The organism is Acidiphilium rubrum (genome assembly GCF_900156265.1).
Lineage (GTDB): Bacteria > Pseudomonadota > Alphaproteobacteria > Acetobacterales > Acetobacteraceae > Acidiphilium > Acidiphilium rubrum.
Window position 1 is genome coordinate 14,402 of sequence record NZ_FTNE01000001.1, and the last position, 43,537, is coordinate 57,938.

General features: G+C 63.3%; 39 protein-coding genes. 32 read left to right on the plus strand and 7 right to left on the minus strand.

All coding sequences use genetic code 11. The features are described from left to right. Positions 1 to 116: 116 nt before the first annotated feature. On the minus strand, positions 117 to 2,039 hold the full coding sequence (locus BW994_RS00070) for a sigma-54-dependent Fis family transcriptional regulator (protein WP_081849201.1): 1,923 nt from the start codon (positions 2,037 to 2,039) through the stop codon (positions 117 to 119). Between the two features lie 309 nt (positions 2,040 to 2,348). Here BW994_RS00070 and adh point away from each other — a divergent pair, with 309 nt between their 5' ends. The 19 genes from adh (at position 2,349) to BW994_RS00165 (ending at position 21,099) form a co-directional block, all read left to right on the plus strand. Continuing rightward, complete coding sequence (gene adh, locus BW994_RS00075) at positions 2,349 to 3,881, plus strand: aldehyde dehydrogenase (RefSeq protein ID WP_029313539.1); 1,533 nt, start codon at positions 2,349 to 2,351, stop codon at positions 3,879 to 3,881. 1 nt (position 3,882) lies between these two features. Further along, entirely contained in the window at positions 3,883 to 4,278 is a 396-nt protein-coding gene (locus BW994_RS00080; RefSeq protein ID WP_029313538.1) for a DUF779 domain-containing protein, read from the plus strand. Positions 4,279 to 4,351: 73 nt separating this feature from the next. After that, positions 4,352 to 6,064, plus strand: a complete 1,713-nt coding sequence (locus tag BW994_RS00085) for a PQQ-dependent dehydrogenase, methanol/ethanol family (protein WP_029313536.1) — start codon at positions 4,352 to 4,354, stop codon at positions 6,062 to 6,064. Continuing rightward, a complete protein-coding gene (locus BW994_RS00090) occupies positions 6,057 to 6,842 on the plus strand; it encodes a hypothetical protein (protein WP_029313534.1) in 786 nt (261 codons plus the stop codon). The genes BW994_RS00085 and BW994_RS00090 overlap by 8 nt, the downstream gene beginning before the upstream one ends. Before the next feature lie 167 nt (positions 6,843 to 7,009). Beyond that, positions 7,010 to 7,411, plus strand: a complete 402-nt coding sequence (locus BW994_RS00095) for a c-type cytochrome (protein WP_029313532.1) — start codon at positions 7,010 to 7,012, stop codon at positions 7,409 to 7,411. Between the two features lie 253 nt (positions 7,412 to 7,664). Then, the gene (gene speD / locus BW994_RS00100; protein ID WP_029313531.1) at positions 7,665 to 8,129 is read left to right on the plus strand and encodes an adenosylmethionine decarboxylase; all 465 of its coding nucleotides are present in this window, start codon (positions 7,665 to 7,667) and stop codon (positions 8,127 to 8,129) included. 70 nt (positions 8,130 to 8,199) lie between these two features. Further along, positions 8,200 to 9,063 (plus strand): polyamine aminopropyltransferase, encoded by an 864-nt coding sequence (gene speE, locus BW994_RS00105; RefSeq protein ID WP_029313529.1) that lies wholly within the window; start codon positions 8,200 to 8,202, stop codon positions 9,061 to 9,063. A gap of 105 nt (positions 9,064 to 9,168) precedes the next feature. After that, a complete protein-coding gene (locus BW994_RS00110) occupies positions 9,169 to 11,106 on the plus strand; it encodes a phospholipase C (RefSeq protein WP_051657597.1) in 1,938 nt (645 codons plus the stop codon). 119 nt (positions 11,107 to 11,225) lie between these two features. Further along, positions 11,226 to 12,008 (plus strand): HesA/MoeB/ThiF family protein, encoded by a 783-nt coding sequence (locus tag BW994_RS00115; RefSeq protein WP_029313525.1) that lies wholly within the window; start codon positions 11,226 to 11,228, stop codon positions 12,006 to 12,008. After that, a complete protein-coding gene (locus BW994_RS00120; RefSeq protein ID WP_029313523.1) occupies positions 12,001 to 12,525 on the plus strand; it encodes an SH3 domain-containing protein in 525 nt (174 codons plus the stop codon). Before BW994_RS00115 ends, BW994_RS00120 begins: the two co-directional genes overlap by 8 nt. A 102-nt stretch (positions 12,526 to 12,627) precedes the next feature. Then, positions 12,628 to 13,170 (plus strand): GcrA family cell cycle regulator, encoded by a 543-nt coding sequence (locus BW994_RS00125; protein ID WP_029313521.1) that lies wholly within the window; start codon positions 12,628 to 12,630, stop codon positions 13,168 to 13,170. Positions 13,171 to 13,325: 155 nt separating this feature from the next. Continuing rightward, positions 13,326 to 14,006 carry a class I SAM-dependent methyltransferase gene (locus BW994_RS00130; protein WP_029313519.1) on the plus strand — a complete coding sequence of 227 codons (681 nt, stop codon included), beginning with the start codon at positions 13,326 to 13,328 and terminating at the stop codon, positions 14,004 to 14,006. Between the two features lie 189 nt (positions 14,007 to 14,195). Next, the gene (gene coxB, locus BW994_RS00135; protein WP_029313517.1) at positions 14,196 to 15,134 is read left to right on the plus strand and encodes a cytochrome c oxidase subunit II; all 939 of its coding nucleotides are present in this window, start codon (positions 14,196 to 14,198) and stop codon (positions 15,132 to 15,134) included. 45 nt (positions 15,135 to 15,179) lie between these two features. Then, positions 15,180 to 16,778, plus strand: coding sequence for a cytochrome c oxidase subunit I (gene ctaD / locus BW994_RS00140; RefSeq protein WP_029313516.1), 1,599 nt, complete (start codon positions 15,180 to 15,182; stop codon positions 16,776 to 16,778). Between the two features lie 39 nt (positions 16,779 to 16,817). Beyond that, positions 16,818 to 17,774: a heme o synthase gene (locus tag BW994_RS00145; protein ID WP_029313515.1), complete on the plus strand. Its 957-nt coding sequence runs from the start codon at positions 16,818 to 16,820 to the stop codon at positions 17,772 to 17,774. Further along, positions 17,771 to 17,956 (plus strand): hypothetical protein, encoded by a 186-nt coding sequence (locus BW994_RS00150; RefSeq protein ID WP_035230419.1) that lies wholly within the window; start codon positions 17,771 to 17,773, stop codon positions 17,954 to 17,956. Before BW994_RS00145 ends, BW994_RS00150 begins: the two co-directional genes overlap by 4 nt. 45 nt (positions 17,957 to 18,001) lie before the next feature. Continuing rightward, the gene (locus BW994_RS00155; RefSeq protein ID WP_029313513.1) at positions 18,002 to 18,853 is read left to right on the plus strand and encodes a cytochrome c oxidase subunit 3; all 852 of its coding nucleotides are present in this window, start codon (positions 18,002 to 18,004) and stop codon (positions 18,851 to 18,853) included. Positions 18,854 to 18,856: 3 nt separating this feature from the next. Then, entirely contained in the window at positions 18,857 to 19,585 is a 729-nt protein-coding gene (locus BW994_RS00160) for an SURF1 family protein (RefSeq protein ID WP_245594212.1), read from the plus strand. Then, the gene (locus BW994_RS00165; RefSeq protein ID WP_029313510.1) at positions 19,582 to 21,099 is read left to right on the plus strand and encodes a carboxypeptidase M32; all 1,518 of its coding nucleotides are present in this window, start codon (positions 19,582 to 19,584) and stop codon (positions 21,097 to 21,099) included. The genes BW994_RS00160 and BW994_RS00165 overlap by 4 nt, the downstream gene beginning before the upstream one ends. Before the next feature lie 245 nt (positions 21,100 to 21,344). Here the strand turns inward: BW994_RS00165 and BW994_RS00170 are convergent, their stop codons facing one another. The 3 genes from BW994_RS00170 to rho all read right to left on the minus strand — a co-directional run bounded on the left by BW994_RS00170 (position 21,345) and on the right by rho (position 24,415). Next, on the minus strand, positions 21,345 to 21,743 hold the full coding sequence (locus tag BW994_RS00170) for a DUF4149 domain-containing protein (protein ID WP_029314102.1): 399 nt from the start codon (positions 21,741 to 21,743) through the stop codon (positions 21,345 to 21,347). 11 nt (positions 21,744 to 21,754) lie between these two features. Then, the gene (gene ahcY, locus BW994_RS00175) at positions 21,755 to 23,062 is read right to left on the minus strand and encodes an adenosylhomocysteinase (protein ID WP_029314100.1); all 1,308 of its coding nucleotides are present in this window, start codon (positions 23,060 to 23,062) and stop codon (positions 21,755 to 21,757) included. Between the two features lie 78 nt (positions 23,063 to 23,140). Then, positions 23,141 to 24,415, minus strand: coding sequence for a transcription termination factor Rho (gene rho, locus BW994_RS00180; RefSeq protein WP_029314099.1), 1,275 nt, complete (start codon positions 24,413 to 24,415; stop codon positions 23,141 to 23,143). A 218-nt stretch (positions 24,416 to 24,633) separates the two neighbouring features. On the opposite strand from rho, the gene BW994_RS00185 reads away from it, so the two are divergent. From BW994_RS00185 to BW994_RS00235, 11 genes are all read left to right on the plus strand, one after another. Next, positions 24,634 to 26,247, plus strand: a complete 1,614-nt coding sequence (locus tag BW994_RS00185) for a hypothetical protein (RefSeq protein ID WP_139333927.1) — start codon at positions 24,634 to 24,636, stop codon at positions 26,245 to 26,247. Between the two features lie 122 nt (positions 26,248 to 26,369). Next, positions 26,370 to 27,473, plus strand: coding sequence for a COX15/CtaA family protein (locus BW994_RS00190; protein ID WP_029314096.1), 1,104 nt, complete (start codon positions 26,370 to 26,372; stop codon positions 27,471 to 27,473). Further along, complete coding sequence (locus BW994_RS00195) at positions 27,470 to 28,534, plus strand: COX15/CtaA family protein (RefSeq protein WP_029314095.1); 1,065 nt, start codon at positions 27,470 to 27,472, stop codon at positions 28,532 to 28,534. The genes BW994_RS00190 and BW994_RS00195 overlap by 4 nt, the downstream gene beginning before the upstream one ends. After that, positions 28,534 to 29,994: a metalloprotease TldD gene (gene tldD / locus BW994_RS00200; protein WP_029314094.1), complete on the plus strand. Its 1,461-nt coding sequence runs from the start codon at positions 28,534 to 28,536 to the stop codon at positions 29,992 to 29,994. The genes BW994_RS00195 and tldD overlap by 1 nt, the downstream gene beginning before the upstream one ends. 315 nt (positions 29,995 to 30,309) lie before the next feature. Next, positions 30,310 to 31,791, plus strand: a complete 1,482-nt coding sequence (locus BW994_RS00205; RefSeq protein WP_029313850.1) for a xylulokinase — start codon at positions 30,310 to 30,312, stop codon at positions 31,789 to 31,791. A 23-nt stretch (positions 31,792 to 31,814) separates the two neighbouring features. Continuing rightward, positions 31,815 to 32,834 (plus strand): zinc-dependent alcohol dehydrogenase, encoded by a 1,020-nt coding sequence (locus tag BW994_RS00210; RefSeq protein ID WP_029313851.1) that lies wholly within the window; start codon positions 31,815 to 31,817, stop codon positions 32,832 to 32,834. Between the two features lie 121 nt (positions 32,835 to 32,955). Then, positions 32,956 to 34,302: an ABC transporter substrate-binding protein gene (locus BW994_RS00215; RefSeq protein WP_029313852.1), complete on the plus strand. Its 1,347-nt coding sequence runs from the start codon at positions 32,956 to 32,958 to the stop codon at positions 34,300 to 34,302. A 77-nt stretch (positions 34,303 to 34,379) separates the two neighbouring features. Further along, complete coding sequence (locus BW994_RS00220; RefSeq protein WP_029313853.1) at positions 34,380 to 35,282, plus strand: carbohydrate ABC transporter permease; 903 nt, start codon at positions 34,380 to 34,382, stop codon at positions 35,280 to 35,282. Between the two features lie 5 nt (positions 35,283 to 35,287). Next, positions 35,288 to 36,112, plus strand: a complete 825-nt coding sequence (locus BW994_RS00225) for a carbohydrate ABC transporter permease (protein WP_076454278.1) — start codon at positions 35,288 to 35,290, stop codon at positions 36,110 to 36,112. Between the two features lie 9 nt (positions 36,113 to 36,121). Beyond that, positions 36,122 to 37,201 (plus strand): ABC transporter ATP-binding protein, encoded by a 1,080-nt coding sequence (locus BW994_RS00230; protein WP_029313855.1) that lies wholly within the window; start codon positions 36,122 to 36,124, stop codon positions 37,199 to 37,201. Beyond that, positions 37,198 to 37,929: an SDR family oxidoreductase gene (locus tag BW994_RS00235; RefSeq protein WP_029313856.1), complete on the plus strand. Its 732-nt coding sequence runs from the start codon at positions 37,198 to 37,200 to the stop codon at positions 37,927 to 37,929. The genes BW994_RS00230 and BW994_RS00235 overlap by 4 nt, the downstream gene beginning before the upstream one ends. Before the next feature lie 256 nt (positions 37,930 to 38,185). On the opposite strand, the gene BW994_RS00240 is transcribed toward BW994_RS00235, so the two are convergent. The 3 genes from BW994_RS00240 to BW994_RS00250 form a co-directional block, all read right to left on the minus strand. Continuing rightward, positions 38,186 to 40,135: a DUF262 domain-containing protein gene (locus BW994_RS00240; RefSeq protein WP_029313857.1), complete on the minus strand. Its 1,950-nt coding sequence runs from the start codon at positions 40,133 to 40,135 to the stop codon at positions 38,186 to 38,188. A gap of 286 nt (positions 40,136 to 40,421) precedes the next feature. Then, positions 40,422 to 40,898: a BLUF domain-containing protein gene (locus BW994_RS00245; RefSeq protein WP_029313858.1), complete on the minus strand. Its 477-nt coding sequence runs from the start codon at positions 40,896 to 40,898 to the stop codon at positions 40,422 to 40,424. Positions 40,899 to 41,377: 479 nt separating this feature from the next. Then, on the minus strand, positions 41,378 to 42,505 hold the full coding sequence (locus tag BW994_RS00250; protein ID WP_051657627.1) for a PP2C family protein-serine/threonine phosphatase: 1,128 nt from the start codon (positions 42,503 to 42,505) through the stop codon (positions 41,378 to 41,380). 163 nt (positions 42,506 to 42,668) lie between these two features. Here BW994_RS00250 and BW994_RS00255 point away from each other — a divergent pair, with 163 nt between their 5' ends. Beyond that, on the plus strand, positions 42,669 to 43,004 hold the full coding sequence (locus BW994_RS00255) for an STAS domain-containing protein (protein WP_076454282.1): 336 nt from the start codon (positions 42,669 to 42,671) through the stop codon (positions 43,002 to 43,004). A gap of 5 nt (positions 43,005 to 43,009) precedes the next feature. Continuing rightward, the gene (locus BW994_RS00260) at positions 43,010 to 43,417 is read left to right on the plus strand and encodes an ATP-binding protein (RefSeq protein WP_029313862.1); all 408 of its coding nucleotides are present in this window, start codon (positions 43,010 to 43,012) and stop codon (positions 43,415 to 43,417) included. Positions 43,418 to 43,537 lie beyond the last annotated feature (120 nt).

Sequence of the window (43,537 nt, forward strand, 5' to 3'; positions counted from 1 at the left end):
AGGCAGCGCCCTCCCCTTGCCTAAAACTAGCGGGTTCTAAGGGCTCCGCCCTTAGTGGGGGTCGAGGGGGCAAAGCCCCCCGCCTTCCTTCCTTATCCCGTCCCACCCCACCAGCATCAGTCTCCAGGCTGCAAGGCCGCGAGCCGGCGGTACAGGGTGTTGCGGCTGATGCCGAGGCGGCGGGCGGCGGCGCTCATGTTGCCGGCGGCTTGTTCGATGGCGTGCAGAATGACCTGGTCGGCGGCGGTGCGGAGCGATTGTTGGTTGTCGGTGCGGGTTGGGGGCGGGGAGGGGGGTGTGGTTTGGCGGCGCAGGTCGGCGGCGATGTCATCGGGCAGGTGGTGCCAATCGAGTTCGGTATCGCGTTCATCGCAGAGCGAGGTGGCGATGCGCAGCAGGCTGGCGAGTTCGCGGATATTGCCGGGCCAGGTGTAGGTTTGCAGGGCGGTGAGCAGCGGATCGGCGATGCGGCGGGGCGTGGTTTTGACAGGGTCGCGGGCGAGGATGGCGGTCATCAGGGCTACGAGGTCGGTCCGATCACGCAGCGGGGGCAGCGCGATGCACAGCCCGTTGAGCCGGTAGTATAGGTCCGAGCGGAAGCGGCCTTGGGCGATATCGGCCTTGAGGTCGCGATTGGTCGCGCTGATCAGCGCGAAATCGACCGCCACGGGCCGTCCACCCAGCGGTGCCACGGTCCGATCTTCCAGCACCCGCAGCAGGCGGCTTTGGAGTGATGCCGGCATGTCACCGATTTCATCGAGAAACAGCGTGCCGCCGGCGGCTTCGCGAATGCGCCCGAGCGCGCCCTCGCGCTTGGCCCCTGTGAAGGCGCCGGGCGCGTAGCCGAACAATTCCGCCTCGATCAGATGTTCCGGCAGTGCGGCGCAGTTGACCGCGACGAAGGCCTCACCCCGGCGCGGCCCGGCGGCGTGGATGGCCTGGGCCATCACATCCTTGCCCGCACCGGTTTCGCCGCGCAGCAGGATCGGGATGGGTTTACCCAGCACCCGGCGGATCTGCCCGATCGCGCGGGACATCGCGGCATCGCCGGTATCGAGTGCGGCGAGCGCATCGGCCGGCCAGGCAGGCGTGGTCGGGCGGGGTGGGCTGATGCGCGGAATTTCGAGCCGCACGTACAGGCGCGAGCCATCGCGGCGGCAGATTTCCACCGGTTCGCCGCCGCGCTGGCGATCGCGCGCGAGCAGGTCGGAGAATCGCCCGTCGATCTGATCGGCGATGCTGGCGCGCCCCATATCGACCCGGCGCAGACCGAGCAGGTCGGTAGCCGGGCGGTTGGCGCCGAGGATGAGCCCATCCGGGCTGATCGCCAGCACCCCTTCGACCACGGTGCCGACCGCCTGCAGCGCGGTGTGAAACCGCAGCTTGATGTCGCGCACGTGGTTGATCTCGAACATCCGATTCTCGATCATCTGGGCGGCGGCGCGCACCAGGCCGAAGGTGTGCGGGTGATAAATCCGGTGATCGCACGAAATATCGAGCACGCCGAGCAGGCTGCCGTCCGAGGCGGCGAGCGGGGCGGCCGCGCAGGCGAGAAACCCGTTGCGATCCAGGAAGTGTTCAGGCCCGTGGATCACCACGGGTGCCGCCTCGATCAGCGCGGTGCCGACCGCGTTGGTGCCACGGTCGGCCTCGGCCCAGCAGGCGCCGGGTTGCAGCGCGACGCGGGCGGCCCGATCGCTGAATCCGGGGTCGCCCACCGCATCGAGCAGAAACCCGTTCTGGTCGGACAGCAGGATGATGCAGCCGGAATCGCGGATCTGGGCGTGCAGGTAATCGATGATCGGGCGTGCCCGCGTGGTCAAATCACCCTGGCGCTCCACCGCCTCGTGCAATTCCCGCCCGCCGAGGTGCCTTGCGTCGATGCACGGCCGTTCAGGCGATAACCCGGCGGAGACGCAGCGCGTCCATGAGCGTGTCAACAGCGGCGGCAACCCGGTAACCGCGCCGCTGGTCGCAAGATTGCGTCGTGCCGTCGCAAGATCGGCCGTCGCGGCAGGATGACTGGCATGAGCCCGCATTTTACTGTGCTTCTCTTTCGTTCCACCCGTAATGCTGGCGACCCTTGAGCCGGGTCCGTTATCGCAGCCAGCATTAGGCGCGCTCACCACCCCTGACAACAAAAACCGTCGCGCTGCCCAATACTGTCCCGTTTCAGGACAATGTCCCGGAACGGGACGTCCCGACCCTGTGCCGGACCCGGCGTTTTCGGGCCGAACCCGCCCGGCACGCTGTGTTCACCTGCTGGCACGAGACTTGCGATGCAGCGGTCAACCAAATCAAGCGCATGTCGCCATGGTGGCGGCGGCGCACCCAACGGAGGACCGACCATGCCCGACGGCTCATTGCGCCCCACCCCCGGCACCGCGCCCGGCGGTTTCGCGTTCAAACCCCGCTACGAGAATTTTATCGGCGGCAAATTCACCCCGCCCCTGAGCGGCCGCTATTTCGACAACGTCACCCCGGTCACCGGCCAGGTCTTCACCGAGGTCGCCCGTTCCGACGAGGCCGACATCAACGCCGCCCTCGATGCCGCGCACGCCGCCGCCGATGCCTGGGGCCGCACCTCGACCACCGAGCGCGCCAACATGCTCAACCGCATCGCCGATGTGATGGAGCAGAACCTCGCTTTGCTCGCCTATGTCGAAACCATCGACAACGGCAAGCCGATCCGCGAAACCACCGCGGCCGACATTCCCCTCGCGATCGACCATTTCCGCTATTTCGCCGGCTGCATCCGCGCCCAGGAAGGTGCGCTGTCGCAGATCGACGATACCACGGTCGCCTATCATTTCCACGAACCGCTCGGCGTGGTCGGCCAGATCATCCCCTGGAATTTCCCGATCCTGATGGCGGTCTGGAAACTCGCCCCGGCACTGGCCGCCGGCAATTGCGTCGTCCTCAAGCCGGCCGAGCAGACCCCGGTGAGCATCCTGGTGCTCGCCGAACTGATCGCCGACATCCTGCCCCCCGGCGTGCTCAACGTGGTCAACGGCTTCGGCCTCGAAGCCGGCAAGCCGCTCGCCTCCTCCAAGCGGATCGCGAAAATCGCCTTCACCGGCGAGACCACCACCGGCCGCTTGATCATGCAGTACGCCAGCCACAACCTCATCCCGGTCACGCTGGAACTCGGCGGCAAATCGCCCAACATCTTCTTCGCCGACGTGTGCGACGCCGATGACGCCTTCTTCGACAAGGCGCTGGAAGGCTTCGCGATGTTCGCCCTCAACCAGGGTGAGGTCTGCACCTGTCCCTCCCGCGCGCTCATTCAGGAAAGCATCTACGACCGCTTCATGGAGCGTGCGCTCGCCCGCGTGAAGGCGATCAAGCAGGGCAGCCCGCTTGATCCCTCGACCATGATCGGCGCCCAGGCCTCGACCGAGCAGGTCGATAAAATCCTGTCCTATTTCGACATCGGCCGTCAGGAAGGTGCCGAAGTGCTCACCGGCGGCGGCCGTGGCACCCATGGCGGCGAATTGTCGGAAGGCTTCTACATCGAGCCCACCATTTTCCGCGGCAACAACAAGATGCGCGTGTTCCAGGAAGAAATCTTCGGCCCGGTGGTCTCGGTGACCACGTTCAAGGACGAAGCCGAAGCCCTCGAAATCGCCAATGACACGCTCTACGGCCTCGGTTCCGGTGTCTGGACCCGCAACGGCAACCGCGCCTACCAGTTCGGCCGCAACATCAAGGCCGGCCGGGTCTGGACCAATTGCTACCATCTGTATCCCGCCCATTCGGCGTTCGGCGGCTACAAGCAATCCGGCATCGGGCGCGAGAATCACAAAATGATGCTCGATCATTACCAGCAGACCAAAAACATGCTGGTCAGCTACAGCCCCAACAAGCTCGGGTTCTTCTGACATGCACCGTGCCGCGCCCGATGCGTCGATCGAGCGGGTGGTCGCCACACCGGCGGCCCTCGCCCTGATCGCCCAACTCGAAGCGCGGCACGGCCCCGTGCTGTTCCACCAGTCGGGCGGTTGCTGCGATGGCTCATCACCGATGTGCTACCCCCAGGACGATTTCCTGATCGGGCCGGACGATGTCTGCCTCGGGGCCATCGGCGGCGTGCGCTTCTTCATGAGCGAATCGCAGTTCGAATACTGGCGCCACACGCAGATCATCATCGATGTCGTCGCCGGCATGGGCGGCATGTTCTCGCTGGAAAACGGCACCGGCCAGCGCTTTCTGACACGCTCACGGGTGTTTTCCGACGAGGAGGCGGCACGGCTGAAGGCAGACGAACCAACCGGTTGACTTGTTTCGGTTTATGCCCAAACAATTTGACTGTTAACCACTAATCAAAAAACGACCTATCGGAGGACTGACAATGAAGCTCAAGAAAACCACACTCACATCCTGCGTGCTCGGCAGCGCCCTGCTCGCGCTCGCCATCCCCGGCATCGGCCACGCCATGCCATCCTATCCCCCGGTGACCCAGTCCCGGCTTGACAACGCCGCCTCGTCGCCGGGCTGGCTGATGTTCAACCGCGACTACGCGGGCGACGATTACGCCCCCTATTCCGCCATCAACACCAGCAATGTCGCCTCGCTGAAACCGGTCTGGACCTCGCCCAAGGTCAACATCCCGCACGGTTTCGAAAACGTGCCGATCATCAACGGCGACTATATGTTCGTCACCACCCCGCTCGACCATCTCATGGCGTTCGACGCCAAGACCGGCAAGCTGCTGTGGAAATACACCTACAAGCTGGCGGGCGACGCGACCAAGACGATCTGCTGCGACGTCAATAACCGCGGCGTCGCCGTCTATGACGACATGGTCTACATGGCCACGATCGACAATCACGTCGTCGCGTTCGACGCCAAGACCGGCAAGGTTGCCTGGAACTCAGCCCTCTACAAGCCCGGCGTCGGCTACTCGATCGACGAAGCCCCGCTGATCGTAGACGGCAAGGTGGTGGTCGGCGTCGGCGGCGGCGAATACGGCGCGCGCGGTTTCATCGCGGCGCTCGATGCCAAGACCGGCAAGCTCGCCTGGAAACTCCACACCATTCCCTCGCCCAGCGAACCCGGCGGCAAAACCTGGCCGGCCGGCGCCTACAAGCACGGCGGCGGCAGCCCGTGGATGACCGGCACCTACGATCCCTCGACCAAAACCCTGTTCTGGGGCGTCGGCAACCCCGGCCCGTGGCTCGCCTCGACCCGCCCCGGCCATAACCTCTATTCCGACAGCCTGCTGGCGATCGACCCGTCCACCGGCAAGATCAAATGGCACTACCAGTACACCCGCAACGACACCTGGGATTACGATGGCGTCAACACACCGACGCTGAGCAACGTCACCTACAAGGGCAAGCCCTACAAAGCGATCGTGGAAGCCAACCGCAACGGCTATTTCTACGCGATCAACCGCGAAGACGGCAAACTGATCTACGCCAAGCCCTTCGTGCACGATACCTCGATCACCGGCATCAGCGCCGGCGGTCATGCCATCAACAACACCGCGAATCAGCCCGGCCTCGATAAACAGATCACCACCTGCCCCAGCTTCCTCGGCGGCAAGAATTGGTGGGCCGCCGCGGTCGATCCCAAGACCAACATGGCCTACGTGCCCACGCTGCACGCCTGCATGACCATGAAGGGCGTCCCCACCAGCTACGCCGCCGGCCTGCCCTACCTGGGCGAAACCTTCCAGATGATCCCCGACCCGACCTCGCCCGATCTCGGCTCGGTCCAGGCGATCGATCTGTCCACCGGCAAGCAGGTCTGGGAATACAAGACCAAGGCGCCCTGGAACGGCGGCATGACGGCAACCGGCGGCGGCCTCGTGTTCAGCGGCGGCACCGACGGCAAGCTCTACGGGTTCGATGCCAAGACCGGCAAAATCCTGTGGACCAGCGCCAATCTCGGCTCACCGATCATCGCCGCACCGGTCTCCTACGAGGTCGATGGCAAGCAGTACGTCGCGGTCTGGTCAGGCTGGGGTGGCGTCTGGCCGCTCTGGTCGGGCAAGCTCGGCGCGCCGCTGACCAAGGCGCCCACCGGTGGCCAGCTGCACGTCTTTGCCCTGAATGGTTGACGTCACACCCAACACCCCGCCGCAGCCGCGGCGGGGTCTCGTCTGGTCCGGCGTTGCCATGGTGATGGCAACGCTCACCGCCTCGGCCAGTGCAGCGACCACCAGTTTCTGCATCGACAAAGGCAATCCGTTCTTCAACATCGACCACGCCGTCGCCACCGCGGTCGCCCACGCCGAACACACATCGGCTCATTTCACCGTGATCGACACCAGGGTCGGCGCCGATGCCCTCAACGCACAAAAAGGCATCTTCTTCGCCAAACTCGCGACACGCTGCGATCTCGTGATGGGTTTCCCGGTCGAAACCGGCTACCCGACGGTCCCGTCCGGCGTCATGGCGACCAACCCCTACGCCGCCACCGGCTTCGTCCTCGCCGCCCCCGGCAGCACCGCGCCCAGCTTCGCGAGCCTCGCACCGCACACCAGGGTCGGCATCACCTATCTCACCGTGCCCAGCACATATTTCGACCACGGCCACGGTGCCACGCTCGAAGCCCATGAATACTCGACGCCCGGCTCCCTCTACCGCGCGCTCGAAGCAAAAGACGTCGCGGTCGCCCTGATGTGGCAGCCCTGGCTGGTCAACCACCTCGCGCACACCCACGCCAAGGTCGCCCAGCACGCCCTCAGCCTGCCGCACGCGCAATGGCAGATCGTCGCCCTCTACAGCACAGCGCACGCCGCGTCAGGCAAATCGTTCGATCACGCGTTGCAGCATTTGGTGGCGCATCGGCAACTGGCTTCACTGGTCGCGCCTTACCGTGTGCCGGCCAAGTAAAAAGACTTCTTTTTTTGAAAAAAAAGAAGCAAAAAAACTTTGAACTCATTGAGCCCACGCCAGTGAAACCGCCCATGCCCCAAATTAAAAAAAGTTTTTTGCTTCTTTTTTTCAAAAAAGAAGCCTTCCCTTAACCTTACCTAACCTTCCCAACCAAGGACCACCCCATGAAACGCCTCGTACTCCTCGCCGCCAGCCTGACCCTCACCGGCATCGCTACGGCTGCCACACCCCCGGCCATCTACACCGCCGCCCAGGCGACCGCCGGCCACGCCGATTTCGAAACCCATTGCTCGATGTGCCACGGCAAAAACCTCCAGGGCATCGCCGGCCCCACCCTGATCGGTCAGAGCTTCGCCAGCAAATCGAACAACTACACCGTCGCCGCGATTTTCGATGAATTATCGCAACAAATGCCGGCCGGCGCCCCCGCCAGCCTGACCAACACCCAATATGCCGACATCATGGCCTTCATCCTCTCGAAAAACGGCTACCCCGCCGGCACCACGCCACTCACCTTCGAAGGCGCGCAGAGTTCGACCGTCAAACTGATCTCCCAGGTCAAATAGAAAACCCGCACCGCCCCTGCCGCGCCGGTTCAGCGCGCGGCAGGCGACCCCCAACCAGCCAATCCGGCAGTGCGCGCCCCGCCATACCCCCACCGCATTCCCCCCGTGCGGCAGGGGGGCGGAATTTCACACAACAATCCCCGAAAAGCCCTTGCGTCTCCAGGGATTTATGCGCATATCGCGCTCTCTTTGGCCCCGGGGGGCGCGGCGCGGTGCTGCGTTCTACAGGCTGTCACTGGTTTGGGGGTTCGCAATGAACGCACTTGCCCGACTGGGGATGGTCTCGGATTTTCCGAGCGAAAACCAGACGTTTGCGCACGACACGGTCGATCAAGTCGCCGTGCCGAAGGATTATTTCGTAGAACGTGACGGCGTGAAATTCGCTGGTACGCATCTGCTCATCGATTTGTGGGGGGCCAGCAATCTCGACGATCCCGCCCTGATCGATGTCACACTGCGTAACGGCGCCCTGGCCGCCGGGGCGACCATTCTGCACAGCCACTTCCACCATTTCACGCCGAACGGCGGCGTGTCGGGCGTGGTCGTGCTCGCGGAAAGCCACATCTCGATCCACACCTGGCCCGAACGCGGTTTCGCCGCGGTCGACATCTTCATGTGCGGCGAATGCGATCCCTACAAGGCGATCGACTTCCTCCGCGCCACCTTCTCGCCGAGCGACGTGCAAGTGGGTGAACAGCGCCGCGGGCTGACCACCTGATTTCATCCGGCTGAAACCGACACACCGCCCTATCGCATGGTAGGGCGGTGTTTTCGTATGGAGTGAACAAATGACCGACATGTGGGTGAACGAAACCCTCTACCCCTACTGGGGCCAGCGCTTCCGCGTCACGCGCGAACTTGCACGCACCAAAAGCGACTTCCAGGACATCGCGATCGTCGAAACCGAATTCCACGGCCGCGTCATGCTGCTAGACGGCGTGGTGCAAATCACCGAGTCCGATGAATTCGTCTACCAGGAAATGCTCGCCCACGTGCCGCTTCTGGCCCATGGCGATGCGAAATCCGTCCTGATCATCGGCGCCGGCGACGGCGGCGTGCTCAAGCGCGTGCTGATGCACAAATCGGTCGCCAAAGCCGTCATGGTCGAAATCGACGGCGAGGTGATCCGCCTCTCGAAGGAGTTCCTCCCCGCCATCGGCGGCGATGCCTGGACCGACAAGCGCGCCGATGTCATCGTCGGCGACGGTATCGACTACGTCAAACGCGCGCCGGATGCGAGCTTCGATGTCATCATCGTCGATTCGACCGACCCGATCGGCGTCGGCGAAGTCCTGTTCACCGATGAGTTCTATCAAAACTGCGCCCGCATCCTGACCGATCGCGGCCTCATCGTGAACCAGTGCGGCGTCCCCTTCATGCAGGCCGACGAACTGCGCGAAACCTCCGCCCGCCGCGGCAATTTCTTCCCCCACGTCACCGCCTACATCGCCGCCGTCCCCACCTATGTCGGCGGCTACATGACGCTGGGATGGGCCGGCAAGGACGCGGCCCTCACCACACTGTCGATCGAAACGATCACCGAACGCGCAAAATCCGCCGGCATCCTGGGCACCACGAGCTACTGGTCGCCCCAAATCCACGTCGCCGCCTTCTGGCTGCCGCCCTATATCGCGAAGCATCTGCCAGCCTGAGCCGGATCGACCCACCCGGCCATCGCGTCATAAAAGATTCATGATCAGGGGCTTTTTTCGCCGGCCCGGTTCGGTCATGGCTAACGCGATAATCAGGAGGGTTTGATGCGCCTACGCGACCGGTTGATTTCGACAGTGTTGGCCTCCGGCATGGTGATGCCGGGTTTTGCCACGGCCGGCGTGACCGCGCCGATCCCCACCGCGGCACGACCCTACGTGGTCGCCGCCGGTCATGAGCCGCATGTGTCGGCGGCGCAGATGGCCTCACTGCTCCGCCACCACATCAAATACGTGTTCGTGCTGTATCAGGAAAATCGCTCATTCGATTCCTATTTCGGCACCTATCCGGGGGCGGATGGGCTGTATTCGCAACCTGCCGCACAGACGCCAGGTTTGACGCAAAAGATCATCGGCGTCTCCGGCAAGGTCGAGACGATCCAGCCCTTCACGATCGGACCGGCCCAGTTCGCGGCCGACACGGACGACATCGATCATTCCCACCCCATCATGTTCGCGAAAATGCATATCGTGAACGGCCACGCCGAAATGAATCATTTCGCACTGGGCGAAGAGCGGAAATACTGGAAATCCGGCCCGACCCCCTCGCTCAAGGCCAAGCAGATGGGCGAACTCGCGATGGCGCACGAGGATTGCAACACCATCCCCATCCTATGGCGCTACGCCGACCGCTTCGTGCTGATGGATCACATGTTCCAGGACATGGTCGGACCCTCGACGCCGGGTAATCTCTCGATCTTCGCGGCCCAGACCGGGCTGACGCAATGGGCCTTGCATCCGAACGAGGCATGGAAGCAGGTGAACAAGCCGGGCGACCCGGTCGATTCCGATATCGACCCGCTCTGGGGCTCGCGCGAAGACCCGTTCCAGCACAAGATGGTACCCTACAACCCGCGCGACTACGCGCACGATGGGCCGGGCAAGGTGCAGCTCAACCAGACCTACGCAACCGTGGCCCTGACCACCGCGGGCAACACCATCAAGGCCAAGACCAGCCACGACCTCGACCCCAAGCCCGACCTCGCGGACGTCGCCAAGGACATCTCCTTCATCCAGCGGCTCGACCGGCACAAAGTGGCGTGGCGCTGGTTCGAGGAAGGCTTCTCCAGCCTGCCGGCAGCCAATAATCTCGGCCCGAAGGACGCCGATGGTGTGCACGCCTCCTACATCACCCATCACAACGGCCCGCAATACTTCGGCTATATCGCGAATAACCCGAAAATGACCGCCGATATGGGCGGGCTGCGCGCGTTCTTCAGCGCGGTCAAAGGCGGCACCCTGCCGGCGGAAGGCGGCGTGTTCTACGTCAAAGGCGGCTACCGCAACGGCTTCGGCTTGAAACCGACCGACCCCAACGCCGCCGTGCAAAAGAAGTTCCTCGGCGATGACGATCACCCCGGCTACTCCGATGCACAGATCAGCGAGGCCATGCTGGCGCGCGCGGTCAACACCATCGCGTCGAGCAAATACTGGGCGCATGCGGCCATCATCATCACCTGGGATGATTCGGAAGGCGATTACGACCATGTTCCGCCGCCGGAACTCGCGACCGCGCCGGATGGCACGGTCCTGAGCGATGGGCCGCGCGTGCCGTTCCTGGTGATCTCACCCTACGCCAAGGTGCACGCGATTTCGCACGCCGTCGGCAACCAGGCCTCGGTGGTCAAGTTCGTCGATGCCGTGTTCAACCTGCCGCCCCTGGCCACGCTGCCGGATGAACAAAAGGGCCGCGCGATCGGCCGGAAACAATTCCACCAGACATATATGGGACCGTTCGATGCCGAAACGCCGGATGTGACCAATCTGGTCTCCGCCTTCGATCCCGCCCGGCTCGAGGGCAAGGCCAAACCGCTGCCGGCATCCTACGCCATGGTGCCCGACAGTTGGACGACCGCGCTGCCGGCCACGACGGGCGCGGATTGCAAAATGATCGGCCTGGTCCCGACCAATGTGCAATTGCATATCCCCAATGTCATCCCGCCGGGGTTCAATGCTCGGCCAAAGACCAATCCTGGGGTGGGGTGAGGGCAGGGGAGGGAAGCGCTCCTTTTTTGTAAAAAAGGAGCAAAAAACTTTTCGACTGTGGTTGGCGGGGGTTGGGCTGCCCTCTTGATCGATCCTGCGGGTGGTGCGATTCGAGCGCCATGGATCTGAATTTCTCGGAAGCCGAAATCGCCCGCTACTCGCGCCACATCCTCCTGCGCGAAGTGGGCGGCACCGGTCAGGCCCGGCTGCGGGCGACATCCGTGCTGATCATCGGCGCCGGCGGCCTCGGCAGTCCGGCGGCGCTGTATCTTGCAGCCGCCGGCATCGGCCGCATCGGCATCGTCGATCACGACGTGCTGGAACTCTCCAACCTCCAGCGCCAGATCGCGCACACCATGGCCGGCATCGGGCGCGCCAAGGTGGCCAGCGCGGCGGCGGCGATGCGGGCGATCAACCCGGACATCATCGTCACCCCGATCGAGGCGCGGGTCGACGCGGCAAGCACCAACGCGCTGATCGCCGATTACGACATCGTGCTCGACGGTACCGATAATTTCGAAACACGGTTCCTGGTCGCCGATGCCTGCGTGCAGGCGCGCAAAACACTGGTCTCGGCGGCGGTCCTGCGGTTCGAAGGCCAGATTTCCACCTTCAAGCCGCACGCCGGAGCCGACTTGCCGTGCTACCGCTGCCTCTACCCCGAAGCGCCCCCCGCCGGCATGGTGCCAAGCTGTTCCGAAGCCGGCGTGCTCGGCCCGGTCACCGGCGTCATGGGCACCCTCCAGGCGGTGGAGGCGATGAAGGAAAGCCTCGGCATCGGCACCGGTCTCGCCGGCCGCCTGTTGCTGTGGGACGCGCTGGACATGCGCTTCCGCATGATCGCCGTGCCACGCGACCCCGATTGTCCGGTATGTGGATTTTCCGGCCCGTCCCATGCGTAACGCCCGCGCCGCGATCCTGCCGATCCTGGTCCTGACCCTGGCAGCCTGGCACGCGCCGAACCCCGGTTCTGGCCCCGGCCCCGCCAAAGGCAGCGCAACCGGCTGGCCGGTGCCGCGCTTCGAGAGTTTCCGGTCCGATCAAATCTATATGCGCGCCGGCCCCGGCTTTCAGTACCCGATCGTCTGGGTCTATCACCGGTTCGACCTGCCGGTGGAAATCACCGGCGAGTTCAACGTCTGGCGCCACGTCGTCGCCCCGGATGGCGGCACCGGCTGGGTGCACGAAGCCCTGCTGCACGGCGTGCGCAGCTTCATCGTCACCGGCGGCCGCCACACCATGCGCACAGCACCCGACCCCACGGCGGCACCGGTCGCCTATCTCGACAAAGGCGTGATCGGCATGATCACCGCCTGCCAGCCGGACGCCACCTGGTGCGCGGTCGAAGCCGGCCATCGGCGCGGCTATCTGCCGCGCGCCGATTTCTGGGGCAGTTTCGCCGGCGAGGCGATAAAATAATCCGACTTGTCCACAGAAAACTGCCTCCATCCCCTTAACAATATGTTGAGTAGGATTGGTTGATAGACTACTCTATATTGTATCAACCATGAGGACATGGCGATGGATTGGACAGACGACGCGATCATACGGCTTCGGAGTTTGTGGGACGAGGGCTTGTCCACCGCCGAGATCGGCCGGCGCCTGGGCATCTCGAAAAATGCCGTCGTCGGCAAGGCGCACCGGCTCGACCTGCCGGCCCGGCCCTCACCGATCCGGCGCGATCCCGCAACGCTGAGCGCGCCGCGCGAGCCGGCACCGCGCCGGGTCTCCGGCCCGACGCTGCCATCGCTGGCCGAGCCATCAGCCGCGCCGGTCATCCCGGCGCCACCCGCGGCCGTCACGCCGAAACCCGAGGTCTTGCCGGTCGCCGCGGTCACCGCCCCGCCAGTCAACCGCCCGGCCCGCCCCTCGCTGGTGGCCGCCATGACCGCCCCCATCCGCCTGGCACCCCGTGCGCCGGCCTGCTGCTGGCCGATCGGCGAGCCGGGTACCGCGACCTTCCGCTTCTGCGGCGATCCGGCGTTGAACAACAAGCCCTATTGTGGCCCCCACGCCGACATCGCCTATGTTCGCGTGCGCGATCGGCGTGAGGATGTGGCCTGAGATAGGTCCGATGTTCGCATGCCCTACTTGCATGCGAGCCCCGCATCCCCCACAACAAGCAGCGTAGTTACGAAAATGTGACGTCTCTGCTGGCGGCTGAATTTCGGGGAGCCGATCAGGCAGGGCTCGGGGACTGACAGGAGCACCGTGCGTTCATGAGCGAAACTTTCAAGACGGCTTCGGCCGATCCGCTTGCGGCGCGCGGTAGTTTGGACGCCGATGCCGTTCGCGCCGCCTATCGCCGCTGGGCTGGCGTTTACGATGCAGTGTTCGGCGCCATCTCCGCCCCCGCCCGCCGCGCCGCTGTTGCAGCGGTCAACCAGGCGCAAGGCACGGATGTGCTGGAAGTCGGGGTTGGCACCGGCCTTGCGCTGCCACTGTACCTACGCGAAAAACGCATCACGGGCATCGATCTTTCAGCCGAAATGCTCGATCGCGCCCGCATCCGCGTGCGCCAGCAAAACCTCACCAATGTCGATCATCTGCTCGAACTCGATGCCGAGGATACCGGCTTTGAAACCGGCCGGTTCGATATCGCGGTCGCCATGTTCGTCGCCTCGGTCGTGCCCAACCCGCGCAAATTGGCCGAGGAACTGCGCCGCGTGGTGCGGCCCGGCGGCACGATCCTGTTCGTCAACCATTTCGCCGCCGATGGCGGGCCGGTCGCCTGGGTCGAACGCGCCATGGCGCCGGCCTCGCGCGCGCTGGGCTGGCACCCGGATTTCGCGATCGACCGGCTGATCGCGCCGGACGAAGCGGTCGGCCTGACTGCCCGCCCGATGCGCCCGTTCGGCCTGTTCCGCCTGGTCTCGATGGTGAACGCCGCACCGGCCTGACGCCGCGTTGCCAGCAACCACGTCGCCGCGCGGTCACGCCTTGATCCTGTCGGCACGGTGATATATCAACATTTGCGAATGCGCGTGGCGTTTATGTAACCCGCGTGTTAGTCTCAGGAAACCGACCCTATAAATGGACCCTATCGGCCGAGGCGAGCCCGGCCCGCAGCAACGGAATTGGCGGAATTGATGAAGCAATCGACTAAATATGGTCTCCTTGCCCTGGGCCTGATCGCCGCCGCCGCTGCTGCGCACCCCGCGCTTGCCGCTACGTTTCCCAAAAACAGCGCCGGCTTCCCGATCCACGCACCGCAACCCTGGGAATGGTGGTTCCAGCCGGCCTCCAGCCCGATCCAGAAGAGCATCGACTGGATGATGCAGTTCGTGCTGTGGATCATGTTCGGTGTCGTGCTGCTGGTCGCGGGATTGCTGGCTTACATCGTCGTCAAGTTCCGTGCCTCGGTTCACCCGGTCCCCTCGACCACGACGCACAACACGTTGATCGAAGTGATATGGACCGTCGCACCGGCCCTGCTGCTGATCGTGATTTTCGTCCCCTCGCTCAACATGATCTTTCAGCAATCGGACTATAAACATCCGTACATGACGGTGAAAGTCACCGGCCATCAATGGTATTGGGAATATCAATATCTCGGCGCCAAGGGGGTCGATTTCACCTCCTACCCGATCCCGCCCAACCAGTTGAAGCCCGGCGAAATCAAGCAATTGTCGGTCGATCACCCGCTGGTGGTCCCGGCCAACCAGAAAATCGTGTTCCAGATCACCAGCGGCGACGTGCTGCACTCGTTCTTCATCCCCTCGCTCGGCGTCCAGCGCTACGCGATTCCCGGGCAATACTGGCATCAATGGACCAAGATCGACGCGCCGGGCATCTATTACGGCGAGTGCAACCAGATCTGCGGCATGAACCACGATAATATGCCGATCGAGATTGTTGCCCTGCCAATGGCGCAATTCCAGGCCTGGCTCACCGAAGCCAAGGCCGATGCCGCGCAGGGCGACGTCCCGCCGGTCCACAAATACGAAGTCCTGGCCGAGGCCGCAGCCGCAAAAGCCGCATCGATCGCGCAGCCGCACCTTGCGCTCGCCAGCAACGCATCGAATTGAGAGTTCTATGAATTCCGTCTCCATCATCCGCCAGGGGTCATGACCATGTCCGCGACCGCGCTTCACGACGATCACGCCGCCCACAGCCATCAGCAGCCCGGCTTCTTCCGCCGTTGGGTGATGAGCACGAACCACAAGGATATCGGCACGCTCTACATCACCTGGGCGATCATCGCCGGGATCGAGGGTGGCGTGCTCTCCATGATCATGCGCGCGCAATTGGCCGAACCGGGCAACACGCTGATCACCAACGGCGCGGCCTGGAACGCGATCGTCACCTCCCACGGCCTGCTGATGATCTTCTTTCTCGTCATGCCCGCGCTGATCGGCGGTTTCGGCAACTGGATGGTGCCGATGATGATCGGTGCACCGGACATGGCGTTCCCGCGCCTCAACAACATGAGCTTCTGGTTCCTGTTCATGGGGTTCATTTTCGTCAACCTCGGCCTGCTGGTCGGCGTCGGCTCCGGCATCGGGTGGACGCTGTATCCGCCGCTGTCCGACATCACCTATTCGCCCGGCCCGGCGGTCGATTTCACGCTGTTCTCGCTCCATCTGGCCGGTATCTCCTCGCTGCTCGGCGCGATCAACTTCATCGCCACCATCCTGAATATGCGCGCACCCGGCATGACGATGCATAAAATGCCACTGTTCGTCTGGTCGATCCTCGTCACCGCCTTCCTGCTGCTGCTCGCCATTCCGGTCCTCGCCGGCGCCATCACCATGCTCATCATGGACCGCAATTTCGGCACCTCGTTCTTCGAGCCAGCCGGCGGCGGCGACCCGGTGCTGTTCCAGCATCTGTTCTGGTTCTTCGGCCATCCCGAAGTCTACATCATGATCCTGCCGGCCTTCGGCATCGTCAGCCACGTGGTGTCCACCTTCTCGAAAAAGCCGATCTTCGGCTACCTCGGCATGGTCTACGCCATGGTCGCGATCGGCTTCGTCGGCTTCGTGGTCTGGGCGCATCACATGTTCGTCTCGGGTATCTCGATGGACAGCAAAGTCTATTTCGAGGCCGCAACCCTGGTCATCGCGGTGCCGACCGGTGTGAAAGTGTTCTCCTGGATCGCAACCATGTGGGGCGGCTCGGTCGAGTTGAAGACGCCGATGCTCTGGGCGATCGGCTTCATCTTCATGTTCGTGGTCGGCGGCGCCACCGGCGTGGTGCTCGCCAACGCCGGCCTCGATACCGAACTCCACAACACCTACTTCGTCATCGCGCATTTCCACTACGTGCTGTCGATGGGCTCGGTGTTCGCGATCTTCGCCGGCTTCTATTATTGGATCGGCAAAATGTACGGCCAGCAGTACAACGAAACCCTCGGCAAGCTGCATTTCTGGCTGTTCTTCATCGGCGTCAACCTCACCTTCTTCCCGCAGCATTTCCTCGGCCTCGCCGGCATGCCGCGCCGCTACCCCGACTACCCGACCGCGTTCGCCGGCTGGAACTACGTCTCCTCGGTGGGTGCCATCGTGTCGGGCGTCAGCACGCTGGTGTTCTTCGTGATCCTGTTCAAAATCTTCACCGGCAAACAGAAACTCGCCGCCAACTATTGGGGCGATGGTGCCACGACGCTGGAATGGACCGTGCCGTCCCCCGCGCCGCACCATACGTTCGAAGACGTGCCGGTGATCCGCTGAGCGGATCATCCGGGACGAATAACGGATTGGATCGTCTGAATGAGTGATACCATCATGCGCACGAGCGCGCCGGCCGCAACCGTGGAGCCGGCGCTGCTCGATCAGGCGATCCTCGGCGCAACCACGTCAGACTGGCTGGCCCTGCTCAAGCCGCGCGTCCTCTATCTGGTGGTCTACACCGGCGCCGCCGGTCTGCTGGTCGCCCCCGGCCCCCTCAACCCGGTGCTCGCCTTCACCGCCATCCTCTGCATCGCAATGGCGGCCGGCGCCGCCGGTGCCATCAACATGTGGTACGACCGCGATATCGATGCGATCATGCGCCGCACCGCCAAGCGCCCGGTGCCCGCCGGGCGCATCTCGCCCTCCGGCGCGCTCAGCTTCGGCGTCGGCCTGTCCTTCCTCTCCGTCCTGCTGATGTGGCTGGCCACCAATGTGCTCGCCGCGGCCATCCTCGCGCTGTCCATCGCCTTCTACGTGTTCATCTACACCATGTGGCTGAAGCGCCGCACCCCGCAGAACATCGTGATCGGCGGCGCCGCCGGCGCATTTCCGCCGATCATCGGCTGGGTCGCGGTCACCGGCCATCTCGCGCTCCTGCCGATCGTGCTGTTCGCACTCATCTTCATCTGGACACCGCCGCATTTCTGGGCACTCTCGCTGTTCGCCTCCGCCGATTACGAAAAAGCCGGCGTGCCGATGCTGCCCGTCGTCGCCGGTGCCAAAGCCACCCGCCTCGCCGTCATGCGCTACACACTGTGGATGGTACCGATCTCGCTGTTGCCCTACGTCCTGCACGAGGCCGGGCCGTTCTACGCTGCCAGCGCCCTGGTCCTCGGACTCGCCTTCATCTGGTACGCGATCGGCGTGATGCGCGATCGGCAAGACCCCACCGGCGTCAGCCTGACGCGCGATGTACCGGCCAAGGCCGCCTTCAAATACTCCATCCTCTATCTGTTCCTGATCTTCGGCGCTCTGGTCGTGGACCATTTCCTATGACCGAAGCCGATCGCATCTCCGTCACACCGACCACCGCGAACTGGACTCCGGAACAAAAAGCCGAGTTCGTGCGCCGCCGGCGCGGACGGAACTGGGCCCTGTTCGGCGCCATGGTGGCGCTGTGCCTGCTGATTTACGCCATCGCTGTCGTCAAGCTTTACCACGCCGGGCATATGTGGTGATGACACGACAACGGTTCTTGCGACGCCTTCTGGGAGATTGATGACATGAGCGGTGATCTACACACGGCCGAAGGCCAAATCGCGGGCACGGTGCCACACCCGTACCACATGGTCGAACCAAGCCTCTGGCCGGTATTCGGCGCGATCTCGGCCATCCTGATCGCGGCCGGCATCATCTTCGTCGCCCATTACAACGACTACTGGTTCCTCATCGCCGGCACGCTCGGTGCTGTGTCCACCATGTATGTCTGGTGGCGCGATGTGGTGCGCGAAAGCCGCACGCCCGGCCTGCACAAACTCGTCACGCAAATCGGCATGCGCTACGGCATGGCGCTGTTCATCAGCTCCGAAGTGATGTTCTTCGTCTCGTTCTTCTGGGCCTATTTCAACTTCTTCTTCTACCCGACGCATATGGGCTACGCCCACGCGCCGGTCTGGCCGCCCCAGCACATCACCACGATCGATCCCTTCGCGGTGCCGCTGTTCAACACCATGGTCCTGCTGCTCTCCGGCACCACCATCACCTGGGCCCACCACGCGCTGCTCGAAAACGATCGCCGCGGCATGATCCAGGGCCTCGGCGTCACCGTGCTGCTCGGCATCACCTTCCTCTGCGGCCAAGGCTATGAATACACCCACTCGCCGTTCAACTTCTATCACGGCGGCATCTTCCCCTCGGTGTTCTTCATCGCCACCGGGTTCCACGGCTTTCACGTCATCGTCGGCACCACCTTCCTGGCCGTGAATTTCTTCCGCGCGATCAAGGGCCAGTTCAGCGTCAAGCGTCACTTCGGCTTCGAAGCCGCCGCCTGGTACTGGCATTTCGTCGACGTCGTCTGGCTGTTCCTGTTCGTCTGCATCTACTATTTCGGCCGCAGCGCAATCACCGCGGCCTGATGGATGCCTGACCCCGTGATCGATCAGGCACCGCCGCGCGCGCGCTGGCGGCGCCTGATCGGGATGGGGGTGTTCAGCCTCGTCATGCTCGTGCTGCTGCTCACCCTCGGCGTGTGGCAGGTGCACCGCTGGCACTACAAAGACCGCATCCAGCGCGAAATCATCGCCGCCCAACTCCTCCCGCCGATCCGCCTGCCGCCCCACCCGACGCCCTATCAAAAAGTCGCCATCTCCGGCCACTGGCTCGCCACCAAGGCCGCGTTCTTCGCCGACCAGATCCGCAATTCCCCCGCCGGCCCCTTGCAAGGCTCGCAGCTCATCATGCCGTTCCAGCGCCGCAACGGCGATGTCGTCATGGTCGATCTCGGCTGGGTGCAAGGCACCACACCCCAGCCGTCCCCCGTACCGGCAGGCCCGGCCGTTGTCTCAGGCTATGTCCAGGCAGCGCAGAATTTCGGCCCGTTCGCCGCCAAGAGCAACGCCGCCAAACGCATGTTCTACACGCTCGACCCGCGCCAGATCGGCGCCGCACTCGGCCTCCACCACGTCCAGAACTTCACCCTGATCATGCTCGGCCCCCAGCCCATCGCCGGCGGCCCGATCCCCGCCGCCAGCCTGCCGCAACCGCCGAACAACTCCCAGCAATACGCCCTGACCTGGTTCGGCCTCGCACTGGTCGTGGTGCTGGAATTCCTGTTCTACGCCCGCAAACAACTGAAAGAGCCCGCATGAACCACATCGCCGCCAACACCGACCCCAATGCCTACCACCGCCTCACCACCCGCTTCGCCCGCATGGCGACGGTCGAGGAAGCCATGTCCATGCTGGGTTGGGACGAAGCGGCCGTCATGCCGGATGGCGGTTCCGCCGCCCGCGCCGACCAGTTGGCAACCCTGTCGGGCATCGCTCACGGCATGCTGGTCGAACCCGCCGTCGCCGACGATCTCGACGCCGCCGAAGCCCATCCCCCCACTTCACCCGCCGAACGCCGCAACCTGGAATTGATGCGCCGCAGCCACACCCAGGCCGTCGCCCTGCCCGGCGACCTCGTCGAGGCATTGACCCGCCAGGCATCCACCTGCGAAAAAATCTGGCGCGCCGCCCGCGCCGCATCCGACTTCAGCATGGCCGCCCAGCCGCTCGCCGACCTGCTCGCACTGAGCCGTGAAAAAGCCGCCGCCCTCAGCGCAGCCTCCCGCCTCGCCCCCTACGATGCCCTGATCGATACCTACCAACCCGGCATCACAGCGGCCGAAATCACCCCGGTGTTCACCCGCTACGAAGCCTTTCTCCGCACCGCGCTGCCCCAGGTCGAAGCCCTGCAGGCCAACCGCGAACACCGCACACCCGGCACCGCCCCCTTCGCCATCACCGCACAGGAAGCCCTCTGCCGCCGCCTGTCCGCCCAGGCCGGGCTCGACTACACCGCCGCCCGGCTCGACCGCTCCACCCACCCGTTCTGCGGCGGCACACCCACCGATATCCGCATCACCACCCGCTACGACGAAGCCGATTTCGCCTCCGCCCTGATGGGCGTGCTGCACGAAACCGGCCACGCCCTCTACGAAGCCGGACTGCCGCGCACCCACGCCCGCCAGCCGGTCGGCACCGCCGCCGGCATGGCCGCCCACGAAAGCCAGTCCCTCATCATCGAAATGCAGGCTGCCCGGTCCGATGCCTACCTCGGCTTCCTCGGCCCGGTCCTCGCCGAAGCCTTCGGCCAGGATCCGGCTGGCTTCACACTCCCCCGCCTCGCCGCACGACTCCGTCACGTCGAACGCAGCTTCATCCGCGTCGAAGCCGATGAAATGACCTACCCCGCCCACGTCATCCTGCGCTACCGCCTCGAAGCCGCCATGATCGCCGGCGACCTCGCCGTCACCGACCTGCCCGGCGCCTGGGCCGACCAACTCCGCAGCCTGCTCGACATCACCCCACCCGATGACGCGCGCGGCTGCCTGCAAGATATCCACTGGTACTGCGGCCTGTTCGGCTACTTCCCATCCTACACACTCGGCGCCATGGCCGCCGCCCAACTCATGGCCGCCGCCCGCACCGCCGTGCCAACCATCGATGCCGCCCTCGCCCAAGGCGACTTCGCGCCCCTGCTCACCTGGCTGCGCACCAACGTCCACCACCACGGCGCCAGCTTCGGCTTCAACGACCTGCTCCGCCAAGCCACCGGCCAACCCCTCGACCCCACCGCATTCGAAACCCACCTGACGACACGCTATTTGGCGCGGTGATGGTGGGTGGGACAGAGGTCAGAAAGGCCAGGGGCTCTGCCCCTGGACCCCGTTAAAGGCGGAGCCTTTAAAATCCATTAGTTTTAGGCAAGGGGAGGGCGACCCAGGCCAGATCGACGGAACCACCGAGGCAGCGCCCTCCCCTTGCCTAAAACTAGCGGGTTCTAAGGGCTCAGCCCTTAGTGGGGGTCGAGGGGGCAAAGCCCCCCGCCTTGCTTACCTTTGCCCGACCCAGCACGACCGCGTCAGGCAACGAGTCCGGTCAGGAGCAGGATGACGACGAGGAATTCGGCGCCGTTGGCGTAGACCGAGAGTTTATGGGCGCGGTCGAAGGCGGGTTGGTTGCCGGCTTCGCGCAGGGTGTTGATATGCGGCAGCCATTCGAGCCAGAGCCAGAGTGTGGCGCCGGCGATAAGGATGGCGGCGAGCGCGTACCAGGGTTTGCCGTGGATCAGCAGGCCGAAGCTCGCGATCACGGCGGCGGTGGTCACATACAGATAGTAGCGGGGGAAGGCGGCGCGGATGAACGGCCCGGCGACGTCGGGGGGCAGTTTGCTGAACACCAGCGGGGTCATGACCGCGCCGTAGAACAGCATGCCGCCGAGCAAGGCGGCCAGACCCATAACGGCAAGGAACCCGCCCATCCGCGTGATCCTCAATACCGGTATTCGTCGTGTTTGAACGGGCCGGTTTTGGAAACGCCGATGTATTCGGCTTGGGCGGGCGACAGCACGGTGAGCGCCGCGCCGACTTTGGCGAGGTGAAGTGCCGCGACTTTTTCATCGAGGTGCTTGGGCAGAACGTAAACCTCGTTCTTGTATTTGCCTGCCGGCGCCTGCCAGAGTTCGATCTGCGCGAGCACCTGGTTGGTGAAGCTGGCGGACATCACGAAGCTGGGGTGGCCGGTGGCGTTGCCGAGGTTGACGAGCCTGCCTTCGGACAGCACGATCAAGCGCTTGCCGTCCGGAAACACGACTTCATCGACCTGCGGCTTGACGTTTTCCCACCGGTAGTTGCGCAGCGATTCGATCTGGATTTCGCTGTCGAAATGGCCGATGTTGCAGACGATCGCGCGGTTTTTCATCGCGCGCATATGGTCGGCCGTAATCACGTCGATATTGCCGGTCGCGGTCACGAAAATATCGCCGCGCGCTGCGGCGGTATCCATGGTGACGACTTCGTAGCCTTCCATCGCGGCCTGGAGCGCGCAGATCGGGTCGATTTCAGTGACCAGCACGCGGCAGCCGGCGTTGCGCAGCGAGGCGGCGGAGCCCTTGCCGACGTCGCCGAACCCGGCGACCACGGCGATCTTGCCGGCCATCATCACATCGGTACCGCGGCGGATGCCATCGACCAGCGATTCACGGCAGCCATACAGATTGTCGAATTTCGATTTGGTGACGCTGTCATTGACGTTGATGGCCGGGCAGAGCAGCTGGCCGGCCTTCACCATGTCGCGCAGGCGGTGCACGCCGGTGGTGGTTTCCTCGGAAATGCCGCGCACATCGGCCAGCATTTCAGGATATTTGTCGTGCATCAGCTTGGTAAGGTCGCCGCCGTCGTCGAGGATCATGTTCGGCGTCCAGCCGTCTGGGCCGCGCACGGTCTGTTCGATGCACCAGTTGAACTCGTCCTCATCCATGCCTTTCCAGGCAAACACCGGCACACCGGCGGCGGCCACGCCGGCCGCGGCGTGATCCTGGGTCGAGAAAATATTGCAGGACGACCAACGGACCGTCGCACCCAGCGCGATCAGCGTCTCGATCAGCACCGCGGTCTGGATCGTCATGTGCAGGCAACCCGCGATGCGCGCGTTCTTCAGCGGCTGCGACGCGCCGAACTCCGTGCGCAGCGCCATCAGGCCGGGCATTTCGGTCTCGGCCATGCTGATTTCCTTGCGGCCCCAATCGGCCAGGCTGAAATCGCGCACTTTATAGTCGTTCTGGGGCATCGCGTCGGGCATCGTTACGTCCTTAAATCAGAAAAAAGTTAAGTAGTTCTTTTTTTCAAAAAAGAACCGAAAAATTTTTATGAAGCCGGTTTACGTGTTCATCGCCTCGAAGAAATCGCTGTTGGTTTTGCTATATTTCAGCTTATCGAGCAAGAATTCCATCGCCTCGGACGATCCCATCGGGTTCAGAATCCGCCGCAGCACCCACATTTTCGACAGCGTGGCCCGCTCGACCAGCAATTCTTCCTTGCGCGTGCCGGATTTGGTGATGTCGATCGCCGGGAACGTCCGCTTGTCGGATAATTTGCGATCAAGAATGATCTCCGAATTGCCGGTGCCCTTGAATTCCTCGAAAATCACCTCGTCCATCCGGCTGCCGGTATCGATCAGCGCGGTCGCGATAATCGTGAGCGAGCCGCCTTCCTCGATATTGCGGGCCGCACCGAAAAACCGCTTGGGCTTCTGCAACGCATTGGCATCGACACCGCCGGTCAGCACCTTGCCGGAGCTCGGCACCACCGCGTTATAGGCACGGGCAAGCCGGGTGATGCTGTCGAGCAGAATGACCACGTCGCGCTTGTGTTCGACCAGGCGCTTGGCTTTTTCGAGCACCATCTCGGTCACCTGCACGTGGCGGGTCGCCGGCTCATCGAAGGTCGAGGCCACAACCTCACCCTTCACCGTGCGCGCCATGTCGGTGACTTCCTCGGGCCGTTCGTCGATCAGCAGCACGATCAGGAACGCCTCGGGATGATTGGTCGAAATCGAAGTGGCGATGCTTTGCAGCATCACGGTCTTGCCGGTGCGCGGCGGTGCCACGATCAAGGCGCGCTGGCCTTTGCCGATCGGCGAGATCAGATCGATCACCCGTGCCGTATTGTCCTTCTGCTGACCCTTCGGCGGCGGCTCGGCGTTTTCGATCTCCATCCCAAGCCGCTCGGTCGGATACAGCGGCGTCAAATTATCGAAATTGATCCGGTGGCGCACCGCATCGGGCGGCTCGAAATTGATGGTCTCGACCTTCAGCAGCGAAAAATACCGCTCGCCATCCTTCGGCGCGCGAATTTCACCGGCAACGGTATCGCCGGTGCGCAGGCCAAAGCGGCGCATCTGCGCGGGCGAGACGTAAATATCATCCGGGCCAGGCAGATAATTGCTCTGCGGGCTGCGCAGGAACGCGAAGCCATCCGGCAGGGTTTCGAGCGTACCATCGCCATGAATCGCCTGATCGTTCTCGGCATAGGCCTTGAGGATGGCGAACATCATGTCCTGCTTGCGCAGGCTCGATGCGTTCTCGACCTGCAATTCCTCGGCGAGGCTGAGCAGATCGGTGGGGGATTTGGCCTTGAGTTCGGCGAGATTCATATATGTCCGCTATGGATGATGGGCCCGGAGGGCAATGCGATCAGGGCGCTTTCGAGGGGAGTGCGCCCAAAGGGGCGCGGCAACCGGGCGTGTTTGTCCCAGCCCCGTTTACATGCCGGATGCCTTCGGTCGGGTCAAGGGGCCTCCGCGATGCCGGTTTGACGAAACGACCGGCGGATCGCTAGAGCCAGGACGCTCCAGCGAGGGAACAGGGTCGCATGTCGCTATCAACGCGCGTCAGAACCGGCACTTTCCAGCCCATGATGCGCGTGGCGATCGTGCTCGGCATCGCCATCGGCCTCGTCCAGAGCCTGAAACTCGTCTTTCACCTATGGGGTGCCGATTCTGACGTTGCCGACCCGGTCCTGCTCTGGAACGGCGTGCATCGCTACGGTCTGCAGTTCGTCACCATGTGGCGCTACACCCAGGATAACTGGCTGCTGTCACTGATGCCGTTCGACGCCGTGATGTTCGCATTGTTCGGCGATCGGCCGGTCGTCGTGGTCGCCACCGGCTTGCTGTTCTTCTGGGCTATCGTGCTGCTGGTGGGTGTCCTGATCGGGCGTGAGCGCGGCGGCTGGATCGGTGCCGGTGCTGCCATGGTGCTGCTGTTCGCGGGTGAACCGACCATCGGCAACGGTGGCTTCCTGGGTTATCCGGTATCGCACGGTATTTCACTGGTCTGGGGCCTGATCGGCCTGCTCCTGACGGTGTCATACCTCGATCGCCGGCGCCCCATCCTGCTCGCCGGCGCCGGCGTCTGCCTGTTCGTCGCCGCCGTGTCCGACCCCTGGGCCGATGCGGCGTTCATGATTCCCATGCTGCTCGCGGCACTCTCACTAATCGTGATCGGCCGGGCGGATCGGCGACCGCTGATCGCGATTGTCGCGATGTTGCTGGTCGTCGGCCTGCTCGTGCAGACCCGATTATTCGGCGCCCTCGGTTTCCTGCCCGGAGTCAGTCATTCGGTGGGGACGCCGTCGCAGATGATCGAAAACGCCGCATTTGCGGCACGCTACATCGCGGTCTTCTTCAACATCCTGCCCGGATTATTGACCGTCTCCGGCCAGACACCGGCAACGCCCGCCGTGACGATCGATTGCGTCATTTTCTTTGCGCTCGTCCTGCTGTGCCTGTTTCGCGTGATCCGCAACGGTTCGATCAACACTGCTCGGTGCCAGTTTATCGCGATCACCGCACTGGCATCGATGTTCGTCATGCTGGCAGCCCTGATTGTCACCGGGTTCCAGCAAGGCATGGTGACCGCCCGCTATTTGTCGAATATATTCGTGTTCGTGCCGCTGCTCATCGCCGCGAGCCCCGCCGGAAGCGGGCCGAACGCACGCTTCGACCGCGGCGCGTTGCTCGTGCTGGCCGGCCTGTTCATCACATCCGGTCTGGTGAGCGACCGGGTGGTCTGGAACAACCGAACACCAACGAGGGCCCTGAACGGCATCCCGCAGATGGCCGCATTTCTTGCCGCCCGCCATATCACATTCGGCTACGGCCCCTATTGGTGGACCCAGGCCAACGCGACCGGCTGGGTAACCCACGGCAAACTGACGATCCGCCCGATCGACTTCAACCCGAGCGAGGGCAAGTTCGTACCCAAGCCGGTCCAGACCCTGCCGAATTGGTACACAAAACCAGCCATCGCGCGCGAACCCTCCCGCATGGCGCTGATCCTGTCGCCCTCACCCGGCGATTGCGGTGCCGCCACCACCTGCCTCGCCGCCGCCACCGCCCAATTCGGCCCACCCGCGCAGATCGTACCCTACGGACCGCTGACCGTGCTGATCTACAATCACCACCTCTATCTCGCCCCCCGCTGAGCCTATCATCGCCGGCACAACCCTCACCCGGACGTGACAGGATCGCCAAACGCACCGCTTTACAAAGCTGGAAACGGGTGCAAATCCAGGCGACCAGATAGTCCAAAACCCGAGGTCGCCTCATGGCATCGCAATCCGTTGCCGATTTCAACATCAGCACGCGCCGCGCCGAGCGGTCGTCGTCCACCGGTAATCGCCGGATCGTGGCGACCTGGCTGTTCATCAGCTTCGCCCTCATCGTCGAAATGTTCGGCATCGGCGCCTATGTCCAAAACGACAACGCCGGCCTCTCGATCATGGCGTGGCAACCGGTCTCCGGCATCATCCCGCCGCTCACCCACGCGGCGTGGGAGCGCATGTTCGCGCTCTACAAAACCATCCCGCAATACCAGCTCCTCAACAGCCACATGGACCTCGCCGGGTTCAAAGCGATCTTCTGGCCCGAATGGATTCACCGCATGTGGGGCCGCCTGCTCGGCCTCGATTTCGGCGTCCCGCTGGTCTGGTTCTGGTGGACCGGCCGGCTGGAACGCCGGCTGCGGCCCTGGCTGGTCACCTTGTTCGTCCTCGGCGGCGTCCAGGGCCTGATCGGCTGGTGGATGGTCGCGTCAGGCTTCCAACCGGGCCTCACCGAGGTTTCGGTCTGGCGCCTCTCGATCCATTATTGCTTCGCGACCATGCTGGCGATCGCGGTGTTCACCACCGGCCTCGTCGTGCTCAAGCCGGACTCCGAGCGCCTGGCACCGTCCATCGCCGCGAAATACAAGGTCGCCCGCGGCTTCGCCCTCGCCTCGATCGCGGTGATCATCGTCGCGATCATCGCCGGCACCTTCCTCTCCGGCACCCACGCTTATACGATCGACAACACATTTCCCCTGATGCAGGGCCAATGGGTGCCGCCCGATTACGCCGCCCTGCACCCGTTCTGGAGCAATCTCTTCCTCAACAAAGCGGCTACCCAATGGGATCACCGCCTGCTCGGCACCATCGCCGCCGTCGTCGTGCTGGCCGCCGTCGTGGTCGCCATCCGCGCCGATCTGCCGCCCCGCGCGCGCGACGCCTTCCTGATCATGGGCGGCCTGCTGGTCATCCAATACATCCTCGGCGTCACCACGCTGGTCTCGAAAATCCTCGATATCGGCATCGTCCATCAATTGAACGCCGTCCTGCTGCTCGCCGCCGCGGTCTGGGCCTGGTTCGAGCTGCGCGGCCGGCGTGCCGCATGAACGCGCGGCCTGACCGGCTGATCGGGAACTGGCTACTGATCATCTGCGCCATGATGTTCGGCATGGTCGCCGGCGGCGGCCACGCCCGCACCATCGGCGCCGGCTTCATCATCCAGCAATGGCGCCCGCTCACCGGCATCATCCCGCCGCTCACCCACGCCGCCTGGCTGCATGTGTTCGACCTCTACCGCCAGACCGCGCAGTTCCGCCTGCTCCACCCCACCATGACCCTCGCCCAATTCCAGTCGCTGTTCATGCCGATGTTCATCGATCGCGACTGGGGTCGGCTGATGGCGCTGGTCTTCGCCCTGCCGCTCGTCTGGTTCTGGTGGCGCGGCCGGCTCTCCAACCGCCTCGCCCTCTGGCTGCTCGCCCTGTTCGCCGCCGGTGCCGGCGAAGCGACCATGGGCTGGCTGATGACCTATCAGGGCATGTTCGGCGTCCTGCACCCCTCGCCACTCTACCTCGCGCCGCATTTCGTGCTGGCGATGCTGATCTTCACCGCCATGCTCTGGACCGCGCTGACCATCCGCAACCCCGAACCCCCCATCATCACCGGCCACTCGGGCCTGCGCACCCTGCTCAGCGTCTCGATCGGCCTTCTCATCGCCACCATCGGCCTCGGCGCCCTGGTTGCCGCGACCGGCGCCATCCACGTCTACAACACCTTCCCGCTGATGGATGGCCACGCCCTGCCGCCCCACGCCTTCAAACTCCACCCGCTCTGGCTCAATCTCTTCGCGAACCAGGCAACCGTGCAGTTCGATCACCGGGTGCTCGCCACCATCACCGCCATCATCGTCGTGGTCGCCGCCGTGCAGGGCTTACGCGCGCCACTCGGCCCAAAACCGCGCGATCTGTTTTTGCTGCTGGCAGGATTGGTCATCGTGCAATATATATTGGGCATGAGCGCGCTGGTCTCCGGCATGGCCGGACTCGGCTATGTCCACGAACTCAACGCCGTGCTGCTGCTCGCCGCCTGTGTCGCATGTCGTCACGCTCTGCGTGGCGCGGTACCAGCCGGTGCCGAACATCCTCTTGTCATGAAGGCCGCCGAATAATGCCCGATACCATCATTGCCGCCCCGCACGACGCTCTCGCCACCGCCGACCGTCTGTTTCACGGCAACGACGGTCTGAACGCGTTCGAAGCCCGCCGCACCATCGCCCCCGTGCTCGACCCGGCCGATGACGGCGAATTGTTCCTCGAATACCGCGAATCCGAAATGCTCAGCCTCGATGACGGGCGCATCCGCAACGCCAGCTTCGACAACCGCCGCGGCTTCGGCCTCCGCTCGGTCACCGGCGAAGCCGCAATCTACGCCCACGCCGGCGAAATCACCGATGCCGCCCTCGCCCGCGCCGTCGCCACCCTGCAGGATGCCCGGCCCGAAGACTCCGGCACAGTTGCCCTGGCCCCGCCGAAAGCCGGCCCTGCACTTTACACCGCCCTCAACCCGCTCGCCGAAATGCCCTTCGCCGCCCGCGCCGCCATGCTCGGCGAAATCGATGCCTACGCCCGCGGCAAAGACAGCCGCGTGGTGCAAGTGATGGCGAGCCTGTTCGGCGAATGGCAGGTGGTCGAAATCCTCCGCGCCGATGGCGTCCGCGTCGCCGACGTGCGCCCCCTCGTCGTCCTCCACGTCTCGGTGGTGATGGAACAGGACGGCCGTCGCGAATCCGGCGGTCACGGCGCCGGCGGCCGCGAGAGCTACGCCACCGTCACCGCGCCCGATTTCTGGCGCGCCGCCGTCGATGAATCGATCCGCAAAGCCGCCCTCAACCTCGAAAGCATCGCCGCCCCCGCCGGTGAAATGCCCGTCGTCCTCGGCGCCGGCTGGCCCGGCATCCTGCTGCACGAAGCCATCGGCCACGGCCTCGAAGGCGATTTCAACCGCAAGAAAACCTCCGCCTTCGCCGGGCTGATGGGCAAACGCGTCGGCTCCAAAGGCGTCACCGTGGTCGATGACGGCACCCTGCCCAACCGGCGCGGATCCCTCACCGTCGATGACGAAGGCACCCCCACCAACCGCACCGTCCTGATCGAAGACGGCATCCTCACCGGCTACATCCAGGACCGCCAGAACGCCCGCCTGATGGGCATGACCCCCACCGGCAACGGCCGCCGCCAATCCTACGCCCACCTGCCCATGCCACGCATGACCAACACCATCATGCTCGCCGGCGACGCCACCCGCGATGATATGATCCGCTCCGTCAAACGCGGCCTCTACGCCGCAAACTTCGGCGGCGGTCAGGTCGATATCACCTCCGGCAAATTCGTCTTCTCCGCCTCCGAAGCCTACATGATCGAAGACGGCAAAATCGGCGCCCCCGTCAAAGGCGCCACCATCATCGGCAACGGACCCGACGCCCTGACCAAAGTCGATATGATCGGCAGCGACCTCGAACTCGACGCCGGCATCGGCACCTGTGGCAAAAACGGCCAAGGCGTCCCCGTCGGCGTCGGCCAACCCACCATCAAAATCTCCGGCCTGACCATCGGCGGCACCGCCGCCTGACGCCGGACCGGGGGGTGGTTGCCGCTCGGGGAAAGCAAGGCGGGGGGCTTTGCCCCCTCGACCCCCACTAAGGGCTTAGCCCTTAGAACCCGCTAGTTTTAGGCAAGGGGAGGGCGCTGCCTCGGACTTTCAGCTGATCTGGCCTGTGTCGCCCTCCCCTTGCCTAAAACTAATGGATTTTAAAGGCTCCGCCTTTAACGGGGTCCAGGGGCAGAGCCCCTGGCCTTAATTACCCCGAGCGTCACCCACCCCCGATCGAGCGTCAGACGGTCGTACCGCTTGATCGGTGGGGTGGGCTCGGCGTATGCGCCGGGGATGGATGCGGTGATAGGGCTTGATTGCAGTACGAGTGCGGTGAAGGCGGTCGCGTTCGATGCGCGCGGTGTCGTGTTGGCCGAGGGGCGGGCGGCGCTGGCGTTCAGGGCTTTGGGTGACAACCGGTTCGAGCAGGACCCGGGGGATTGGTGGCGTGCTGCGTGTACGGCGTTGCGGGCGTTGGTGGCTGCGGCGCATGGCGTGCGGTTTATCGGCATCGCCATTGCGAACCAGCGCGAGACGATTGCGCCGCTCGATGAATCGTTTCGCCCGACGCGACCGGCGATTTTATGGCTGGATGGCCGTGCTGCCGACGATGCGGCGGCGATGGCGTCGCGCTTTGGGCGTGAGACGCTGCACCGGATCACCGGCAAAATCCCGGACCCGAACCCCGCGCTGTATAAACTGGCGTGGATGCGGCGGGTTGAGCCGGCCACGCTCGATGCCAGCCGATATTTCGCCGAGGTGCATGGCTATCTGGCGCAGCGCCTGACCGGGCGGTTTGCCACCAGCACCGCGTCGGCCGATCCGCTCGGGGTGTTCGATCTGGCAGCGGGCGAGTATGCCCATGAATTGCTCGCTTCGATCGGCTTGCGGGCGGATCAATTCGCTGAACCACTGCCGCCCGGCAGCGTGATCGGCGCGTTGCACGCGCAGGCAGCGGCCGAGACGGGCTTGCCCGAGGGCCTGATGGTTGCGGCCGGCGGCGGCGATGGTCAGGCGGCGGGCGTTGCGGTCGGGCTGGATGCGCCGGGCCGCGCCTATCTCAATCTCGGCACCGCGATCGTTTCAGGCGTGCACAGCCGTGCCTATCGCATCGGCACGGCGTTCCGCACCATGATCAGCGCGGGCGGGCCGGGCTATGTGTTCGAAACTTCGCTGCGGTCGGGCACGTTGTTGTGTGACTGGCTGGCCCGCGATTTGTTCGGCGATCCGGCGGCGCTGACCACGCTGGAGGCCGCGGCCGCGGCGTTGCCGCCGGGGGCGGATGGCGTGTTCGTGCTGCCGTATTTCCTGGGTGTGATGACCCCGCATTGGGACAGTGCGGCCCGCGGCGCGATTCTCGGCCTGGCGCCGCATCATGGCCGCGCGCATCTGTTGCGCGCCCTGTTCGAGGGCATCGCCCATGAGCAGGCGGATGTCACGGCGCGCATCGTCGCGGCAACCGGGCTGGCGGTGACCGAGATCGTCGCGATCGGCGGCGGCAGCCGGAGCGATCTATGGTGCCAGATCATCGCGGACGTGATGGATATGCCCGTGCTGCGTTCGGCAAGTGCCGAGGCGTCGGCCCTGGGGGCCGCGATGGCGGCGGCGGTCGCGGCCGGCTGGTTCGCCGATTTCGCAGATGCCGCAACGGCGATGGCCGGCCCGATCACCGCCCGCTTCGACCCCGATCCGCCGCGCGTCGCCGCCTATGCGGCGCGCGCGGCGGAATACCGCACGATCTATCCGCGTCTCGCCGGGTTTCCGGCGGTTCCCTGAACCCCGATCACGAAAGACCCATCATGCAGGCTCTGTTCATCAACGGCATCCGCGACATCAGCATCGGGACCGCGCCGGAGCCCGATGCCGGCAATGCCCGCGTGCCGATCGCGGTGGCCGGCGTCGGCGTGTGCGGCAGCGACCTGCATTATTATCTGGAAGGCGGCATCAGCAGTCAGACCATCGCGGCCCCGTTCGTCCCCGGCCACGAATTCGCCGGGCATGTGCTGGAAGACCGGCCGGAGCTGGGCCTGCGGCGGGGTGAGCTCGTGGCGGTCGATCCGGCCACGCCGTGCGGCCATTGCGAATGGTGCCATCGCGGCGAGATCAATTTGTGCCCGAACACGGTGTTCATGGGCGCGCCGCCCTATCCGGGCGCGATGGCGGAGCGAATCGCGGTCGATCCGGCGCAGGTGATCAAGGTGCCGCAGGATTTCACCGTCGATGAGACGATGATGCTGGAACCGCTGGGTGTCGCGATCCACGCGATCGATCTGGCAAAGCCGCGCCTGCTGGAATCGGTCGCGGTGATCGGCTGCGGCCCGATCGGCCTGCTGATGATCGCGCTGGCGCGGCTGTCGGGCGTCGGTAAAATCTACGCGGTCGATCCGGTGGCGTATCGCGCCGAGGCAGCCGGCATCGAGGGCGCGGATATGACCGGCGCCGACCGCTCCGAAATCGCGGGATGGACCAACGGTCGCGGCGTCGATCTGGTGCTGGAAGCGACCAATGCGCCAACCGGGTTTCAGCACGCGGCGGAGGCCGCGCGCATCGGCGGCCGCATCGTGCTGGTCGGCATCCCGGAGGGCGATTCCTACACGCTGGTCGCCGGCCTCGCGCGCCGCAAGGGGTTGTCGGTCAAGTTCTCCCGCCGAATGGGCCATGTCTATCCGCGCGCGATCGATCTGGTTGCCGGCAAGCGGCTGAACGTCGGGCGCATCGTCACCCATCATTTCAGCCTGGCCGATGGCGCAACCGCGTTCGAATTGCAGGCCGCCTGTGCGGATGGCGCGCTGAAAAGCCTGATTCTGCCGAACGGATAAAATATTTGTTGTCAACGACCGATAAATTTTGGCATAGGTGAAAATATAATCAGGCGCGGTGACGTAACGCTCCACGCCTGTGCCTGTCCAAGCACTAAATCAACCGGTCGAAGGAAACGTCATGAAACCATCCGTCAAATCCCTCCTGCTGGGCTCGGCGTGCGCTGCCGCCGTGCTGGGGCTCGCGCCGAACGCGCATGCCTGGTCGCTCCAGCAGGCGGCTGCGCCCTACAAAGGCGAAACCGTCACCGTGGTCGGGCTCGATCGCCCGAGCTACAAGGCGGCGCAGAAACTCACCCCGGAATTCGAAAAGGAAACCGGCATTCACGTCAAATGGGTGACCTACCCGTACGAGAATTCGCTGAAGGCCGAGACGCTGAATTTCGTCTCCCACTCCGGCCAGTTCGACGCCATTTTGAGCGACGTGGTCTGGCCGGTCGATTTCACCAAGGCAAACTGGGTGGTGCCGATCAAGGATTTCATGGCGAACAAAGACCTCGCCGACCCGAATATCGATGTGAAGGATTTCTTCCCGGTCTGGCGTCACGCCTTCACCATCAAGGGGCAACTGGTCGGCCTGCCGTTCGATTCCTACGCCGGCCTGCTCTACTACAACAAGAAAATCCTGAAGGAACACGGGTTCTCCGGCCCGCCGAAAACCTGGAACGAATTACTGACCGATTACGCGCCCAAACTCTACGACCCGGCCAAGAATCTCTACCCCTACGCGCTGCAATCCGCCCGCGGCGAGACCCAGACCGCCGACAGTTTCACCCGCTTCCTCTGGCCCTGGGGCGGCCGCTATTTCGATGCCGCGACCAAAAAAATCACGCTCGACAGTCCCGAGGCGATCGCCGGCGAAACCTTCCGCCAGAAGCTGATCAAGTTCGGCCCCAAGGGCATCATCGCCGATGACCATTCGCAGGTCGTGCAACTCATGGGCCAGGGCCAGTTGGCGATGGTCACCGAATGGTCGGCATTCTACACCACATTGACCAGTTCGAAGGCCGGGCCGGACATCGCGGTCACCACCGAACCCGCCGGCCCGAAGGGCCAGTATTCCGCGTTCGGCGGCTTCGCCTACATGGTCAGCGCCCAGGTGCCGAAAAAAACCCAGGACGCGACCTGGCTGTTCATCCAGTGGCTCACCTCGAAATCGATGGCCAAGCCCCTGCTCGAAAACGGCGCGGTGGTCGCCCGCGCAAGCGCCGATACCGACCCCGCCTTGCAGGCGAAATACCCCTACCTCGCACCCATGGTGAAAACCTGGGAGCACGGCAGCGTGCCGGACTGGCGCCCCCAGATCGCCTGCTACCCGTATTTCTCCGAACTGGTCTCGCAATACGGCTCGAACATCGAAACCGGGCAATACACCGTGCCGGTCGGGCTGAAAAAACTCTCGGCCAAGCTACAGCACTACATGAACTCGACCGGGTGCTGGAATTCGATCAACGTGCCGAAGCATTGAAAATCTAGTCGATTGACCAAGCGCACGAGCGGGCACCCCAGCCCGCCCGTCGCGTCGTTGCGGAGCCAGTGAACACCATGACCGAACCCACCCTGCACGAGGTCAAAGTGCCGCGCATCCGGCAGTGGGAGCCGTGGTTCTTCGTCGGCCCGTCGCTCCTGCTGCTGCTGGCGGTCGGCCTGTACCCCACTGTTTTCGTTGCGTATTTCTCGTTCCACAACTGGACCATGGGCATGGGCCCACCGGTGTTCAACGGCTTCGACAATTACATCGAAACCCTGACCTCGTCGGATTTCATCTCCTCGATCCTGCGCACCTTCCTGTTCCTGATCGTCACGCTGCCGATCGAGCTGTGCCTCGGCCTCTCCATCGCCCTCGCGCTCGATCAGACCCGCAACGCCTGGCTGCGCCGCCTCGTCCAAATCCTGCTGGTGGTGCCGATCGCAACAACCCCCAGCGTGGTCGGCATGCTGGTGCAGCTGATGTTCAACACCCAGCTCGGCGTGGTGAATTACGGCCTGCACGTGCTCGGCATCGCCCCGATCGACTGGCTCGGCAACGCCCACGCCGCCCTCGGCATGGTGATGATGACGCAAATCTGGGAATGGACCCCCTTCGTCGCCCTCGTGCTCTCGGCCAGCCTCGCCACCGTGCCGCAGGATATCGAGGAAGCGATCACGCTGGAAACCGAAAGCTTCTGGGCGCGCTTCCGCTACATCAAGCTGCCGTTCCTCCGTCCCGGCCTGGTGGCCAGCATCGTGTTCCAGACCATCTTCACCATCAAGACGTTCGACATGATCTACTCGGTCGAAAAAGGCGGCCCGGGCGACGCCACCCAGATGATCGCCCTGCACATCGAGCGCATCGCCTTCCGCGGCTTCGACGTCGGCCTCGCCTCGGCGGAATCGGTGCTCACCCTGATCGTCACGATCGTGCTGGCGCAAACCGTGGTCAGTTTTCTCTACAAGGACGAGGTCTGACCCCGATGACCAAACACAAACTCCTCTCGCTCGGCCACGGCCTCTTCCTCGGCTTCATCGCCCTGATCATCATCTTCCCGTTCTACTGGATGATCGCCTCCTCGCTGAAAACCGAGAACCAGATTTTCCAGCTGCCGCCGGTCTGGCTGTTCAAACCCCATTTCGCCTCCTACGCCGCCGCCATCGTCAACGACAATATCCTGCGCGCCCTGCTCAATTCATTGATCGTCACGGTCGGCGCCGTCGCCCTCGGCATCGCGGTCGGCGCCCCGGCCGCCTACGGCCTCGCCCGCTACACCTTCCGCGGCTCATCGCAGATCCAGTTCTGGTACGTCACCAACTGGATGCTGATCCCCGTCGTCGTCCTCATCCCGTTCTACCTGCTCGCCGCGAACCTGCGCATGATCGATAACCCGATCGTCCTGATCCTGATCTACCAGACCTTCGTGGTCCCCGTGGTCGTGTGGCTCCTGGTCGATCAGTTCCGCGCCGTGCCGATCGCCCTCGAAGAAGCTGCCTTGCTCGACGGCATGAGCAAATTCGGCATCTTCCTGCGCATCACCTTGCCGCTCACCGTGCCCGGCATCACCGTCGCCGCCATTCTCGCCGGCATCTTCGCCTGGAACGACCTGCTCTACGCCTTCATCCTCACCCCCGGCACCGATGCCCGCACCGCACCAACCGTCATGATGAGCTACCTCGGCGGCTACATCATCCCCTGGGGCCGCGTGATGGCAAGCGCTGTCATGATCACCGGCCCCGTCGTGGTCGGCGGCATTGCGATCAATAAATATATCGCGCGCGGGCTGACGCTCGGCGCGGTGAAATAAGGAGGCCGCGTGGCTCAAATCTCGATCGACGGTGTCACCAAGCGCTACGGCGCCACCGAGGTACTGAAACGGCTCGACCTCAGCGTCGCCGAAGGTGAATTCATGGTCCTGCTCGGCCCCTCCGGCTGCGGCAAAACCACCCTGCTGCGCATGATCGCCGGGCTCGAAACCCCCAGCACCGGCCGCATCATGATCGGCGGCACCGATGTCACCCTAACCCCGCCCGCCAAGCGCGACGTCGGCATGGTCTTCCAAAGCTACGCCCTCTACCCGCACATGACGGTGCGCGAAAACATCGCCCTCGGCCTGAAACTGCGCGGCGTCACCCCCACCGAAATCGCCAGCCGGATCGAACGCGTCGCCGCCCTCGTGCAAATCGCCCCCTACCTCGAACGCAAACCGAAAGCCCTCTCCGGCGGCCAACGCCAGCGCGTCGCCCTCGCCCGCGTCATCGCCCGCGAACCCTCCGTCTCGCTGATGGACGAACCCCTTTCGAACATCGACGCCCAGCTCCGCACCGTCATGCGCGCCGAACTCCTGCGCATCCACCGCAAGACCGGCATGACCACCATCTACGTCACCCACGACCAGGAAGAGGCCATGGGCCTCGGCGACCGCATCACGGTCATGAATTTCGGCCACGTCGAACAGATCGGCACGCCCGATGAAATCTACGCGCACCCCGCCAACGCCTTCGTCGCCCGCTTCATCGGCGCGCCCCGCATGAACCTCATCCGCCTCGCCCACCGCCCCGGCGCCAACGCGATCGAGGCCGCCGGCATCCGCGCCCCCGTGCCCGCCACCCTCGGCACCCTGCCGCCTGATCTCTTCCTCGGCTTTCGCGGCGAAGAAGCCCGCCCCGGCGCCGCCCACGATGGCGAGGCGATGATCGAAGGCGTCGTCGATGTCGTCGAACATCTCGGCGCCCAAATCGAAGTCCACCTCCGCCTCGACGATGGCGAGGAAGCCGTCTTCCGCCGCCCGCGCGGCGAAACCATCTGGCGCGAAGGCGAACGCGCCTCCCTCGCCATCCCCGCCGCGCACCTGCACCTCTTCAACGCGGAAACCGGCGCGGCCCTGCGCGCATGACCACGGAGTTCCAAGGCAAACGCATCCTGATCACCGGCGCCGGCAAAGGCATCGGCCGCGCCCTCGCCACCATGGCCGCCGCCAAAGGCGCCACCATCGTCGCCCTCAGCCGCTCCCCTGATGATCTCGCCTCCCTCCACCAGGCCACCGGTGCCGAAACCCACACGATCGACCTCGAACACACCGAGGCAATCACCGCCCTGATGCCCAACCTCGCCCCGGTCGACTACCTGATCAACAACGCCGGCATCGCCCTGCTCGCCCCCTTCACCGAAACCACAGCCACCCAGTTCGACCAGATCATGGCGGTCAACCTCCGCGCCCCGTTCCTCATCGCCCAGGCAGTCGTCCGCAACTGGCTCAGCCGCAACCACCCAGGCGCCATCGTCAACGTCTCCTCGATCGCCAGCCTCTGGGGCACCCCCGACCACGTCGCCTACGCCGCCTCCAAAGCCGCCCTCGACTCCATGACCCTCACCATGGCCAACGAACTCGGCCCCTTCGGCATCCGCACCAACAGCATCAACCCCGTCATAACCCTCACCCCCATGGGCGAACGCGCCTGGTCCGACCCCGCCAAATCAAACCCCATGCTCGCCCGCATCCCGCTGCGCCGCTTCGCAAAACCCGAAGAAATCGCAAGCGTCGCCATGTTCCTGCTCTCGGCCGCCGCAGGCATGATCAACGGCGTCATTATGCCCATCGATGGCGGGTTTCGGGCGGGTTAAGGTGGGGCAGGGCAGGGAAGCAAGCACTTCTTTTTTGTAAAAAAGAAGCAAAAAACTTTTATTCGTCAGGGTCTTGGCCATCACCGCGACCGAGCCCTAACCGCCCGGATCGCACCACCCATCCATCCCACCGCGTCGACCAGCGCCGGCAGCTTCGCGCTCATTGCGGTCTTCACCGGGTGAGGGAGCCCACCCGCCTAGCAGACGCTCAGCATTCTGCAAAACCGCTGGTCAATTCGGCTTTAAGATGGCGCAATCAAACCGACAGCAGCTCATCCCGAGCCTCCAGGGAGCGTCCTTTTGGCCCACGCCAGATCGTGAGAGCATCACGAAAAAGTAACTCTGAGCGCCGTGTAATTGCCTCCTCGTCCCAGTCATCAACCGATTGAAAATATCTGTTTAACCGAAGTGAAGAGTGTTGTAGAATCGCCGCCCGCTTTAGATCAAAGATGTTTGCGCCAATTGAGGAATTTAGCCTGCCGACAATTAAGGTGAGATTCCCAATAGTGTTAACTAGGCGCTCTCGTTCAACGATCGCCTTCTCTAAACCATTGAGTGGAAGTTGTAAGCGATCCTTCTTGATGGCCTGTTCGAGTTGTTCTGGATTGACTTGGTGTCCCCCCGTCAAGGGCCAAGTTCCGCACCAAGACTGAGGCAGAACGTGCTCGGAAGTCAGTTGCGAATCAATCTTTATGATTTCCGAATACTTGTGTCGCTCGGCATGCTCCAGCCTAGACAATATATAAACTAGGCGCTGGCCGGTTAAAATCTTATATAGAGGCTTTCGCATGAAGGCTGCCTGGAACTGCTCATCAGTCGGCCAATCGACAGAATCACCATTCAGTCCGGTAAAGAAATCACGCAGGACTTTTTGGTTGATTCCCTTCGAACGCATGTCCCTGATTGCTTGGATGAAAACCTTATTATATCCCTTTGTAGTCCGATCGCAGATCGAGCGTCGGACGATATACGATTCAAGTGTCAGTAGGATGTCGGCTTTTTCCTCAGGCTCAATCTCAGTCTCCGCAAAAATCGCCATAACAAGCGGGAATGCGATTGTGAAATCGAACGCAGAAAGAAATCTTGCGAAGTTGGGCAGGTCATCGTCGCCCACAGGCTCTACAAGCTGGCGGTAGACCTTCGAGTGCTTGTAGATGAACTTGAGCTCTTCCCTCACTTTCAGGTCATGCTTTCGGAAATTGATCCAATCCAAATATTCTTGGAAAATTCTACTTTGGTTGATCTCTGTACCAGTCGCAGCGGCCAGAAAATTCGTAAAGAAAAACTCCATTCTCGGCTTTTTTAAGCGGCCTTGCCTATCTTCTAACGTCCAAAACCTCTCCTCGAAATGACTCCAGTCCTGTGCGTAAATCTCATCCACGTTTTCACGATTTTGCTCGGCTCTCATGAATGCATAATTGCGAATCAAATCGGAAGCCAAGAGTGGAGCACCTCGGTAGTTCAGGCTTTCAAATATAACCTGTGCATCATCACTGCTATCCAGCAATATAACAACAGTTTGAAAGTCTGCTAAAAAGGTCTCTACTAAATGTATCAGAATTTCCTCAGTCGAATATGTATCAATACCTAGTATGTCTCCTGGGGATTGAACAAGCCTAGAGACCATATCGTAAAAAAATAGGTAGGCTTGAACAGTCCTAGGCAGATCGAACTCTTTTAGTGCGTTTTTGCCAGATGTCTTCGGTTTAAATGTAGCGTAGTATTTTGACCGCACTTTCTCACGATCCGCAGTCATGAGCACGTCAAAGAATGACCCGCGATCATACTTAGTGGGTCTGACCTTCACTTGATCAGCAGGGTCCGAAAAAGCCCCACTTTCTTGTGAGTTAAATATCAGCTTCCCGATCTTGGCTGTGAGCTCACTGGTTTCCTGCCTAAAGCAAACATCCCGCAACGCTGAGAGTATAATTTGAAATGTAGTAAGGCGCTGCTGTCCGTCAATTACGCTAAACCTGGTCGACTCACTAACGGAATCTTTTTTTCTTTCATCAATAACAATTGCGCCACAATAATGCGGCTTCGGGACCCGTCCATCTAATCGGACACGGAGTTGCGATACCATATCGTCCCACAATGGCTCCCACTGGACCTCACGGTCCCAAACGTAGTGCCGTTGAAAGATCGGTATAATGTACTGACAATTCGACGAAAAAATATCTCGAACGCACTCCGGCTTAGCCTTCATTTAATCACTCCCTACTTGTAGGCCTCCCTAAACTCGTTAGCCGTCCTTCACATAATGATGGAAGGTCGCCTGCGGCTTGGCCGGAGCGCCACAAACTCTGGCAGCAGATTTGGATAGAACGCAAGCGATCCGATCTTATACCGGTAAGCCGGGGTGGGACAATGACCACGACGCGGCGGCGGCCCGCCCACCGGCAAACTCGGTCGAATTTCGACTCAACCGTGAACGTCCGCTTAACGTTGCGGGCGCCCCACAGCCGTCCGTCTCCTATCGGCCATCTGCCGACCTACTGAGCGCGCCCAAGCGAATCCAGCGACCCCGTAGCCAGATGATCGACAATACGTTTCAATGTTGCGATATTGTTCTCGTCTTCGGCGCTTTCGAGCGCGTCCTGGAGCACTTCGAGGATGTCGTCGGCACTGACCCGCTCCATCTGCCAATTCGCATACAGACGCTCGCGTTTTTCCACGCTCTCCTCCAGCGAGACGATATCGTAATGGCGCGGATCGCTATGCAGACTCGCCATCAGCTTCCGCACCTCGGCTTCCGGCCCCTCGATCCATTGAAAGAAGACGCCACTGCCGAAAACGAGCACCCCGGTAATGCCGCACGTGAGATTGTGGCGTTGCGCCGACTCGATGAGGCGGTTGACCTCGGCCTCCTCCACGCCATCGGCAGCACGACTGCAATATACGAAAGTGTGCAGCGTGGGCGCGGTGGCGTCATAGTCAGGGTCGCTTGGAAAACCGGGTTCGTCGAACATGGGTTGGCTCGCTTTGTCTATGTCAGGCAGGCCGTGTCACACGGTCGGTGACGATTAGGGTAGCGCATTGATCTTATTTGTGTAAGCAGGGACAGATTCGGGATACGTGTAAAAAGCGGTCACAGGCCAAACCGGCCCCCACCCCCCGACCGTCCAACGTGGCATGTCCGCGCCGCGCAGCTTTATCATACATCATATCCGCCGCGCGACATGAAGTGCGCCAGCAATCACACCAACCGTCAGTGCCGTGTCCGCATCGGCGATGGCGACGTCGCAGGGCTCGATATCCCGTAACGTCCAGCACCCGAACCTCTCCCAACCGTCCGCCGCCGTCCCCACCCCAACCCCCAAACGAACAAAAGTTTTTTGCTGCTTTTTTACAAAAAAGCAGGGCTTGCCTTCCCGTGCCTGTCCGGCGGACCGCACAGATCGTTGTGCGCTGTCAGCAAATCGGCGCACGCGAGTTCACATCGGCGTTGCTAAGCGAAACTAACCAAAAGCGCCGAGAAATCATCCTCCAGCGGGCCGGGGCGGGCGGCGGCGCGGACCGCCGTGTAGATGGCGCTGGTAAGCCCGCCGTCCGGCGTGGCGTATTGACGCACCAGCTGGCGAAGGTCCTCGATCTGCCATTGGCGGCCATCCGGCGTCAATATTTCAAACGTCCCGTCAGAAATGATCAAAAGCTGTGCGCCGGGCGGCAGGGATGCTTCGCCCACCAGCCATTTGCCGGATTGCATCATGCCGATGGCGGGGCCGCGGCGCCAAAGCGGCGTCGGTTCGGCCTGCGCTTGTGTCACGAGAAAGGCCGGGTGGTGCCCGGCGGCGCAATAGCGCAACTGGCGGCTGGGCAAATCATACGTGAAATACCACAGCGTCAGCATCAGCCCGTTATGCTCCTCCATCGGGAACATCCGGTTCAGCCCGGCGGCAACCGCCGCGGGGTCTGCGAAATCGACACCGGGAAGCGCGCGCCGGCGCAGCGTGTTGGCAACGTTGGCGGCGTGCATCGCCGAGCCGATGCCGTGACCGGAGACATCGAGCAAAAACCCCGCAAACACCGTCTCGGACAGAAACTGGTAGCCGAACGCGTCGCCGCCGAGCTTGGCGGAGGGCACGAAGCACCATTCGGTGCGGATCACGCCGTCGAGAATCGGCTGCGGCAGGATCGCGCGAACGTAGTCCTCCGCGCGTTTCAAATCCGCGCTATGCTCCTCCTCCTGGGCAATCTCGGCAAGGTCGCGCCGCTCATAGCGGATCGGAAACGCGCCGAGGCGGAAAATGGTTCCGCTGCGCAGCCGGGCCGGCCGGTCGAGTCTCTGCCCATCGAGATAGGTGCCGTTGGTGCTGCCGAGATCGGTGAGAACGGCATCGATGCCGAAGACCTCGATCCGGCAATGGCGCCGCGAAATCTCCGGGCTGGCGATCACCAGCTCGGCCGGTGCGGTACGCCCGATCGTCATGCCTTCGGGCGCGATGGCGACGCGCCGCGGTGTCACGTCGATCGAATAATTCAGCAAATGGCAGAACTGGGCCGGCGGCGCCTCGTCGACCGGAACCGGGCCCACGATCGTCTGGTCGCCATTGTCATCCTGGAACGAAGTCGCCATCGAAACCCCCGCCCGGTCACCCGGGTACGTTTGTCATTGAAACGTCATTCCAAACGTAAAATGTCGTAAAGCGCAACGAGTTTTATGGCTTGAAAGAACACATTGCCTCTGGCATTGCCAAAAAGACACGCGGTCGATCCCGACCCGGACAACGGAGTTTTCCATGCCGATTGCGTTAGAAGAATTGACAGGTACCATCACCAAGGTCGTGCTGTCCGGGCGGATCGATATCGCCGGCGCATCCGCGATCGACATGCCAATGAGCCTGGTGGGCGGCTCAAAAAAGGCGGTGATCGTGGATCTGGCCGGGGTCGAGTTCATGGCCTCGCTCGGGCTGCGCAGCGTGGTGCTGAGCGGCAAGACCGTGCTGGGCAAGGGCGGCAAATACGTGCTGCTGGCGCCGCGGCCGGCGGTGGAAGAAGTCATCACCACCAGCGGAGTGGACGAGCTGTTCCCGATTTTCCATGACGAGGCATCGGCGATCGCCGCGGTTTCCTGATTGTCGTGGCTCACCCTCTGGCGATCACCACCGCGCCGGCGGATCTCGCGCGCCTCTACCCGTGGCTGGATGAGGCGGCGGCCGCAGCCGGCGTGACGGAACCCCTGCTGGGCCGGATGCACGTGGCGGCCGAGGAGGCGGTGATGAACGTGGCCATGCATGGCATCGGCCTCGATCGCGGCGATGTCATCACCGTGAGTTTGCGGCGCGAGGATGCGGCGGTGGCGCTGGTGGTCGAGGATTCCGGTCCGGCATTCGACCCCGTGGCGGCGTCGGCGGTGGCACAAGCGGTTCGCCTGGAAGCGCCCGGCGCCGGCGGGGCGGGGCTGCGTCTGCTGCGGCATTATTGCAAGGAAATGGCGTACCATCGCGAAGCGGGGATCAACCGGCTGGTCCTGCGATTCGCCCTGTAGCGGCGAGCCCCCAAGGGTCGGATCTGTATCCCTCGATACAAATCACGCAAGCCCCCAACCCCACCCCGTCATTGCGAGCGCAGCGCGGCAATCCAGCCCCGCCACACCCAACAACCTAAA

What these genes read in the sequence shown, in the direction of transcription:
- BW994_RS00070 (WP_081849201.1), bottom strand. Translation starts at nt 2,039, where the DNA reads ATGCGGGCTCATGCCAGTCATCCTGCCGCGACGGCCGATCTTGCGACG.
- adh (WP_029313539.1), top strand. Translation starts at nt 2,349, where the DNA reads ATGCCCGACGGCTCATTGCGCCCCACCCCCGGCACCGCGCCCGGCGGT.
- BW994_RS00080 (WP_029313538.1), top strand. Translation starts at nt 3,883, where the DNA reads ATGCACCGTGCCGCGCCCGATGCGTCGATCGAGCGGGTGGTCGCCACA.
- BW994_RS00085 (WP_029313536.1), top strand. Translation starts at nt 4,352, where the DNA reads ATGAAGCTCAAGAAAACCACACTCACATCCTGCGTGCTCGGCAGCGCC.
- BW994_RS00090 (WP_029313534.1), top strand. Translation starts at nt 6,057, where the DNA reads ATGGTTGACGTCACACCCAACACCCCGCCGCAGCCGCGGCGGGGTCTC.
- BW994_RS00095 (WP_029313532.1), top strand. Translation starts at nt 7,010, where the DNA reads ATGAAACGCCTCGTACTCCTCGCCGCCAGCCTGACCCTCACCGGCATC.
- speD (WP_029313531.1), top strand. Translation starts at nt 7,665, where the DNA reads ATGAACGCACTTGCCCGACTGGGGATGGTCTCGGATTTTCCGAGCGAA.
- speE (WP_029313529.1), top strand. Translation starts at nt 8,200, where the DNA reads ATGACCGACATGTGGGTGAACGAAACCCTCTACCCCTACTGGGGCCAG.
- BW994_RS00110 (WP_051657597.1), top strand. Translation starts at nt 9,169, where the DNA reads ATGCGCCTACGCGACCGGTTGATTTCGACAGTGTTGGCCTCCGGCATG.
- BW994_RS00115 (WP_029313525.1), top strand. Translation starts at nt 11,226, where the DNA reads ATGGATCTGAATTTCTCGGAAGCCGAAATCGCCCGCTACTCGCGCCAC.
- BW994_RS00120 (WP_029313523.1), top strand. Translation starts at nt 12,001, where the DNA reads ATGCGTAACGCCCGCGCCGCGATCCTGCCGATCCTGGTCCTGACCCTG.
- BW994_RS00125 (WP_029313521.1), top strand. Translation starts at nt 12,628, where the DNA reads ATGGATTGGACAGACGACGCGATCATACGGCTTCGGAGTTTGTGGGAC.
- BW994_RS00130 (WP_029313519.1), top strand. Translation starts at nt 13,326, where the DNA reads ATGAGCGAAACTTTCAAGACGGCTTCGGCCGATCCGCTTGCGGCGCGC.
- coxB (WP_029313517.1), top strand. Translation starts at nt 14,196, where the DNA reads ATGAAGCAATCGACTAAATATGGTCTCCTTGCCCTGGGCCTGATCGCC.
- ctaD (WP_029313516.1), top strand. Translation starts at nt 15,180, where the DNA reads ATGTCCGCGACCGCGCTTCACGACGATCACGCCGCCCACAGCCATCAG.
- BW994_RS00145 (WP_029313515.1), top strand. Translation starts at nt 16,818, where the DNA reads ATGAGTGATACCATCATGCGCACGAGCGCGCCGGCCGCAACCGTGGAG.
- BW994_RS00150 (WP_035230419.1), top strand. Translation starts at nt 17,771, where the DNA reads ATGACCGAAGCCGATCGCATCTCCGTCACACCGACCACCGCGAACTGG.
- BW994_RS00155 (WP_029313513.1), top strand. Translation starts at nt 18,002, where the DNA reads ATGAGCGGTGATCTACACACGGCCGAAGGCCAAATCGCGGGCACGGTG.
- BW994_RS00160 (WP_245594212.1), top strand. Translation starts at nt 18,857, where the DNA reads ATGCCTGACCCCGTGATCGATCAGGCACCGCCGCGCGCGCGCTGGCGG.
- BW994_RS00165 (WP_029313510.1), top strand. Translation starts at nt 19,582, where the DNA reads ATGAACCACATCGCCGCCAACACCGACCCCAATGCCTACCACCGCCTC.
- BW994_RS00170 (WP_029314102.1), bottom strand. Translation starts at nt 21,743, where the DNA reads ATGGGCGGGTTCCTTGCCGTTATGGGTCTGGCCGCCTTGCTCGGCGGC.
- ahcY (WP_029314100.1), bottom strand. Translation starts at nt 23,062, where the DNA reads ATGCCCGACGCGATGCCCCAGAACGACTATAAAGTGCGCGATTTCAGC.
- rho (WP_029314099.1), bottom strand. Translation starts at nt 24,415, where the DNA reads ATGAATCTCGCCGAACTCAAGGCCAAATCCCCCACCGATCTGCTCAGC.
- BW994_RS00185 (WP_139333927.1), top strand. Translation starts at nt 24,634, where the DNA reads ATGTCGCTATCAACGCGCGTCAGAACCGGCACTTTCCAGCCCATGATG.
- BW994_RS00190 (WP_029314096.1), top strand. Translation starts at nt 26,370, where the DNA reads ATGGCATCGCAATCCGTTGCCGATTTCAACATCAGCACGCGCCGCGCC.
- BW994_RS00195 (WP_029314095.1), top strand. Translation starts at nt 27,470, where the DNA reads ATGAACGCGCGGCCTGACCGGCTGATCGGGAACTGGCTACTGATCATC.
- tldD (WP_029314094.1), top strand. Translation starts at nt 28,534, where the DNA reads ATGCCCGATACCATCATTGCCGCCCCGCACGACGCTCTCGCCACCGCC.
- BW994_RS00205 (WP_029313850.1), top strand. Translation starts at nt 30,310, where the DNA reads ATGGATGCGGTGATAGGGCTTGATTGCAGTACGAGTGCGGTGAAGGCG.
- BW994_RS00210 (WP_029313851.1), top strand. Translation starts at nt 31,815, where the DNA reads ATGCAGGCTCTGTTCATCAACGGCATCCGCGACATCAGCATCGGGACC.
- BW994_RS00215 (WP_029313852.1), top strand. Translation starts at nt 32,956, where the DNA reads ATGAAACCATCCGTCAAATCCCTCCTGCTGGGCTCGGCGTGCGCTGCC.
- BW994_RS00220 (WP_029313853.1), top strand. Translation starts at nt 34,380, where the DNA reads ATGACCGAACCCACCCTGCACGAGGTCAAAGTGCCGCGCATCCGGCAG.
- BW994_RS00225 (WP_076454278.1), top strand. Translation starts at nt 35,288, where the DNA reads ATGACCAAACACAAACTCCTCTCGCTCGGCCACGGCCTCTTCCTCGGC.
- BW994_RS00235 (WP_029313856.1), top strand. Translation starts at nt 37,198, where the DNA reads ATGACCACGGAGTTCCAAGGCAAACGCATCCTGATCACCGGCGCCGGC.
- BW994_RS00240 (WP_029313857.1), bottom strand. Translation starts at nt 40,135, where the DNA reads ATGAAGGCTAAGCCGGAGTGCGTTCGAGATATTTTTTCGTCGAATTGT.
- BW994_RS00245 (WP_029313858.1), bottom strand. Translation starts at nt 40,898, where the DNA reads ATGTTCGACGAACCCGGTTTTCCAAGCGACCCTGACTATGACGCCACC.
- BW994_RS00250 (WP_051657627.1), bottom strand. Translation starts at nt 42,505, where the DNA reads ATGGCGACTTCGTTCCAGGATGACAATGGCGACCAGACGATCGTGGGC.
- BW994_RS00255 (WP_076454282.1), top strand. Translation starts at nt 42,669, where the DNA reads ATGCCGATTGCGTTAGAAGAATTGACAGGTACCATCACCAAGGTCGTG.